The sequence below is a fragment of the Anaerolineae bacterium genome, from assembly GCA_013178015.1.
In the GTDB taxonomy this organism is placed as follows: domain Bacteria; phylum Chloroflexota; class Anaerolineae; order DRVO01; family DRVO01; genus Ch71.
On the sequence record JABLXR010000039.1, the window covers coordinates 1 to 55,860 of the forward strand.

Below are 55,860 nucleotides of genomic sequence, written 5' to 3' on the forward strand. Positions count from 1 at the left end.
GAAGCCGCGCCAACCCCTCCAGCAGGCTTTCCTCCCCTGTCTCATCCACCATCGCCCCAACCTCAGCCTCAGATTGCCACTAGCATAACATAACTGGCCGCTCCTGTCAGAGCACTGAAAAGCCCTGGTAGGGGATAGGTTGTAGGTTACAGGTTACAGGGGATGCGGAAGGAAAGATGGGAGAGTGGCGCCGTGCTGGCAGGCGCAGGCTTTGCTGGTGCTCTCCGCAGCTTGCCCGATGCACTGCCATCTGCCTTTGCGGTGGGTTGGTGTGGGCCGTATAATGCGCCCAAGTACTCCCGGAGGCGTTTCTCGGTGCAGCAGTTCCTTACCGGCCTGGCGCCGTTTCTGCAAATCATACAGATACTCATAGCGGCGGCCGTGGTGGTAGTAGTGGTCCTTCAGGCCCGCAGCGGCGGCATGGGAAGTATCTTCGGGGGTGATTCCTCCCTCTATCGCACGCGGCGGGGGCTAGAGAAGACGCTGTACGAGGCCACTATCGGCCTTGGCATTCTCTTCGTGCTCTTCGCCTTCCTGAACGTGCTCGCAGTCAGACCCTCGTTCTAGTTCTGGGTGAGTGCTTCGACGCCTTACCGGTCCCCTCGCTCGCGCCTCCATTGGCAGGTGGTGATCGCTGGCGTAGGCGTTCTGCTGGTGGCTGGTGTCTTGCTGCAGTCGGCCGGCGCGTATGACACAGTGCTCGTGGCTGCCAGCGGCGGCACCTATGTGGAGGCGGTCACCGGTAGTCCCCGCTACCTGAACCCGGTGCTGTCACAGGGCAATCGGGTGGACGCCGACATATCTTCGCTGGTGTTCAGCGGACTGACTCGCCTGGACGAGTGTGGCAACGTTCTGCCGGACTTGGCTCAGTCCTGGGAGGTGTCGGACGACGGGCTGAGCTACACCTTCCGATTGAGGGAGGACGCCTTCTGGCACGATGGCGTCCCGGTGGTAGCAGGCGATGTGGCCTTCACCATAGGAGTGATCCAGAGCCCCGAATTCCCCGGTCTGCCTCTCTTGGCCCGCTTGTGGAGCGATGTGAGGGTGGAGGTGATGTCGGATCGGGTGGTGCGCTTCTGGTTGCCCGAGCCCTACGCTCCCTTTCTCTCCTACACGAACCTGGGCATCTTGCCCTCTCACTTGCTGAGGGGAGTGCCTGTCGCTGAGTTGACCAGGGTGCCTTTCAACAGGCTGCCGGTGGGTTCTGGGCCATTCGAAGTGGTCGAGAGCGACCTGACGCACGTTCTCTTGGTCAAGAACCCCGACCACTACAGCCAGGAACACCCTTACCTGGATGGGATCGAGTTCCGTTTCTACCGCGACCTGGGAGAGGCGTTGAGGGCACACGAGCGGGGTGAGGTGATGGGCATCGCAGACATCACCCCCGAGTACCTGCCCGAGGTGGCGGCCAACCAGTCTCTCAGCCTGTACTCGGCCCCACTGGCTCGGCTGGTGCTGATTCTGGTGAACCTCAAGAGCTCGGGGGCGACCTACCTGGGGGAGGAATCGCTAAGGCAGGCGCTCATGTACGGGCTCGACCGCGCCGATCTGGTGAACCGGGTGCTCGAGGGGCACGCTCTGGTAGCGCATGCTCCTTTCTCGGCCTGCTCCTGGGCCCTGGACCCCAATGGGCCCACTGTGGGCTACGACCCGCAACGCGCTCGCCACTTGCTGGATGATCTGGGCTGGGTGGACGCCGATGGCGACGGTGTGCGGGAAAAGGAGGGGCGCCCGCTCGCGGTTCAGCTTCTGGTGACGGATGATCGGCGGGCGGTGGCGGTGGCGCGGGAGGTGGTCCGGCAGTGGAGCGCCATTGGAGTGGAGTCGAGCGTCATCCCGCTGCCTTTCAACGACCTGGTGGATGGGTACCTCCAGACACACCAGTTCGATTGTGCCTTGGTGGAGCTCTCGCTGGGGGGCGACCCGGATCCGTATGTGCTCTGGCACAGCTCGCAGTTGGAGGAGGGGGGGCAGAACTACTCTGCCTTCGTGAACCGGGAGGCTGACGGCCTGCTGGAGGCAGCCCGGAGGAACTGGGACCTGGCGATACGCAAGGAGCTGTACCACCGGTTCCAGGCGATCTTCGCCCAGCAGCTGCCGGCGCTGCCTCTGTACTACCCGGTGTACACCTACGCTGTGGACAAGGAGGTGCGCGGGGTGGAGCTGGGCCCGATGGTGGAGCCGAGCGACCGCTTCCGCAGCATCAGCAACTGGTTCGTGAACTACCGCAAAGTGCTGGTGCGGCGGAGCGGGCTCGAGGTGGAGTAGTAGCCGGTTCGGGCGCTGGCACGGATCCCGCAGCTCCAGGGTGTGGGTCAGGGCCGTCCGGGGGCCGCGCGTCGGGGAGGAGTTGACATCCCCTCGGGGGATTGGTATCATAGCTTCGTAACGCCGAAGTGGTGGAAAGGCAGACACGCAGCGTTCAGGGCGCTGTGAGCATTAGCTCATGTGGGTTCAAATCCCACCTTCGGCACCAGAGACGGCCCCAGGCTTGGCCCTGGGGCGTTTTGTTTGGGGGGCAGGATGGGCTTCGGGAGTCGTAGGAAGCCATCGCGTCTGGTCCGGGCCATAGTGGTGGCCATGGCGCTCATGATCATCCCCTTGGGGGTGGAGTACGCTCGCCAATCGGGGGTGAAGCGGCAATGGCTGGAGGCGGAGAAGCAACTGCTGGTGGAGAAGGCCACCGCCCAAGCGCTGCAGGCGGAGTTGGAGGAGAGGAAGGCCTACGTGCAGACGGACGCGTTCGTGGAGGAGGCGGCTCGGTCACGGTTGAGGATGGCCCGGGAGGGGGAGGTGCTGGTGGTGTTGGTGGGGAGGGCGCCCGGCCCGGCTCTGGCGCTGGACCCGCCGGCGCCGGCCACGCCTACGGTCGAGAGCTGGTGGGCGCGGCTGATCGAGAGGTAGCGCATTTGACATAGGTGAGGGGACGGGGTATACTGGAAAGTGCGTCGCGGGGTAGAGCAGTGGCAGCTCGTCGGGCTCATAACCCGGAGGTCGTTGGTTCGAATCCAACCCCCGCTACCTGGAACTCAAGGGAGATGGCTGTTGCCATCTCCCTTGCTGATGGCGACGTAGCTCAGCGGCAGAGCAGGGGACTCATAAGCCCTTGGTCACTGGTTCAAATCCAGTCGTCGCCACTGTGCTGCAACCTGTTGTATGTGCTGGAAGGGCGTTCAGCTGCTGGTAGTGGCGGAGGCCCTTGCTTCCCCTCTCCGCAGTAGTGACCAACGGATTCGGTCTCCTCAACCCGAGCAACCTGCGGCGATACGTTGACACCTTGATCCTCGATCGTAGCGCTCGCGATGGAGACCTCCACTCTGCAGAAGCTCATGGGTGATGCGGGCCTCACCGTGCTTCGTGGGCACCCGGCTTGGGCAAAGGAGGACTTGCAGGCGACTCATGAGCGCACCAGTCCGTAGGCTGCTTCTTGTAGGGAGGGAGAGCCACCCGTTGCGATGCGGCTCTGACGACCCCGCCTGAGCCAGTCCTTCTGCTAGTAGAAGCGCCTCTTAGGCGGTGTATCGGCAGGATCTGGACGTGGCTCCCTGGGTGGCATGTCTGAGGAGCGTGGCTGGATCAGCTTGAGCCACTCACCCATGGGCGGCTGCACTCGCACCTCATCTCCCACTGCCCGTATGGTGCCGTCTTCCTCCTCGCGAGCCGGAGCTGGTACGGCCATGACATCATCCCGCGTCATTGCTATGTAAGGGTCCTTGGCCATGGCTGACAGGTCCCCTCCTTCTTGTGGGAGGTACGTAAGCTGGCCGGGCCGTAGCCGCCCGTCCAGTCGGTGTGTGCGTTTGGGAGCGATCTGAGAAGCATACTGCAGTTGGGCTTCGGTCACGTGGACGTCGGTATGATGCCCAGTAGCCCCATCCATCGTCCAGCCGGCGGCGTTCATGGTTCGAGCAGCGGCCTCAGATTGCCCTAGCCCGCAGATCTCGCCACGACGTAGGCGACTTGCTCATCTCTGGCCCGCTTGAGGCGTCGTTGATGAAGGAGCCGATTCCTCATGGTGCCCATGCAGCCGAAAAACTGCACCTCCGGCGGGGGATCTTGACGATGGATCCAGCTAGATATCAGTCTCCATTTCACCAGGCTGCCGAGGATGCGAACGAGGGCACACATGGCGCCTTCTGTGCTGAGTGGGGCGGTCGCCGGCGGAGTCACAGATCTGGAGTGCCGTGCCTGGATGGCGCTCTCAAGACTGGGCTTGGGGCATGGTGTCTGCATGTAGCATGGCATGCGGGCGCGCCCTGCTAGCGCCCAAGAGATCCTGAACTCGGTGCCCCGTGGGTCACTTGCCAGCTACGCGTGGCCCACGGACATCCAGCAGTCCAGGTTGGTGTAGCGCAAGCGTGAGACGTGCGTCCGCACAGAAGGCCCTGCCCCGGCAAGAGGAGTCGGCTCCGTACGAGAGGCACCATGATCCACTTGCTCCTCCTCTGTGTCATGCCGCAGTCAGCCCTCTGCTTGTCGTCAATCAGTGCGGGCGTTTCATTGCTCTGGTTACTCGGTCTCGCAGACTGAGGATGCCTTGACTCCGAGCGCTGCGAAACTAGGCTACACGATCGCGCGTCACGAGAGCCAGACGACGAATGGAGGTAACATGCAGACACTTGGCCACCTCAAGAGAGTCGAACCCAGGTCAGTGTGGCAGCATGAGGCCCGTGACCTGACGCCCTGGTTACGGGACAATATTGAGATTCTGGCGGAAGCAGTGGGCCTGGAATTGGACCTGGCAGAGAGCGAATCTCAGGTAGGCGACTACTTCGTTGATCTCTGTGCGAGAGATCTGAGCACCGGGAGACCGGTCATCATCGAGAACCAGCTGGAACCGACTGATCATAACCATCTGGGCCAGCTCATGGCCTATGCTGCTGGAAAGGAGGCGAGTGTAGTCATCTGGATCTCGCCCAGAATCCGAGATGAGCACCGCAGAACGCTGGATTGGCTGAACGAGATAACTGGCGAGGAGATATCCTTCTTTGGCATCGAACTGCAGCTGTTTCAGATTGACGATTCCTTACCGGCACCTCACTTCAGCCTAGTGGCTCAACCCAACCAATGGCAGAAGGCGGTCGCTGCTGCGTCAGGGGGTCGGACATCAGAACGACAGCAGGCCTATGAAGCCTTCTTCACAGACGTATTGGAAAGGGCGAAGAAGGAGTGCCCCGGCCTCACGAAAGCCAGGAGAGCATACCCTCAGAGCTGGTTGACGTTTCCAACTGGCCGTTCGGGGTTCAGCATAGCGGCGGCCTTTGGCCAGCAAGGGATCTTCCGCGTTGAGCTGTACATAGACGTGGGGGTCAAGAATCAGAACAAAGCAGCCTTTGATTCGCTACATGAAGACAAGGGGAGCATCGAGCAGCAGATCGGGCGCGAGGTGATCTGGCAACGACTAGATGACAGGCGGGCGTCACGTATCTACTCTGCCGTCCCAGGGGCGATTGATGATGAGGCCGCTCACCTTGAGCACCTGAAAGGCTGGGCGGTGGAGACGGTAGCCCTCTATCGCCAAGTCTTTGGGCCGCGCGTGCAACAACTGGTTCTGTAGCAGAAACCAGACGGTGGTCGAGCCCCGCCCCTTGCCCTATGCAGGGCCAGGTGTCGACCCGAGCCAGCCTACCTCCTGGCGGCGAGAAGGGCTGCCACTCCTCCCAGTCTATGGACAGACTGGCACGGCGCTGCGCGCTCGAAACCGGGCTCGGGCCTACGCCGCTGTCACAACACCTGAACACTGCTGTCATCCTTTCGCCGCCAGCGCGTTCTGCGTGCTACCGCCGGTGACGGTGGCCTTCCCGTGAACCCGTCTTCGGCCATATCCTGGCACTCCAGCCATCGCCACAACAATGCGCAAGGTGGTGGGCGATAGCAGTGTGAGCGTGGTTGTTCCGGTGATACTGTTAGTCCTGGTCTGGCGGCTCCAGCTTGCTGGGGGTCGTACTGGCACGCCCGGTCTGGCTCAGCGGCAGAGCAGGGGACTCATAAGCCCTTGGTCACTGGTTCAAATCCAGTCGTCGCCACTGCCAAGATACGTTCCTCGCCCCCGCCGACCGGCGGGGGCTTCACTTCAATGGCCCAGCCCGAGTGTCCTGAGCTCCCTCCGTATGCTGTCCCGCCCGATCGAACACGGACGGTGCCAGCGACCTGCAGCCAACGTGCGGACAGAGGTACGGGCCTCCCTCTGGAGAAGACTATCAGGCACATGCCGATATGTCTTGCTCTGTCGCCCTCGGGCATCGGGCAGTAGGCCACCATTAGTGAGCGGCAGCAGACCATGTGCTTGCAGTCGGGCGGGCGGTTGGCCTCCTTGTCCTGATGGTCACTGGGTGATGGGTTATTGCTCCCGAGGACGGGCCGGCAGCAGGCCGCTCCGGATGCCGCATGGACGAGGCGGGGCGGTGACACCCAGCAATACTGCCGCCGGAGGCACTCGCTGGATGCCTCAGCACCGCCGCCGGGCAGAACGGCGGTGTGTCGGCAGGGCGAGAGAAGCACCCACTGGGACAGAGGCGCACCTGAGAAGACGCGATCTCGCCGGCTGGAGCGAACGGTTAGCGCTGTCGCCTCCGCGATGGAGCTCGGGCGCGAGGAGCCAAGTGTGTCCGGGTGGCAGTCGCACAGGGCAGATGCGCGCAAGTGGTCTGCTCGCCGGCTGTGAGGGCAGGCTCTTGGGCCGGCCACAAGGGCAAGGCGCTAGCATCCTGGCAGGTTCCGGCTTCCCCCTGAGGGGTCCGCGCCCCCGGGCGTGGCAGGCACTTGGGGGGAGGGCGCGCGCACTCCTCGTATGATAGGCGGTAGAGATGGCCGACGGAGACCTGCTCGGATGGAAGGTGCATCAGGGGGGCGGCTGTCGCACGTGGCCATCTCCAAGGTGGGCCCGTGCACACCTCGACAGAAGGTGTACCTAAGGTGTGGTCGTCGATGGCTCGCCTAGCCCGAGCGCAGCGAAGGCCCTGAGCAGCGGCGCCGGCTGGCATCTGTTCCCCTGGTCCTGAGCCGCTACGCCTGCGGCCGCGGTAGCCGTTCCCGCACCGGTGGAGTACACTCTGGCTCGCTTGCCGAGGGGAGAATGTCGGCTAGCGGCGGCTACAAGAGGCACCGGCCGGGCAGCGGCATAATCGCCGGCGTACGGGTGCGGAGGAGGACGACGTGGACGATCGAGTTCTGGTAGCCTACGGCAGCAAGTACGGGGCGACGGCGGAGATCGCCCAGCGGATCGGCGAGACACTCCGTCAAGCGGGTCTGGAGGCTGACGTCCTGCCCGCCGACAAGGTGCGAGATCTTGGCTCCTACGCGGCGGTGGTAATAGGGAGCGGCGTCTACATTGGCCGGTGGCGCAAGGAAGCCGCGCAGTTCCTGCAGGCCAACCAGGCGGCGCTGGCGGAGAAGCCGGTGTGGTTGTTCTCCAGCGGGCCCACGGGGGAGGGCGACCCCCTTGACCTGGCCCAAGGCTGGCGCCTGCCCGGCAAGCTCCAACCCGTCGCGGACAGCATCGCTCCCCGCGACGTCACCGTGTTCGGCGGGGCGCTGGACCCGGACAAGCTGAACTTCATCGAGAAGTGGGTGATTAAGAACGTCAAGGCTCCCATGGGCGACTTCCGAAACTGGGACGCCATCACCGCCTGGGCGGAGGGCATCGCCGCCGAGCTCAAGGGACTCCGAGGGGCAGCGGCCGGGCAGCAGTAAGTGCTAGGGGGCGAAGATGAGGAGGGCCACTAGGGTCGTTGCCGCCGCGCTGGGAGCCTTCGCCGGCTTCGGCGGGCCGGAACACGGTTACTTTGAGATTCTCCGGGGCAACACCAGACCGGAAGGCCTCATGATCGAGGCCATGGGCCCGCCGTGCGATCCAGAGCAGGTCTGGAACCTGTGCGAACCAGCCATGACCGTCATCCCCAGCTTCCTGGTAACAGGCGTCGTCGCCACCATCCTGGGCCTCGTCACCATGGTCTGGGCGGTAGGCTTCGTCCACACCAGGCGCGGCGGCCCAGTGCTCATCCTGCTTTCCGTCGCCCTGCTCCTGGCCGGCGGGGGTCTGTTTCCCCCGGTGATCGGCATGGTTGCGGGCGCTTTCGCCACTCGGATCAATGCCCCCGTGAGCCGGCCAGCAGGGAGTGTCACCCGATTCCTCGCCGCGCTCTGGCCGTGGCCCCTGGTCGCCTTCTTCGCCTGGACCTTCGGGCAGTTCGTCATCGGGCACTACTCTAACGACTTCCTGCGGCAGGCGGGCACGCTCGTCCCGGCCCTGATCGTTGGGCTGTTGGCCCTGTCTCTCCTCTCGGGGCACGCCTGCGACGTCCGCCGACATGACCTCGCCGGGGCGTAAGGCTCTCACTGCTCGGCCGGCGCGCCTGCTTGGGGTTTCGCCGATGGGCCCAGAGCTGCCCGCGTGGTCGCGCGGCGCCAACAAAAAGGCCCGGTCCTCAGGGACCGGGCCTCTGGTGTTGCTAGCTAGCGACCGGTGAACTGGGCTTCAGTTCGCCACCGTCACCTGGACGGGGGAGGAAGCGACGAAGTTGCCGGTGTTGTCCACCACCACGGCGCGCAGCCAGTAGTCGGCGTTATCCACGGCGGTGGTGTCCCAGGAGGCTAGGACGCCCTCGGCCACCTGGGTCTCGATGGCGTAGTCATCGACCACGCTGATCCAGTTGGCCCCGTCAATAGAGTACTCGACCTTGTAGTAGTTGAAGTTGTTGGACAGGGCGGTGCCCTCGATGTCCACGGTGCCGGAGAGGGTCGCGCCAGCGGCGGGGCTGGAGATGCCGACCATGCCCCGGTCACTGGTGGTCAGCCAGTCGCCGCCATCCTGCTGAGCGAGGGCCGGGATGTAGGCGAGCACCAGTGCCATGGCGACGAGAACCAATACAAGCGGTCTGCTGGTAAGCTTTCGGACCATTCTTCGATGACCTCCTTCGTTGCGGGTATTACCAAGAACGATCGCTCGCGGTTGCGCAACACATCGTTTCGCTAGTTCACCTCCAAGGTAACCGGCCCCCGGTCGTAGGGTCGCACACCCCTCTGAGCGGCCGCCCGCCCAGGCGTAATCCTATCCATCGCGGCGGGCTTGTCAAATGAGCCTTTTGGCGGGGTGCCAGTGGCGATCGGAGGGTTACCGGCTGCAAACAAGACGGGTGGGCCCTGCGGCCCGGCCGCCGTCACCGCCTCGGTGTGGTGTCCCTGCGGCAGCGTCTGGGCGCCGGTGTATGGACATCAGGGCGCAGGGTCGTCGCCGGCACTGAGCCCAGGCGAACGGCGCAACTCACCCTTCGCTGCCATTGTGGGTGCTACATGCCTCTCGGTGGCCGGCTGCCGCGCTACGATGGACGCTTCTGCGGGGGCGCGCCGGTGGGGCCATGGTCACAGCGGGCGCTAGCTGGCGCTCCCAGGAGAATGGGTCGCGGTTGCGTGATGAGCGGCACCAGCGAGGAATCCCGGTTCACGCAATCGGTGATGCTTCACCTAGTCTGGCATGACGTCGGAAGGAGCGTGACCTGGGTGATGGCGCCGGGGCGCCGGCCGAGCGCCTACGGCCGGGCCAGGGTCTTCTTTCGCGCCGCACGGCCGACCGGTTGTTGCCATTGCCAATCGCCGATGCTATGATTTCCGGCTACGTTAGAGGCCGAGCCCACCGCGACCGATCAGCGTTCGCTCCGCAGGTTGGGGCCTTGCGGCTCGTCCTGTGTGCCCATCGCCGGGCGCCTCTGACCGTTTGTCGGCCGCGTGGGTCCTGGAGACTGAGACATGGCATCGCCGCGGCAGCCCGGTTCTGACCATTAGGACGGAGGTCATCATGGCTTCAGAAGCAGAACACGATAACGGTCGTGCTCGTCTCGAAGAGGAACGTCGGGATCTTCTAGACGAAATTCAACGACTGCGGACGCTCCTGAAGACCGAGACGGACGCCTCTACGCAGGAAGGAGACCCCGACGTATGGGAGCATGAGCGAACGCTCGCGTTTCTAGAGGTGGCCGAGTCGCGTCTAGAAGCGGTCGAGCGGGCGCTGCGCATGGTGGAGACGGGCACTTACGGCACCTGCGAGCGATGTGGCGCGCAGATAGAGAAGGAACGGCTGCAGGCCCTGCCCGATGCCACTCTGTGCTTGAGGTGTCAGCGGGAGGTGGAACGTCTGTCAAGCCGGTCGCGGCGGTAGCCGGAAGCGGGCAGTTCCCTGAGGTGGCGGCGTGCCCAGGCCGGCGGCCTTCGGGGTAGCCGGTTGACGGCACGCCGGGCCGGTCCTAGCATACTTCGCATGCGTCTTCGCCTCCCGTGGTTGGTGCGGTACGATCCTTTCTGGGGGGTGGTGGTCGTTCTCCTCGGCGCCGCGCTGGGCGTGTCCTCTTTGGTCGTCACGCCGGGGCTGCCCAACACGGCCGATGGGCCGCTTCACCTGTTCCGGGCGTTGGAGCTCCGCTGGGCCTGGGAACAGGGAGTGCTCTACCCCCGATGGGCCCCACATTTCGCCTACGGCCTGGGCTATCCCATTTTCAACTACGTGCCGCCTCTCCTGGGATTCCTCACCGCTGGCCTGGGGCTTACAGACGTGGCGATGCAGGATGCCCTCAAGCTCGTGGCAGCGGGAGCAGTGGCCGCGGGCGGCCTGGGGACTTACCTGCTGGCCCGCAGGTTTCTGTCTCCCACCGCTGCCGCTGTCGCCGGCTTGGCCTACTGCCTGACTCCCTACCGGCTATTCGAGCTCTACATCCAGGGCAACTATCCTCAGCTGCTTAGCACCGGTATCGCTCCCTTCTGCCTCTGGGGCCTGGCTAGGCTGAGCGCTCGTGGGGACAGGGTGGGGTTCCTCGCTCTCGCCCTCGCCATCGCCGCCATCACCGTCGCTCACAACATCAGCGTGGTGATGTTCGCACCGCTACTTGCCTGCTACGGATTGTGGCGCGTGTGGCGCCGGCGGAGTCAGCGTGTGGTGCCCATGGCGCTGGCGGTGCTGGGCGGGGTGCTGGTGGGTGCGTTCTTCTGGCTGCCAGCGCTCGCCGAAAGCAGCTACGTGCAGACCTGGCGCCTGACTCGGCATTTCTTCGACTTCCGGCAGCACTTTCTCAGTCTGGAAGAGCTGTTTGCCTTCCCCCAGGAGTTGGACTTCCGAGCCTCGAACCCCTACTTCCCCTTCAGCCTGGGCGGGCACCTGGTATTGCTGGCCCTGCCCTCCCTAGCCTGGCTTGGGCGTCAGCATGGGGAGCCCGCCCGCTTGCCGGGGAGCGGTGAGGCAGGCCGCGATGGGGCGGCGAGCGGCAGTCGACCCGAGGACGGAGTCCGCGGGCACGTGGTTTTCATGTGGTCTGCACTGCTGGGCTACGTCTGGCTCATGCTGCCCGCTTCGCAGATGGTCTGGTCCTCGGTCCCGCTTCTGGGGTACATCGAGTTCCCCCACCGGCTCCTGGGACCGGCCTCGCTACCGCTAGCCCTCCTGGTGGGGGCGGCAGTGGAGGCGTGGGGACGCCCTGGCAGCCTGTGGGGCCGCGGGTTCTGGGGCGCAGCGGTGGTGGTAGTGCTTGTGGGGGCTGCCCCCTACGCCTTCCCCCGCAAGCCCTTTCTGGACTGGAGTGGATATCGGGCCGAGGACGTAACTGACTTCGAGATGCGGACCGGGGCCATCGGTACTACCAGCGCCGCCGAGTATACGCCCCGATGGGCCACGGAACGGCCCACGCCCGAGGTCGCGGCGGACGCGCGACGAAAGGTCACCGTGCTCGACACCGGGCCGACGTGGGCTCGGGTGCAGGTGACCGCAGAGCGTCCGGGCCCGGTCGTGCTCCCGTTCCTCTACTTCCCCGGCTGGCAGGGTCACGCGGACGATGGTCCCGTGGCGGTGTCGCCGGGAGAACTGCACGGTCTGGTAGAGATCAGCCTTCCTTCAGCTGGGGTTCAGGACGTGGAACTGGTGCTGCGGCAGACTTCTCTCCAGCGCCAGTCGTGGTGGGCCAGCCTGGCAGGTCTGGGGCTGGTGGCCCTGGGTACCCTGTCGGTCCGCAGCCGGGTAGGATCACCGGAGGGGGATCGGACGGCGACTGAGCCCTGGCTACGCTTGTCCGCAGCGGCCCTGGGGCTGCTGGTGGTGGCCAAGGTGGCCTACCTGGAGCCGCACACCATGCTCTTCCGGCTGCAATCGCCCCCTGGCACCGTTCTCAGGACGCAACACCCTCTGGAGGTGATCTTCGCCGGCAGGATCGCGCTGCTGGGGTACGATCTGGAACGCAGTCTGCCCCCTCAAGGCGAACCCCTGAGTGTGGTCCTATACTGGCAACCGTTGGGCGGGCTGGCCGAGGACTACCATGTCTTTGTGCACCTGGTGTCGTTGGCAGACGGGCAGGTCGTGGTGCGGTCGGAGAAGGCGGCCCCGGGAGGGGTGCCCAGCAGCAAGTGGCATCCGGCGCTGTACGTGGAGGACCGGCATCGGCTGCCTTTGCCCCAGGACCTGCTGCCGGTGCGCTACGCTCTTCGGGTCGGCCTCTACGACCCGCGGGCCGAGGCGGAGCTGGTCGGCCCGGGCGGTGAGACATCCGTTGTGCTCCAGGAGGTGCAGGTGCTCTACAACCGGCCCCTGGACATACGGCGGTTTCCCGGGAAGGAGTGGTTTGGCTTCGGAGAGAAGGTGCGTCTCCTCGGGTTCGACCTGGACCGGACCGAGCTGGCGGCCGGCCAGTCGGCCGAGCTCACCCTATACTGGCGCGCTGAGGCTCGCGTCAGCGAGCGTCTGAAGCGCTTCGTGCACCTGGTGAATGGCTCGGGCACCATTGTGGCCCAGTGGGACGAATGGCCCGTAGCAGGAGCGTATCCCACCGACCTGTGGCTGCCCCAGCACAACATAGCCGATCCGGTGACGGTGACGGTGCCGGCGTCGGCCGGCCCGGGCGAGTACACCCTGGTGGTAGGGCTGTACGATGCCGAGAGTTTGACTCGGCCGGAGGTCCGCCGACGGGGGACAGAGAGGGTGCCGGGGGATGCCGTGGTGCTGCCGCTGGTGGTCCGAGTGTTAGGCTGAAGCCCCGCTTGTAAGTAGCAGCGTGTAGGCTCGGTGTCGAGGTGGAGAGGGCGGTGGCTTCTGCGGCGGTACGTGCCCTAAGCGGGCTGTTCGACGCCGCCTTACAGACCCAGGGAGGTCAACCCGGCAGGTACCTTGTCCTCCGACCAGGACCGCTGCACCCCTTCGTCCTGGGTCGCGGCTGAGAGCCAGGTGTCGAGGGCGGCGGCTCTGGCTTGCTGCAGCTCGGCCTCCTCAAGGGGGCGATCATCGTCCTTGTCTACCACCTCCAGAACGTGCAGCCCCATGTAGGAGGAGACGACCTCGCGCTCGCCCGGGGCGAGCTCAAAGGCTCGCTCCAATACGGTGGCGGGCAAAGCGCTGGACGATGCGGTGAGCCAGCCCAGTTCGCCCCCACTTTCCTTGCTCGGGTCCTGGGATAGCTCCTGGGCCAGGGCGGCGAAGTCCTCGCCTGCCTCCAGGCGGGCCAGAACCTCATCGGCTTCCTCCTGGCTGAACACTACGATGTGCCGCACGTTCACCTGGGGCGCGCTGGTCGGCACCTCGGCCGCGAGGGCCTCCTGCAGCTTCTCTCGGAGGAGATAGGCCTTCATCAAGTCCAAGAAGGCCGCCTCGGTCATGCCCGTCCGGTCCTGCACGTACTTCAGATACTCCTGGCGCAGCTCTTGATAGGCCTCGAGGGTCATGGGGGTGGGTGTGGGCGACGGCGTAGCGGTGGGCTCGGGCGTGGCCTCCGGTGTAGGCTCGGCGTTGGGCTCGGGCGTGGACTCCGGTGTAGGCTCGGCGGTAGCCTCTTCCGCCGCCTGGGTGGCCTGGGGCTCGGTGGTGGGAGTAGGGTCAGGGTGGGGATCGTAGCCGAACCACTCCTGGACCCATTCCTCCAGCTCGTCGGGAGAGACGCTGAGCCCGCGGCGTTCTGCTTCCTGGCGCACCAGCTCGTCCTCGATCATGCTCTCCAGGACCTGCCTAGGCAGGGCGCTGGCGGAGGACTGCAGGCTCTCGATTTGCTGCTGGAGAATGTCACGCAGGATGGGGGTGCTCTCGTCTTCCGGGTCGAGCCGCAAGAGCTGGGCGCGCATCGTCTCGATCCGGTTGGCCAGATTGAGGCCCTGATAGAGCACCATGGTCTGGTACTGCCGGGTGCTGATCGGGGTGCCGTGTACCACCGCTACCGGTTCTCTGGGCAGGGCCACACCCACTCGGTAGATTCCGATCGCTAAGATCAGCACGACGATGGAGGCCAGGACAGCCAGGCCCATCCGTACCTGCCGGTCGCGGGCCCTCGTCTCTGGCGGGATGGCCGGCACCCGGCGGGCCGGTGTTTGACGCTTCCTGCTCATGGGTTCCCTCATGAAGAGCAGGGCATAGGGAGCCCCCATGCCCTGCTGATGCAGTCTATACGTAAGAGAGCCTACGAGGTGAAACGATGCCCGTAAGCGTAAGGCATCAGGGCCAGGTGCCGGGCGCGCTTGATGGCACGAGAGAGCTGGTGCTGGTGCCTGGCGCAGGTGCCCGTCTGCCGGCGGCCCCTGATCTTCCCCTGATCGGTGACGTAGCGCTGTAGTGTCTCGATATCTTTGTAGTCAATCTGCTTCACTTTGTCCACGCAGAAGGCGCACACGCGCCGGCGTGGGAAATAGCGTCGCTGGGGGCGGCCACGTCGCTCGGTCGAGCGCGCTTCGTCCCGCCCGGAACGTGACTCCTCCCTGGTAGACTCCCGAGCCTCGGCCCGGTCGCCGTTGTCCTCTGCCAATGCTAATCCCTCCAGTGATACTCGTACTCATAGCGGCCGTCGGCCCCTGGGGAGGCATCGCGTCCCAGGACTGCGGCCCTCTCGGCGATTATCTCGGTGCGGGCCATCTGGCGGCCGAGGGCATCCCGCCAGACGTGGTTCCTCAAGCGCCCTTCGAGGTAGATGTATGTGCCGACATCGAGGTCGTCGGCACAGAACTCCGCCAATTCGCGCCAGGCAACCACGTTGAACCAGTCTACTTCCTTGTGGGCGCGGGAATTGACGGGGACGCACGTTCGCGACACGGCGATGGTGAAGACGGCCACTGCGCTGCCTTCCGGTGTGTAGCGCAGTTCCGGCTTCTCCACTACCTCACCCATGAGGGTGACCCGGTTGAGGCCCAGCATCTTCGTCTCCTCGGAGAACCTGCTCACGCGATCAGCCGGATGGCGGCGCCGGCACATCCTCAGCCGACAGCACCAGGTACCGCAGGACGTCTTCGTTGAGGCGGAGCATTCGCTGCAAGTCCTCAATGGCGTCGGGCGGGAGTCGCAGCCGCATCGTGGTGTAGAAGCCAGCGGTGTGCTTGCGAATGGGGTAAGCCAAGCGCCTGCGGCCCCAGTCCAGCGTGCCGATCAGCTCACCCCCTGCGCCGGTGATGTAGTCGGTGACGCGCTCTCTGAGGGAGGCAAGCTGGTCCTCATCGACGCTGGGCTGGATGACAAAGGTTAACTCGTATTCGGCCATGGCGGCTCCTTTCCCTGGGATTGCCCTCGGACACCGCCGAGAGCGGAAAGTGTAGGGCAGTGTTCTCTACACAATCAGTGAACAACTCGACTATAGCATGTACGTTTGCGGCCTGGCAAAGTGCAACTGCCCACGGTGGAGGCGGCCAACAGCGGCCTGGTTGTCCACCTGAGAGAACTGGATGCAGGCGACAGGCACTTCGGTCACCAGAGCGGTCTGCAGCGGTGTGGGTCTACTGCCACGCCAGGCCAGGGATGGCTCAGGCCGCGGCAGTAGAGGCGTCCTTCTCGCTTGACAGCAGCCGCTGCCCGGATGATGATGCCATTTGGCTTCAACCGCCGCAACCGCGAGCTGGTGATGCCCGGTGTGGTCAGCTCGCGGCCCTGTTGCTGAGTGTTAGCCGAAGTACTGCATGCAGCGGCGCGTGCCGAGTCCGCGACGATGCCGTCCGCCTGGCCCAAGGCAGGCCATATCCTTCACACCTAGGCCCTGCTCGCTGCCGGTGCGCGGCCCAGGGTGCAGCAAGAGTGTCTGAGGCCCTTGGCCTCTCCGGCGTCGTGGCCTTCTCTGTGAACGCGAGACCCTCGGGCAACTGGACGCGACGTGAGAGTTCGCCCGGGAGTTATGCCTTGTTCGACGCCCTGGGCGGCACTGATGGCCAGGCACCCGGGCGCGGCGGCAGCGCCTTCCAGGCAGCCAGCGTGCTCTGACAGCGTCATCTCCGGCCCCCAGGGGTTGGCAGTCTTGCTGCACGGCTCCCAGCGGGCACCTTGGGGGCCCAAGCCATCTGTGGGCTTCGGGCAGAGGAACTGACCACTGCCGCCCACTGGTCTACTGCATGCCGATGCCAGCTGGGTAGGGGGCTGCCGGCGAAGCGGTCGGCTGTATCATTGTGTGAGCGAATGTTAGTGGAGGAAGTTAGATGAAACGTTTGGATGTCATCTGGTCAGGTGCACTTGTGCTTTCGCTCTTGCCCGTCATACTGCCCATCTCAGCCATCAGGCCCGGCCCAACTGCGACGGCTCAGGGCCTTCCCCTTGCATCCGTCTCCCTCGTCAAGGACATCAACGCCACTGGGTCGGGCCCCATGGCCGGACCGGGGCCGATAGCTGCAGTTGGCGGGATGCTCTATCTCGTGGTGGATGATGAAGCCCATGGCCAGGAGATCTGGCGCAGCGACGGGACTCCCGGAAACGCTACCCTGGTCCGGGACATCCATCCGGGTGCCGCTGGGTCAGACATCAGCGAGTTGGCGGACTTCGGAGGTGCGCTCTACTTCCGGGCGGACGACGGCAGCCACGGCCCGGAGCTGTGGCGTAGCGACGGTACCGCTGCCGGCACCGTCATGGTCAAGGACATCAACCCCGGGCCGCCCGGATCGTCACCGACGTTCCTGAATGTAGTGGATGGCACGCTCTACTTCACCGCCGATGATGGGGTGCACGGCCCGGAGCTGTGGCGTAGCGATGGCACCGAGGTGGGCACCGTCCTGGTGGCAGATATCAACCCCGGCGCCAACGGCTCCAGCCCAGGGGAAGTTACAGGCTGGAACAGCGCCGTCTACTTCACCGCCGAGGACGGGGTGCACGGCCCGGAGCTGTGGCGCAGTGACGGCACGCCGACCGGGACTGCCCTGGTCAAGGACATCAACCCTGGCCCCGCAGGGTCTCTCCCGGAAGGGATGACGCCCTTCCTCAGCAGGCTCTTCTTCGCCGCGACCGATGCAGCCTCAGGCCGGGAGCTGTGGAGCACCAACGGCACCGATGCGGGCACCATGCTGGTGACAGACATAAACCCGGGCGCGGGCAGCGCGAATCCCCGTTCATTCGCCCGGTCAGACGCCTTCCTCTTCTTCAACGCTTACGAGCCGGGCACAGGCCAGGAGCTGTGGGCGCACACAGTCATTGTGGGCACGTTCCAGGTCAAGGATATCTGGCCTGGCACCACCTCTTCCGGTCCCAGTAAGCTTACCGTTGTGGGTAGTACTGTCTACTTCGGTGCCGCCAGCCCTGGTGCGGGCCAGGAGCTGTGGAAGAGCGACGGCTACCCCGCCGGCACCGTCATGGTCAGGGACGTCATACCGGGCACGGGTAACCTCAGCCTTCTCGAGCTTACGGATCTGGGCGGGGCAGTCTATTTCACCGGCGCCAGCAGCAGAGAGCTCTGGCGCAGCGACGGAACGACGGCAGGCACCATCCCGGTCACGAGCTTTTCCTCGGTCGGTGGCGGGGTGGCCGGGCTCCTCACCGTTGCCGGACCGGTGCTGTACTTCCTCGCCCTGCCTTCTCCCACCGAAGTGGGGCTCTGGAAGAGCGATGGCACCTCAGCCGGCACAGTGGCTGTGTTCAACTTCGGCCTGGGTCCTGTCGGCTCCTATCCGGGCGCGTTGACCGGCCTCGGCGGCACTGTCTACTTCGGGGCCGACGATGGGATCCATGGATACGAGCTATGGAAGAGCGACGGCACCCCAACTGGCACCAGCATGGTCATGGACATCTATGCCGGCGACCTCGGCTCAGACCCGGCGGAGTTGCTGCCCGTGGGCGGAATCCTCTACTTCACCGCGAGTGACCCCGTCAACGGGCGCGAGCTATGGCGCAGTGATGGCACCACCGCGGGCACCATGATGGTGAGGGACATCTGGCCAGGCCCCGTGGGCTCAGACCCGAGTGGTCTCTCTGACCTCAATGGAACGCTGTACTTCAGCGCCCATGAGCCCGGCACGGGTGCGGAACTATGGCGGAGCGATGGCACCGCCGCCGGCACCGTGATGGTCCAGGACATCCATGCCGGCACGGGCGGTTCAAACCCGACCGACTTGCTCAACGTGAACGGCGTCCTCTACTTCGCCGCCTATGAACCTTCCTCGGGCACTGAGCTATGGCGAAGCGACGGTACCTCGGCTGGCACTGCGCTAGTCAAAGACATTGGGCCCGGTGCTGCTCTTGGTTCGTTCCCATCCGGATTCGCCAGCCTGGGAGGCATCTTGTACTTCAGTGCCAGTGACGGAATGAGCGGTCAAGAGCTATGGCGTAGCGACGGGACCACCGCTGGGACCTATATGGTGAGCGACATCAACGCGGGCCCAGGTGACTCGCATCCGGACAGCCTTACCGCGGCCGATGGCGTTCTCTACTTCGTGGCAGACGAAGGAATCAGTGGCCGGGAGGTGTGGAGAAGCGACGGTACCTCCGCCGGCACCCACCTACTCGAGGACGTGTATCCCGGGCCGCTGTCGTCGTACCCTTCGTCGCTACTCAGCGCCAAGGGCGTGCTCTACTTCAGCGCCATCGGTCCCGGCGCTGGCCGCGAGCTGTGGAGAAGCGACGACACAGCCGGCGGCACCGCGATGGTGAAAGACGTCTACCCCGGCGCGACCGGCTCGCAGCCGGCGGAGTTGGCCAGCTTCGGCAGCGTTGTCATCTTTGCTGCCAGCGATGGTGTCAGCGGCTACGAGCTGTGGCAGAGCGATGGTACTGAGGCCGGTACCGTTATCCTTGGGGACCTCGCCCCCGGCAGCGACAACTCCAACCCCTCCGGGTTGGCCGTACTGGGAACACGGGTGTTCATGAGTGCCTTCGGTCCCACCACCGGCTACGAGCTCTGGGTACTGGAGTCCGTGGCTGAGACCTATCTGCCGCTCGTGTCCAGGTTCTAGGGAGCCGGTAGCCGGCTGGGATTCGGTGTCGGCTGGAAGCCGCGGGCGTGGTCGTGCTCGCGGCGCAGCAAGAGGCGCGCAGACGCTCGGGCTGCCGGGTAGGAGGGGTGCCAGCCAGTAGGCCGTCTCCCGACAGGGAGCCCGGCCCCCATGTGCTCCACTGCCTGCCGCTGTAGTAGAATGAACGTTTGGTGGTGCACATGCTGGACAAGTATTTGCAGGTATTGGAATACCCCAAGGTTCTGGCGCGGCTGGCCGAGCATACCTCTTTCTCGGGCGGGCGTGACCTGGCGCTGTCTCTGGATGTGGCTACCGACCTGGCCGAGGCCACTCGGCGCCAGAAGGAGACCACGGAGGCTCGCCTCCTGCTGAGGGTCAAGGCGGATGTGTCGCTCGGGGGCGCACATGACGTTCGCCCGCTCCTGCAGCGGGCCGAGCGCGGCATGCGTCTGCTGCCGCAGGAACTGCTGGACGTGGAGAGCACCCTGTCTGCCGCCCAGCCCATCTACCGTACTCTCACACGCACGGCCGGGCAGTTCCCGCTGCTGGCGTCGCTGGCCTCCCGTATCGAGGCCTGCCGTCCTGTGGTGGACGAGGTTCGGCGCTGCATCACCCCCAAGGGAGAAGTGGCGGACGCAGCCAGTCCCGAGCTAGCCCGGGCCCGCGCCGAGCTGATGGCCGCCCGAGATCGGTTGCTGCAGCGCCTTGAGCGGATGGTGACCTCGGACGAGAATGCCCCCTTTCTGCAGGAGCCCATCGTTACTCAGCGGAGCGGCCGCTACGTCATCCCGCTGCGGGCCGAGTGCCGGGGACGGATACGCGGGATCGTGCACGATGAGTCGGCCAGTGGAGCTACGCTCTTCATAGAGCCCCTGGCTACGGTGGAGCTCAACAACGAGCTACGCGAGGCGCAGATCCGGGAGGAGCGTGAGGTACTGAGGGTGCTCGACCGGCTCACCGGGCTGGTGGCTCAAGAGGCGGCGCTGATCGAGCGGACGGTGTCGGTGTTGGCGGAGTTCGACCTGATCTTCGCCCGGGCCCGCTACGCCGAGCAACTGCGGGCGGTGGAGCCGAACCTGGTGGGCTTCGCTCCTCGGCAGGTGCTGGATGAGGAGCGGGGGATCTACCATCCGGGGACGAGGCTCCGGCTGCTCCAGGCCCGGCATCCACTCTTGCCCCAGGACACGGTTGTGCCCATAGACGTGGCCCTGCGCCTGGGGCCTCAGGGCTACTTCGTCATCGTGATCACCGGGCCCAACACCGGGGGCAAAACGGTGGCTCTGAAGACAGTGGGGCTCCTGAGCCTGATGGCTCAGGCTGGCATGCACGTCCCCGCCGACGAGGGTACCACCCTCACCGTCTTCGACGGTGTGTACGCCGATATTGGGGACGAGCAGAGCATCGAGCAGTCGCTGTCCACCTTCTCCTCCCACATGAGCAATATCATCCACATCCTAGGCCAGGCGAGCGAGCGGAGCCTGGTGCTGCTGGACGAGCTGGGCGCGGGTACTGACCCGGTGGAGGGCTCCGCCCTGGCCCGCTCTCTGCTTGTGGAGCTGATCCAGCGCGGGGTGACTACCATGGCCACTACTCACCACCCCGAGCTCAAGGTCTTCGCCCAGGGCGAGCCGGGGGTGGCCAACGCCAGCGTGGAGTTCGACGCCCACACCCTGGCGCCCACCTACCAGCTAACCATAGGGCTGCCGGGGCGCAGCAACGCCTTCGCCATCGCGGAGCGGCTTGGCCTGCAGCGTCACATCGTCGAGCGAGCCAGGCTGCTGGTGGACCCTCAAGTGCTGCAGACGGAGGACCTCCTGCGGGAGATCAAGCTCCTACGGGATCAGTCTGAGCGGCAACTGACTGAGGCGGCCCAGATTCGGCAGCGAGCGGAGGAACAGGAGGCCGACCTGCGAGCGCGCCTGGACCAGTTGGAGCGAGAGCGAGAGCAGGTCCTGGAACAGGCGCGACAGGAAGGCCGGCGGGAGCTGGAGTCCCTTCGGGAGGAGATCGCCGCTACCCGGGCATACCTGGCCAAAGCACGCGTGGCGGAGCAGGTGAGCGAGGTGCGGCGGGTTCTCTCTGAGGCGGAGGGCCTGGCGGAGAGGGCTGCCGAGGCCGTGGCGCCCACGCCGAGCACCCTTCGTCGAACAGGCGCTGAGCCTGAAGTGGGAGACCTGGTGTGGGTGGGCAGCCTGAAGACTCAGGGCACGGTGACGGGCGTGGAGGCCGGTCACGCCGAGGTGGCCGTGGGCAGCCTGCGGCTGCGGGTGGCGCTGGACGACCTGGAGGTGCGCGAGCCCGCGGTCGAGGAAAGCATGAGCTCTGGCCGGGGGCGATCGAGGGTGGTTCAGCTGCCGGCGAGTCCGGCGGTGAAGCCGGAGTTACATCTGCGGGGAATGCGGGTGGAAGAGGCGGTGCCGGAACTGCAGCGTTACCTGGACGAGGCTTACCTGGCAGCGCTAGGGCGCGTGAGGGTAGTGCACGGGAAGGGCACCGGCACTCTGCGCCGCTTCGTGCGCGAGGAGTTGGCCCGGCATCCTCTGGTGGCCTCGGTGCGGTCGGGAGGTCCGGCCGAGGGCGGCGACGGCGTCACTGTGGTCGAACTGGTACCGCGATAGGATGGGCTCGCCCCAGGGGCCGCAGGTGGTGTGCGCCTCCAGGCGGACCGACTTGCCGGGATGCTACACCGAGTGGCTGGCCCGCGCCGTCCGGGCGGGCCAGGCCGTGGTGAGACAGCCCTACTCCGGTGAGGCGCGGCAGGTTGACCTGGCGCCCGACCGGGTACACACCATGGTTCTCCTGTCGAAGGACTTTGGCCCTCTCCTCCGAGACGAACATGGCCTGAGGACGGCCCTTGAGCAGTACGAGCAGGTGTGCTGCCAGCTGACGGTGACCGGGCTGGGCGGCTCGCGGCTCGAGCCCGGCGTCCCTCCGCCGGAGGTGGTGCTGGCCCAGCTCGGCCCCCTGGTGGCTTGGCTGGGCGCGAAAAGGCTGACCGTCCGGTTCGATCCCATCGTTCATTGGGTCGAGGGCGACCGGGTGGTGAGCAACTTGGATCGGGCGGACGCGGTGCTAGCCGCATGCGCCCGCGCTGGGCTGAGTAGCGTGCGGCTGTCGTTCGCCACCGTGTACGCCAAGATGAAGGGGCGAGGGGTGGAATGGCACGACCCGTCGCCTGGCGAGAAGCTGGCGATGGCGGCAGACCTAGTGATGAGGGCGAAGGCGTTGGGGCTGTCGCTGCTCGGGTGTTGCCAGCCGGAGCTGGCCCCCGCCGGAGTCATCCCGGCGGGCTGCATTGATGGGGCCGAGCTGAGCCGGTTGCACCCGCGGAGGCTGCCTGCACCCACCGGCAAGGATCGAGGCCAGCGCGCCGCCTGCCGGTGCACCCCGAGCGTAGACATCGGCTCCTACGACATGCGTTGCCCCAACGGCTGCCTCTACTGCTACGCCAACCCCCGGAGAGGGAGACACGGAGACGAGGAGAGGGGGAGGCACGGAGACGAGCTGGGGGCAGTCTCCCCCTCTCCGCGTCACCCCCTCTCCCCCTCTCCTCCTGTGACGCCCGGCTCGCCGCGTGCTAGCGAGGAGAGAGTCCCGCGAGCAGCTGGGTGAGTGAGTCGTGGGCCAGGCGGGCTACGGTGAAGGGGTCGTCTTCCCACAGGTCGCGGCTGAAGACCTCGACGGAGCAGTAGCCCTCGTACCCTTTGCTCTGGATCAGCCCCAGCATCTCGACCAGAGGCAGGACCCCCTGGCCCGGTAGCACTCGATCCCGGTCAGTCCAGGATTCTCGGGGCAGATTGCCGACATCGTTGACGTGCACCAGTGCCAGCAGGCTTGCATCCATGTCCTCTAGGTCGGCCATCTTGCTGATGCCGGCATAGAAGTGGAAGGTGTCAAAGAGCACCCCCAGATTGGCTCGATCCGCCCGCCGGACCAGCTCCTGAGCCGTCGGCAGCGATCCGACCAGTCGGCTCCCCTTGATGAACTCCAGTGCGATGCTGACTTCCTGTTGCGCCGCTAGGTCGGCCACCTGGGCCAGGTTGGCGGCCGCCGTCTCGTAGGCGGAGAGGCTGGCCTCCTCGGGGCTTTCGGAGAACACCACCAGGGTATCGGCGCCCAGGGCCCGGGTCAGCATCAGGCGATGGCGCAATTGGTCCAGGATTCGTCGTCGCTCGGCGCCCGAAGAGAGAAGACAGCCGCCCTGGGCGCAGGCGGCGACAGCGCGCAAGCCGAGGCGGCGCAGCAGGTCCTGAGCCCTGTCGAGGCTGCCACCGTCGGCCAGGTAGGCTTCCAGCTTGGCCAGCCAGAGCTCCACTGACTCAAACCCCGCCTCGGCGTAGGCGCGCAAATCAGTCTCAAGGTCAGTGGTCATGGTGGTGGCCTGGTTAATGCATCCTTGCATGCTGACCCCCTTGCATGGCCCCGGGCAACCGAGGACGTGGCCACCCGGGGCCATCACTCATGCAGTGAGCTTCACCGAGGCGGCCGGCGGACACCGACCACGGGTCCTGGGATTCGGTTTGGGCCCTACGGGCCCGGCCGGCTTCAGGCGGCCGTTCGGCGATGTGCGACCAGCCTCCAGAGCGCCAGCCCTCCGCCGCCCGCGAGCAGGAGCCCCGCGGCCATCAGCGCCGCCGCCCAGAGGCCAGAGCCGCCGTCACCGGTCGTGGGCAGAGCCGGAACGGGTGTGGCAGTGGCAGTGGGAGCTTCGGGCTGGGGCGTGGCGGTTGGGGGCACTGGTGTGCTAGGCACCTCGGTGGGCGCCGGCACCGGTGTCTCGGTGGGTGGGACGGGCGTGTCCGTCGGAGGAACCGGAGTGCCGGTTGGCTCCGGGGTATCGGTTGGCACCGGTGTGTCGGTGGGCGGGATGGGTGTATCTGTCGGAGGAACCGGAGTGTCTGTCGGTATCGGGGTGTCGGTAGGCACGGGCGTATCTGTCGGGGGCGGAGGCGAGGGGGTCACGGTGGGCGTCTCGCCCATTGCGGACAGCGCCGACGCGTCGTCGGCCAGGGCGAGGCTGCCGGCAGAGAGGATGAGCATCAGGACGGCGAGCAGTAGCAGGGCGTGCCTCGGTCGCATGCGGAATCTCCTTTGGGTAGTAATGAGAGTTGCTGTCTGCCGGCTCTAGCCGGCGTTGCGTGCTACCATGGGCAACATGGCCCACCTGAGGGTCGAAGCCGGCGTGGGTGGCAGGCCCAGAGCAGGGTCTCCCAACACGCCGTACGTATCCACCAGGTCGCGATGCAACGGCCCAAGGGCCAATTTACCCGCCAGCATAGCTTCGCCGATAGAGCCCCCCTGTAGCAGCGTCGCAATGACGGCTGACTGCATCTGCCGGTGCCCGGCGGCGCTGCCCATGCTCAACGGCGAGAGAGACGCTATTGTGCCCCGGTCGGGCGCCAGAAGCAAGGCCTCGTCTAGGCTGGGAGCATTGGGATGATAGAAGACGCCGGTAAAGCAGGTCATAGAGAGGAGCACGGTCAAGGGGGTGGGGCCGAGCGCCTCGATGTCCTCGGAATGGAACAGCTTGGGGAAGGCCCACCCCCAGAACTGGCTATGGCCGGCGTAGTAGGTGAGCAGTGATCCCGCTCTCCAGACCTCGAGCAGAGCCCGGGTCCCGGCGTCGCTCTCGTTGTGGTAGAAGCCGGGTGCGGCCGTCTCCACTGCGGAGTGGTAGACGCGTCGTAAGTCGGCGTGGGCCATGCGCTCATCGGCGGCCACCACTGCCAGGGCCGACTCGGCCATCTCATCGAAGCCGTAGTTGATAGGGGCGCCGGTACCATAGTCCCGCAGGTCGGGATCGTCGGCGGCGAATAGAGCTCGGTCCCACACTGCCAGCCCGTCGTTCTCGTATCGGGCCACCTTCTCCACTACAGCCATGGCCTCGGCTGGGGATCGGACCGGGATTCGGCCGACCAAGACGCTAGGAGGCGCGCTGCGACGGTTGGCGAACAGGTGATCCGAAGCGGCCTGGCCACCCCAGTTGGGGTCGAAGTCCTCGCCGAGGTAAGGGGGCAGATAGTTGGCCAGCCCGTGGTTCAGGCGGTTCTTGAAGTCGTACGAGCCATCGCCCACCAGCACCAGGTAGGTGAGCAGATGCTCGCCCAGTGGGTCGCGCCAGGAGTCGTAGGCCTGGTGCACGAAGGAGCGGATGGCCTCGGGGTCCAGCATGCCGCTGCTATACCGGTCGTAGATGGCCTGCGTGGTGACCACGCGCGTGGTGAGACCGGAGGCCTTCTGACGATGCTGAGCCAGCGCCTGGGCTGCCTGGACGAAGCTCGGATGGGTCACCACCAGGTACTGGGCCGCAGGTTCCAGGGCCACCGGGCTCAACCGAGCAACGGATGACACCTGCTTCAGCGCGGTAGTGGCGGTGATTGCGTAGGTGGCGGCAGTGCCAGTGCTGTCGGCGAAGGCGGCCCGCCAACCCTTGCCGGCCGGCTCGGCGCTGACCCCGGCGAGAGCCACAGGCAGAGCCGGGTCGCTCACGTCCCATACTATCAGGTCGGATGAGCCGAAGCCGGCTACCCGGTAGGTGTGAGAACCTGCCTGGCCGCGACCCACAGTGCTTCCGGCGACCGCCCGGCCGATGGGGTAGGTCAGCCGAGGGGAGACCACCTGAGCGCGCTCGGGAATCAGACCGGCAGCGCCGTCGCTTTGGCCGGGCAGCGTGAGCCTCAGCAGGTGCAGACCGTCGGTGACGGGAACACTGAAGTTGAACGTCGCCGGCACAGCCCCCGTCCAGGTCCGAGGGCCCAGGGAGGTGTAGGGAGGTTCGGGGCTCTGAGCGGCGACAGTGGTCGCTCCCGGTCTCTTCTGGGCCACGAGGGGCAGAGCGATGGAGTAGGGGCTCTCGGCCGTGCTGGTCAGCCCGAAGTGGAACTGGATCAGATGGGGGCTGTCGGTCGTGCCCCTCAGGGTGACAGACAGGGTTCCCTGGCCTCCCACGATCGCGGGCAGCGAAGCAGCGAACCATTCCTGATCGGGCATGTCCGCCGGTGAGACGGTGGCCAGGGACCCAGCATAGAAGTGCCCATCCTCGGCCACCTCGGAGTACACCGGATCGTAGAGATTGACGTCGGCCCATTCGCTGCGCCACGGGTCAGGATAGCGAGGGTCGTAATTGCGCAGGAGAGCGTCGGCGACGAGATAGGTGGTCTCGCCCCTGGGAGCACTGACGGGCCGGCTCTGGACGCGGAGCCCTAGCGGTCCTCCCCAGTCGAGGAGGTAGGAATTGGTGGTGCCGTAGGGGCTTTGGCGCTGCCGACCATAGAAGAGGAAGCGATCGCCAGGACCGAAAGTACCGTCGGTGTCCTGCACCAGGATGGCCACTTCCTGCGTCCCCTGGAACAGGCGCAGGCTGGCGGACGATACCCCGGCCAGGTCCAGCCCGGCAGCACGCAGGTCCTCGTAGGTGACGCCGTAGATGCCCTCTTCCGGCACCATAAGCCGGTAACGGCCCAAGGGCTCCGGGAGGCTGGCGGCAACGAGGGGCGAACTGGCGCCCCGGTGTCTGGCCAGGCCGTCGGGATTGAGCACGGCGGCGGCGAGCACGTCCCTGAAGGGGCCGGGGGCCTGGGCCGACAGCGGCGGTTCGCCGGAGGCTGGATTGGGGTACCGGAGCGCCAAGCGGGCGCTGCGGGTGACCGCCAGCAGGTTGTCCTTGGGCCGGTAGCGCACCGGGCTGCAGCTTATTTGCAGGAGGCGCCACTCCCTAACCACGTCGTCCGCCGTGATGCGACACAAGTCGGCCGGGAAGGTGTCCTGCTGATGGTAGGCAGGACCCTCCTCGCGGACATACCGAGACATCCAGCTCGCCCCAGGGACGCCTGCCTCGGACCACAGCCGGGGGGCAGGGAGCAGCGGGGCCGATAGGGGCACCGTCTCAGTCTGCTCTGCCAGCACCTCTAGGGCGACGTCGACTCCGTGCGGGACCACTACGCGGGCGCTGAGCAGGGGCAACTCCGGCTGGCCGGGCTCTCCACCGGAGACCAGTCCGGGTACGGATACCGAGGTGTAGGAGCGGTCCTCGTACGGCAGGATGCCCAGTTCGACAGGCGGGATGGATAGCTCCAACTCGAGCCCCTCGGGCCCTCGCGCGGACATAGCGAGAGCGGCAGAGGACGCAACGGCTGGAGCAGCGGTGACGGGCAGCGAAGCAATGGCCCACATCACCAGCGCTAGGGCTACCCCCAACCTGGTCCTTGCGTTGGGGGCACTCATGGCCTGAACACCCCTCCGCCGCCGTCTATGTCGACTCGGACTTCGGCTGGCGCGCGGCCGTTCACAGTCACGGGATCACAGCCTCGGTATACCATCGCTTGTAGGTCTCAGCCCGGACTCTGGGCCCAGAGCGACGGGCTCGGATGCGACGAACCCATCCGCTCCCGACCGTCAGCGTCAGCCGGACTGACGCGAACCACTCGCTTGGAGCGTTCTTCACTCAGCCTGCCTCATTGCGGTGGCGAGCCTCTCGGGCCCGCTTGCGCCAGCCCTTCTGCTGGCGTACAATGACTTAAGTTCGAGGTGAGCGTAGCCGAGTGGTCAAGGCACCTGGTTGTGGCCCAGGAGACCGTGGGTTCGAATCCCATCGCTCACCCCAGGCGGCTGGATCGCTGGAGGTCCGGCCGCTTTGTCTTTCTGCGTGGGCGCCGTGCGTTCCTTCCGCTGTCGTTCAGTCTCGCTGACGCCACCTGCTTATGCAACGCTCTCAGTCTAGGCGCAAGTGATTAGATGAGAGGCGTGCAAGTATAAGAATATGGTAAGAGCGGATGAAGTCGCTCTACCACTCGTCCGTGCAGAGTCATTTGCAGGAAGGGTGCCGACGGATCAGGGGAAGAGCGCGGCCCGCCTCCCACGAACGGGGGACCAGAGCGCGTCCGGCCGCTGACCCTGACCTATTGCCGTCCCTTTGCTGCCTCTGGCCCGCTGTGCTATTAAGGGAGGTGCCGGACTGCCGGCTTCCAAGATCTCACTTCCTAGCAGTGGGAGGGCTAGGCGACCATGGCGCAGAAGAAGGTAGTTATCGTTCTTCCCTACCGCGGCTTCGACGCCAACACTTACCGGACCTTGCGTCACACGCTGGAGCGGCGAGGCCACAAGGTGGTTACGGCGGGGCTGTTCCCGGGGTCGGCGGAGGCCACGGACGGGTCGTCGGTTCCGGTCGAGTTGCGGCTGCGCGACATCAAGACCTACCAGTACGACGGCTACGTGTTCCTGGGCGGGGAAGGGGTCCGCACTTTCCTGGACGACCAGGATGCTCGCAAGCTGGCCAAGGACATCTCCTACAAGGCTGTCGGGGCTACGGGAGAGGCGGTAGTGCTCTTGGCTCTGGCCGATGCCCTGAAGAAGAAGAGAGTGACAGCCCCCACGGACTGGGCAGACTTCCTGCACCGACGAGGCGTGCGGTTCACGGGCAGGCCGCTGGAGGTTGACGATAAGCTAGTCACGGCGCAGGATGGGGAGGTCGCCGAGCAATTCGCCAATGCCATGGCGGAGGCCGTGGGCGGGTAGCGAGGGAAGAGGATAGGGAAAACCGAAGGTGAGCCCGAGCCTCTGGGCTCACCTTCTTTAGGCCAGCACAACGTGGGCGGGCGTAACCGACTGAGCCCCGGGTGGGCCTATGCTTCCGTTACCCCGGCACGCTCTGCCGCTGCCTCGGCCGCGAGTATGCCGAACGTCAGGCAGCCCCCGGCCAGGATGCCGGTGTAGGCGCCGTACGGGTTGTCCGCTCCGCCGCTGAGGGCGCCGACGATCAACTCCCCGATGGCGTAGAGCCCGGGGATGGGGTTCTTGTCGTTGTCCAGCACCTCCGCCTTGGTGTTGACCTGCAGGCCGCCGTAGTGGAAGAGGGTCCCCATGATGTATGGGATGCCATAGAAGGGCGGCGTCTCGATCTTGTTGATCTTGCTCGTCTTGGGGATGCGGGCGGTGGCGATGCTCCCATCATCCACGGCCTGGTTGAACTCGGCCACCGTGGTGGCCAGGTACGGGGCCACACCGGCCTGGGCGGCTAGATCCTCAATGGTGTCGGCCTTGTAGAGCGTGCCGCCATAGGACACCAACTCCTCGAGCACGGGGGCGACGACGTCCATCTTGGCGATGGTGTCGTCAATGACCATGAGGCCCTTGACGCGGCCGGTGCGGAAGAGTTCGGCCCCGTAGGTGAAGCGGCCCAGGGACTCATCGCAGTAGCGCTCGCCCGTCTCGATTACCATGATGCCCTGGGTGCCGGCGATATCAATGTTGTAGAACCCCAGCGCATCGTGCCATTCGTCCTCCTCCACCACTGCCGGACAAGGCCACCAGTAGGAGTAGGACATGTTCTTCATGGCGGCGCCCACTTCCAGAGCCATGCGGTGGCCGTCGCCGGTGGCGCCGGGGCAGGCCTGAACTGGGATCTCCTCCCCATGAGGTCCCATGTACTTCGCCGACATCTCGCGGTTGCGGGCGAAGCCGCCGGTGGCCAGGATGGTGGCCTTGGCTCGGATCTCAATGGCCCCATCCGGGTCGGTGGCCAGCACGCCGGCAACGGCGCCCGTCTCGTCGGTCAGGAGCTTGTGCGCCTTGGTCTCATACATGATGCGGGCACCGGCATCCTTGAGAGCTGACTCCAGGAGCCTGGCGGTCTTGTACCCGCCGAACTGACGGTAGTCACCCGGCGCCCCGGGCTTGAGGTTACCCCAGGCGAAGCTGCCGACCTTGGCCGGCTTGATCCGTCTCTCCTGACCGGGTTCCTCTTCGAACTCGACCCCCAGCTCCATGAGCCACGCCATGCCGCGCTTCACGTTGCCCAAATAGGCGTCGATCAGCTCAGCATAGGGCTGCTGGGGCCGGCCGGCGGTCCGGGTGGCTATGATCTCCCTAAGCTCCTCCTCGGGAAGCATGGGGCTCGAGCCGGCCACATGGATAGACTGCCCGGACAGCATCATGCTGCCGCCGATCCAGTCGCCAGCGGGCATCTTGTCCATGATGACCACGTCCGCTCCCAACTGGGCGGCCTTGAGCCCCGCCACCATTCCGGCAAAGCCCATGCCGACCACGACGATATCAGCTTCCTCGGAACGGCCTTCCTCCTGGGCGGCAGCGCCGAGCGGGAGCGAGGCGGCGGCAGCGGCGCCGGCGGTGACGGCGGCACTCTTGAGTAGTCCCCTTCGAGTAGTGCGCTTCTGGCTGGGCATTTCGCTTACCTCCTTGTAGTTGTGGCGGCCACCACGGCCGCCCGAGAGACAAACACCGGGCCTGAGACTGGCGCTGGTGCGCTCAGGCTACATCCGGCCACCAGCGGTCTAGCGGGACAGCGTGGCAAGAACGCTGGGGCACGCTCTCGTCACGCCGCGCCGAATCCGAGCGAATCCCACGGACTTGTGAAGTCCTTCACAGTGGGCGACGTCCTCACTATACCACCACTGAGGAGGGCAGATCATAAAGAGGCCGTTAATCGGGCATAAGAACGGGGTTAAGGGCAGCGTAAGCAGCGTTGTCGCAGGGGCGAACACACGGCGAGAAAAGCGGGAGTGGGTCTCGGAAGCTACGGGCTGACGGCGGAGCGGCAGCGCACCCAGAGTGCGCGGCCCGGTCGGGTGGGCCGCGATGGAGCAGCGGCTGCCTTAGGGGCTGGCGCTGCCTCTGGTCCCCAAGGGCCAGTGCTCCCATGTCAAGGGCGGCGATCGGACGAGCACCCTTGGGCGTGCTACCCCGGAGGATGACGGGCGGCAACACCGGAGCCGCCAGCGCGGCAGTGAGTGGGCGCTTGCTCGGCGACATCTGGCCTTCGGCTAGTGCCGCTGCCACCAGCCCGTCTATGGTCTGGCCCGGCAGGGAAGGGCGGACCCAGGCGCTGTCGGGTGACCGGAGGCCAGAGGGAGACGGGCCACGCGTGGAAGAGTGCCGCGCGGCCCGTCCTCGGAACCGCCGGCTACATGCCCGGCATCGTGGGGTCCATGATCATGAGGTTGCGCATCATGCCCATGTCCTCGTGCTCGAGGATGTGGCAGTGGTACATATACATTCCTGTATGCGGCCCGAAGTTCATGGCTATCTTGACGCGCTCGCCGGGCCAGACGGTTACGGTGTCCTTCCAACCGCTGTCCACGAAGCCCTGGTTGACGGTGGCGTAGCTGCTGAGGGCCGACGTCGGCGTCCGCCCCACCACCTGGAACTGGACGTTGTGGATGTGCATGGGGTGAGGGATAGGACCGTTGTTGATCCACTCCCAGGCGATGGGGACGTCCTTGTAGACCATCTCGTCCTCGGCGACGGCCATCATCTCATAGAGCCGGCCATTGATGTACCAGGTCATCATGTACATATCGAGGGTGAAGGGGACAGGTTGGCTGAAGTTGGCCACGTTGCTGGCATCCCATCGCACCGGGAGGGCAGGCAGTGGCCCCAGAACCGGTTTGGTGGTGGCCTTGCGACCGACATTCACGGTGAGAATGTTGAAGGCGGCGCCGTTGGGCAGGGCCGATCCCATGCCGTCTCCGCCCATACCACCGCCTCCGCCGCCGTGCCTGCCGCCTCCGCCCATGCCACCACCGCCGCCTCCGCCACCGCCCATCATTCCCCCGCCGGGATCGAAGGACTGGCTCTGGAGGACGACCTGCTTACGGGCCAAGGCGGTGAAGTCAGCCCACAGGTCCGCACGCTCGCCGGGCATGAGGGTGACATAGCTTCGTTGGGCCACGGCCGGCAGCAGCCCGCCATCGGTACCGATGACTTGCAGGGGCATGCCGTTACTCCAGGCCAGCTTGAACGTGCGGGCGTTGGAGCCGTTGAGGACTCGCAGCCGGTAGGCGCGGGGTTCCAGGGAGAGGGAGGCGTCGGGCTGCCCGTTTACCAGGATGCGGTCGCCGAGGTAGCCCCACAGGTGGTGAGGCTGGTAGAGAAACTGATTGCTGGCGTCGAAGGTGCGGTCTTGGATGACGAGGGGGATGTCGTTGGCCCCAGTGCCGGCTCCCGGCACGGCTGCCGCCTCCACCGGATCGGTCACGTAGAAGAGCCCGGCCAGGCCCATGGCCACCTGATAGGCGGTGCGCATGTGAGGATGAGGGTGGAACCACGCGGGACAGGCGGGATCGATGACCTGGAACTCGTAGACCTTGGTCTCGCCCGGACCGAAGGCCTGCATGGGTTGTCCATCGGCGTCCTCGGGGACGCGCAGCCCGTGCGGGTGAAGGACGGTCTCCTCAGGCAGGTTGTTGTGCAGGTGCAGGCGCAGCTTGGTGCCGCTCTGCACCCGGATGATGGGCCCCAGGTAGCTTCCCGGGATGGCCTCCACGGTGGCCCCCGACCCGCTCAGCAACTGGCCCTCGTACCCCCACACTCGGGTCTGGGAGCCGGGCAGAATCTGCACCCACTTCTCCGTGGCGCTGAGGGAGATCTCGGCGTCGGGGACGAAGGGTCCCATGTCCATCTGGGGTGCCACCGCCGGGGCCGAAGGCACCGCCGCCGGTCCCAGCCGCTCCCCAGCGGTGGCCAAGAGCGGCCGGGACCCAGGGGCGAACGCCCCCAGGCTGCCACCCAACGCGAAGGCGGCGCCCACCTGAGCACCACGCAAGAACTTACGGCGACTAACAATACGACTCACTGTATGCCTCCATGTGTTGTCCTGACTGGTCGGATACGTAGGGGTGGACCCAATCCCAGTGGAGTTCTGGTGCTGGTCTGGTCCGGGGAGGCAGGGTTGTCTCCCCAGACCACGTGGCGCACTGACCTAGCAGTTACGGGCCAGACTGGACCTGCGGCAGGTAGACCGGCTTCGCGCCGAAGCCGCCCCCGCCCGAGTCGACGCTCACGCCGGACAGTGCCTGCGCCGGCTGCCCTCTCTCGAAGTATCCGTCGGAGAGCGTCGTGAGGAAGAGCTCGATATTCGTCCGGTCCATCATGCTGAAGTGCTGCAAGGCCGCGCGGTTCATATCCAGCTCGGGCTCAGGGAAGAGGTCGGGCATCGGCTGCTCCATGCCGTCTCCGGGTCCCATTCCACCTCCGCCCATCCCGTCACCGGGTCCCATTCCACCACCACCCATGTTGCCGTCCATCATTCCCCGCCAGGCGTAGAAGTGGACGATGCCGTACATGCCATCCAAGCTCTTGAAGAAGCCGTTGTGGCCGTAGGACTTGACGAAGTCCGCGCTAGGCCGCAGGTCGACGTTGCGTAGGCTGGTGACGCGGAACTTGCCCAGCTCGGGCTCGTAGACCTCCGCGGGGTAACCGGCTGCCTTCAGGAAGCCACCTAGCCCTAGGTCGATCCAGTTCGCCCCATCGGAGTTCCAAGGTAGGGGCATGCTGTAGAACTGGTTGTCCGGGTTCTTGGGCAGGCCCAGGTTGTAGTAACCGAAGTCGGTGAATAGGGGATAGCCGTCCGGACCTGGCTGCAGTGAATGACAGGAGGCGCAGTTGCCGCGGCTGGGATCGTTGAACGCGGCCAGGCCCTGCAGTTCATTATCGGTCAGGCCGAGCCCGCGGAAGTTCTGCCAGCTGTTGGGATCCATACCTCCGCCACCACCGCCACCGCCGCCGCCACCGGGGCCCATACCGCCACCACCGCCACCGCCACCGGGACCCATGCCACCGCCACCGCCGCCCATGCCGCCACTCCACTTGATCTGAGTGACATCCTTCCCGGCGGCAATGGCGTTGTCCCAGAACAGGTCGAACTTGGAGGTAAAGGGATTGACCTCGGCGCTTCGTTCGTAGGCGGCGACAGATCGGGCTATGCGTTCGTAGGCGCCCTGTGCGTCTCGAGCGCAGTCGAGGGACTTCGCCCCCCACACCTCCCTGAAGAGGGCGGCATAGGAGGACTGCGCTACCCGCAAACACACCAGGCGGGCATTGGGCAGGTTCTGCTCGAGCGGATTCAGGAACGGACCCATGGCCTGCTCGGCCAGGGGGTCGCCCAGAGTCCAACCGGTGGCCCGGCCGTCCCAGAAGAGGCCACCGAACCACTGCTGCTGCTCTTCATCGTAGTAGAGGACGGGGGCATCGCCGGCATAGGCGGCGCTGGGAGGCTTGCGATTGCCGTAGCGAGTAGGCACGGCGCCTGGATACGCAGTTCCCTCCAGGTTGTCGTTGGAGTCGGGGCCGGTGAAGCCCACCTCAGGCCCATGGCAGGTGGCACATGACTGTACCGGTGGGTTGGACAGATTCGTGTCGAAGAAGATGGCCTTGCCCAGGGCTACCAATGCCTCGGGATCGGGTGCCGGACCTTGAGCGAGTGCCGTGGAGCGGCTGCCCTGGACGATGAGGCCCAGGGCGACGACGAGAGCTAGGGCGATGGGGAGCGCCTTTCTCATAGCAGCCTCCTGCTGGTGAGGTGGTGCGTAGAGCCCTGGGGGCGTTGAGCCCTCAGGGCAGGGGTGGTGGCGTCGCGGTGGCCGCGAGCGCCCGGCGTTTCGTGGGGGAAGGGAGCGCTCCCTTCCCCCACGAGCAGTTGGTGCCAGAACGGGAGTCGGAGTGAGGCCGGAGCCTACTCGTTACCGGTCTGCACCTGAGGCAGGTAGACACTGTTGCCGGTCCAGCCGCCGCCGCCGGGGTCGGCAGCCATCGCCGCCGCTCCGATGGTGGTGACGACATTGGACCAGGCGCCGGTGCCCAGGCCGTAGACCGCCGCGATCCGATAGTAGTAATCGGTGTTGGCTCTGGCCGAGGTGTCCACGTAGGTCCTGGCGTTAGCCGCAGCACTGAACGTGGTTACCGGATTGCTGAACGAGGGGTTCTGGGCCCGCTGGATGGTGAAGCCGGCCTGATCCCCGCTGGGCTCGTAGGTCCAGTTGAGGGTCACGGTGGCCGAGTTGCGGTTGGTCACCACCGAGATCGAAGTGATGGTGGTGGTCCCCATAGGCGCGCCGACCACGGCTGGTGCCGAGTCTATGGTTCGGTTGGGGAAGCCCCCGCCGGGCGGCACCTCGTTGATCTGCGGGTCCGAGTAGTCCCAGGTATCGCCGATCACGTTCCGAGCGATCACCCGATAGTAGAAGGGGCCCTGGTTGGAGCGGTAGGTGGTGTCGGTGTAGGTCACCGAGTTTGCCGGCAGCACCGCCAGGGTGGCCCAGGGTCCGCCAAGACTGTTGGCGCGCTCTACTATGTAGGCGGTCTCGGTGGAGGCATTGTCCGTCCAGGTCAGGATGGCCCGCTGGTTGTTGCCGTTGCCGGTCGTGGTGACGGTCAGGTTGGTGGGAGCGTTGGGCGCCACGCCGAAGACCAGCGAGTGCATCATGTCCATCTCTTCGTGGCTGAGGATGTGGCAGTGCCAGACGTACTCCCAGCCGAAGTTGACGTAGTGGTTGATGACCGTCACCGGTTCCGCGTCTGGGTTGAAGGCCTCGTCCTTGTAGCCGTCCGCCAGCATCATGCCTTCGGGCATGGACGGGTCTATCAGGCGGATGCTGTTGGGCACCTCGAACGGCGTGTTGGGTGGCACCTTCGGCTTGAGGGCCACGATGGTATCCTCCAGCGGGTTCACCCTCACGGTGTCCTTCCAGCCCAGCTCGTTGGGATCGGGCGGCATGAGCAGGTTGTCCCAGGCCACCCGGTTGATGAGCTGCGCGTTGAAGAGGTGGAAGTGAATCGGGTGGGTGTCTACCCCGTTGTGGGTGATCTTCCAGATCTGGATGCCCTCAGAGGTGGTGCCCAGGAGAGTCATGGAGTCCTGGATCAGGTCCGTGGGCGGGCTGGAGTAGCCGTAGAGCATGAAGTTCTGCAGCCCGGCGATGGTGTTAGGCAACTCCAGGCCCAGGAAGCCGCTCATGCGGCCGTACTCCTTGTCGAAGGCCTCGCCCATCTCGTCCTGGATGGCCTTGGGCTCGAACTGGATGGTCCGCTCCGTCGCCAGTGAGCCGTCGGGGTTGACCGGAGTGATGCTCTTGGACGATTCGTAGATCCGCACGTACTGGGCGGCAGTGCTGGAAGAGAAGTTGGCAGCGTAGGCCGAGTTGTAGGCCGCCTGGGGGATGATGATGGGATCCTGCGACACCTCGAACACGCCGCGCTTGTCGCCCGGCCCCTTGGCCCACGCTGACCGCAGGGCGTTCACATCGTACGCCGGTGCCGGCGTCGTGTTGGCCACCCTCACTTGCATGACGGTGCGAATGTTGGGGCCGTAGCCCGGCTGGGTGGTCGGCGTGCCGCCCGTCTCCGTGAGGTCGGGGTGGCCGGTGTAGTAGTCGTAGCGCGGGTCCAGAGCCGGGAAGGCCGCCGGGGCATCGTTGTAGAGGATGAGCGTCTTTCCCGCGAACTGGGAGAAGTCCACGATCACGTCCGCGCGCTCGGCCGGAGCCAGGAGGAGCGAGTGGTCGAGGACATTGCCCACGTTGAAGAGGGTGGCGTCCGTCTGCCAGGTGATGGGTCGAGTCCTGACCTCGACCGGCGCCGGGAGGAAGCCGCCCTCAGTGCCGATCTGGATCCAGTTCGGCCCTGCCGTGGCCGGGTCGGGCACGCCGCCCTCGCGGTTGTCGGTGGCCCAGTTCGGGATGGTAGCCGGGACCATCTTGACTTCGGTGTTGGTCCTGCCGTCGGAAGTGACGACCGTCTCGTCAGCTACGTACCACTGCAGGTTGAAGAAACGGTCGTTGGCCACGCTCAGAATGCGTAGGCGATAGGCCTTGGGCTCCACCTCCAGATAGGGGTAGGCGGTGCCGTTGACCAACGGGGTGTCCATGAAGGCTTCCATGCCCATGGATGGGTCGGGCATGTCCGGTATGTACGGCGGCTCGTAAGGGTTGTCCGGGTTGTTCGGGTCATAGTACGGGTTCGGAATGGGCGGATGCTCGACGGGAGTGGGCGGCCAGAACCAAGGACCGTAGTGCCAGCGTCCGAAGGCACTGGCCCCGCTGGGATCCCAAGGATTCTGGGCGGGCATGTAGACGCTGGGTAGCCACAGGTCGCCGGTCTTGGGCATTCGGTGTCCCATGGCGTCCATCGTACCGGTGCCCCACCTCCACGTCGGGTCCTGAACGGGGATGGTGAGTTCATCGACGAAGGTCTTGTCCTGGATGACCAGGGGGATCTCGTCTGCGGGGATCACTGAGACCCCGCCAGGGTTGACGCCGGAGTCGTTGGAGCCTTCGATCAGGTCCCTCTCGACCTGGTCGCGGATGATGTACCCCGCCGCCTCCCCGGCGTACACGTTGAGGCGGGTGATGCCCCAGGCGTGGTCATGGTAGAACTGGAGCCGCGCGCTCTGGGCGTTGTTGTAGTAGAAGGTCAGCACGCCCTGAGGCGGGTTGGGGCCGCCGTCCGGCATGTCAGGGACGTTATACACGCTCACGCCCTTGGGGTAGTCAGCCGCGTCTCCCACCGGAGTGGTCCACTGGTGCGGAGTGCCGTCGCTGATCCAGGGGACGAAGGCCCCGTGGAGGTGGACGGTGGCGCGGTTCTGGTTGTACATGCCGCCCGTGGGGCCGTGGCCGGCGCCCATGACGGTCGTGTCCACCGGGATGAAGAGGTCCCCGTCCATGCCCTTCGGCAGCAGGTTGTAGAACCGGATGCGGACCGGGCGGTCCCGCTGAGTGATGATCAGGGGGCCAAGGTAGTGAGGTGCGGTGACGCCGAGAGCCGGGTTCCCGTCCGGCTTCAGGATGAGGCTGCCGTCAGGATAGGTCAGGGAAACTTGAGCGCCGGGCACGGCCTCGGTAGAGAGTTGCACGTACCCGCGGAGCGTCGTTGGCGGCAGGTCGGTGTGAAGTTTCTGTGAGTGCTGTACCAAGCCGATCTCGTAGTAGTCGGCTTCCTGTCCGGAGTAGGTGACCGTCTGTGGCACTGCCACCGGGATCATCTGGCCCAGCGTGTTGGTCTGGTTCGGGAGGGCGAGCGAGTCCACGAACTTCTTGATACCGCCCTCCAGCGTGCCACCAATGGTGGCAGTGGCGTAGGCTCCCTGGCCCTCGTCGTCTTCAATGGTCACGTAGGGGGCGCTGTAGTTGCTGCCCGGGTTGGTGATGTTGATGGCTTCGATGATGCCGCCCGCAACGACCGCCTCGGCCGTGGCGCCGGAGCCGGTCCCGTATACATCCGAGATGGTGACGGTGGGCGCGACGTAGCCGCTGCCGCCGTCTTCGACGGTGATCTCAGAGACTGCGCCCCGCGGCATGGGGCTGTTGGCGTAGTTGGGGAAAGGCCCGAAGTAGTGGGGCGGGTCCCCGGGCATGGGCATTACCATGTCGGCCATGGCCACACCAGGCTCAAGACCGGCCGCCCGCGCGTTCGCGGCCGCTTTCATCCGGTCGGCGGGGGTCACCGGGCGCTTGAGGATGCCGGGAGGCAGCTCCCCCGGACCAGTGCCCTGTCCCTGTGCCTGGACGGTGGCCGTGAGGCCCTTCAAGGGCAGAACCAGACCCACGCCACTGGCGAGGGCGCCCTTCAACACTTGTCTGCGGGTGACCATCTGCGTTTCCTCCTAACTGAGTTACCGACTGTGTAGACCAACTGGGAAAGAGCTGAGGATAGCGGACCTCTCTCGTGCGCGGCTACATCTCCCACCTCCGGTTCGGTCCCTGCCTAGCTCCAGGTGTTGCCGGAGTGGGTCAGGGGTCGGTCCCGCCGCTAGGCATGGGCCGGGCTCGGCCGATGCTGTCGCCAAGTCAGGGTAACACACCAGGCGGGGCCAGTCTGTAAGGGCTTCTCTACAACTGCAATAGGAGAACCTCACATCTCGGCCCCTCGTCCGGCACCTGAACCCGCTGGCGGACGGGACGCCAAGAACAGTATAGCTTTCGAGATGACGGTTTCCCATCAAAGCGGCGTAGAGAATGTGTTGAACAAACGTGAAAGCGGACTTGAGAGGGGGGAGTTGTGAGCCGGCACGGACGCTAGCTTAGGCTCGGGCTAATGCCGATAGACCTCCACCGGTCCGGCCTCGCCGTCGCGGCGGATGCGGGCCACCACTTCCACGTAAGGAGCCAGGGTGGAGTGATCCAGCTTGCGCTTGAGGAGCTCGTCCACCTGGAAGATGCCGGCGGAGTTGCTCATGACGATGTCCAGGCGCACGGGCCTGTCGGTTCCGGGCCCGATCTGGACCGACTCGATCGCCTGGGCGGAGAGGGAGTGGATGTTGACCTCGCCCGCCTGGAAGGGGATGCGCGAGCGCCCCTCGCTCATGTCCAGGGCGTCGGCCACCTTCACCACGCCCGCCTCGAGAGTGAGGGGGCGAGCGTCCCAATGGTGGGAGATGACGGCGTGGAGCACCTCAGCCGTCAGAATGGTGGCCGTGGGCTCCGGGTACAGAGCGGTGAGCAACTGACGCGCCTTGGGGTAGGCCAGGATCAGGGAATGGCGCTCATGATCGTCGCGGCTGATGGCGATCCCCAGGTCGTGGACGCAGCAGGCCAGGACCACCACCACCTCGGCGTCGCCGGCGGTGAGGCCGTAGTTGAGGACTACTCCTGGCTGGATGCCGGCGTTGACCAGCAACCGCAGGAGCCGCAGCGCGGCGTTGGCAGTGATGCGCACGTGCACCGGGCCGTGGTCGCTGAAGCCGGCCCGATCCACGGCGTTGACGTTGGCGCACTTCCACAGCTGCACCAGCTCAGCATCCTGATTGACCAGAGACACCAACTGCTGGAGCTGAGGATTGTGCCTGCTGGGCACCGCCAGATAGAAATCCTGGCTCGCTTCCATGTCCACTCTGGGGACGGTCAGCCGAACCGCCCCGTAATGTAGTCCTCGGTGCGCCGGTCTTGCGGGTTGGTGAAGATCCGCTTGGTGGGGCCGTACTCGACCAGGTAGCCGGCGCGATCCTCATCCATCATGAAGAAGGCCGTCTGATCGGACACCCGAGCCGCTTCCTGCATATTGTGAGTCACGATGATGATAGTGTAGTCCCGGGCCAACTGGTGCATCAACTCCTCGATCCTCAGGGTAGCGATGGGATCCAGAGCGGAGGCGGGCTCGTCCATGAGGATGATCTCTGGCCGGACGGCGATGGTGCGAGCGATGCAGAGCCGCTGCTGTTGCCCGCCAGAGAGGGCGAGCGCACTCTGCTGCAGCTTGTCCTTCACCTCGTCCCACAGGGCGGCCTTGGTGAGCGACTGCTCCACCAAGTCGTCCATGTTCCCCTGGTAGCCGTTGATGCGTGCTCCCCAAGCGATGTTCTCATAGATGCTCTTGGGGAAGGGGTTGGGCTTCTGGAAGACCATGCCGATGCGTCTCCGCACCTCGACGGGATCTACCTGAGGGTGATACAGATTCTGCCCGTGAAACAGCACTTCGCCCTCAGTCCGCGTCCCCGGCACCAGCTCGTTCATGCGATTGAAGGAGCGGAGGACGGTGCTCTTGCCGCATCCAGAGGGGCCGATGATGGCGGTAATCCGACGTGGGTATACCGCCAGATCCACGTGCTTCACTGCGCGGAAGCTGCCGTAGTAAATGCTGAGATCCCGAGCTTCAATGGCCCAACGGGTAGTAGGCTGCATACCGACGCGAACAGGTGCCTCTATCATGGTCGTGTCTATCATGAGCGCCTCTTACTGTAGTGGTTCCGCATTACGATGGCGCTGGCGTTGAGAGCCAGCAGTAGGGCCAGTAGGACTAGGATGGCGGCTGCGGCGATGTGGCGGAACTCATCCTGTGGTCGGGAAGTCCACTGGTAGATCTGGATGGGCAGGGTAGTGAACCTGGAGAAGGGACCGGTCGGATCCATGGCGATGAAGGTGGAGGCGCCCACCACGATCAAGGGCGCCGTCTCGCCGATGGCCCGGGATACGGCCAGGATACTGCCCGTGAGGATGCCGGGAAGGGCACTGGGGAGCACATGGTACCAGATGGTCTGCCACCTGGTGGCTCCCAGCCCGTAGCTAGCTAGGCGCAACGAGCTGGGCACGGCGCGCATGGCCTCCTGGGCGTTGATGATGATCAGCGGCAGTATCAGCAGGGCTAGGGTGAGGGCGGCGGAGAGAATGGTGCGCCCGTTAGCGGTGGTCGGATCAGCGAGGCCAAAGAGGGAGCCGCTGGTGAAGGCGCCCAGCATGCGAACGAAGATGGCCAAGCCCAGCATGCCGTAGATGATGGAGGGAACGCCAGCCAAGTTGTCTATGTTGGTCTTGATGGCACGATTGATGGCGGTGTTGCCGGCGTACTCCTCTAGGTAGATGGCCGCTGCCACGCCGACGGGGAAGGCAATGATAATGGTGAGGGCAATGGTCCAGAGTGAGCCGAGAAGGGCGGTGCGCACGCCTGCAGTCGCGGGAGTGCTGGACTGGGGGCCGGTCACGAAACTGGGATTGACCCAGGAGCGGAAGACCAGATTCGCCTCCGGGTAGGCTCGCTGCGCTGTCTCGACGATGCCAGCCCGCCTGACCAGGGAGTCAGTCAGGCTCCAGGTGGCCACGATCTCCGGCTTGACCACTCGCTCTAGCACCAGATGGTACACGTTCTCTCGGGTGCGCTGGTCGAAAGGCAGGTCGCTCTCGAGGCGGCGCATGAGGCCGGGAGAGACGTTGACCTCCAGGATGCGGACAAGTTGCTCCTGGGAGAGGTGCTCGAGAGGGACGCCGTCCTGGGCCAGGCTGGACGGGTCAACCTGGTTCCGCACCGCCACCAGGCCAAAGGACCGGTCCAGCACAGTGTAGAGTAGAGCGGCGAGGGCGATGATGCCCACCGCCGTGCTGAGCTGGAACAGCAGGCGCCACAGGCTCCCGGTGCGCCGGCGGGCGGCGAGGTCGGACCGGAACGGGTAGTCTGAACCTGGCTCCCAGTGCAGAGGCTCGAAGGGTTGCCTCATTCGTACACCTCCCGGAAGCGATTCACCACCCAACGGCTGACCACGTTGAGAGACAGGGTCATGAAGAACAGCACCAGGCCGATGGCGAAGATGCTGTTGTAGTCTACGGAGTCGTAGCTCAGGTCGCCGCCGCTGATGCGCGCAATATGCCCGGTCATAGTCTCGGCAGCCTTGAAAGGGTTGAAGGTGAAGGCGGGGCCGGCTCCGGCAGCGATGGCTACGATCATGGTTTCGCCGATGGCTCTGGAGATGGCCACGATCACGGCGGCGGAGATGCCGGAGAGGGCGGCGGGCAGCACCACTCGCACCGAGGTCTCCAGTTTGGTGGCCCCCAGGGCGTAGGCTGCCTCGCGCAGCGACCGGGGCACAGCGCTGAGGGCGTCCTCACTCATGGAGGTGACCAACGGTAGGACCAGTATGCCCATGACGATGCCAGCGGAGGCGGTGTTGTAGATCTCCACCACGCTCTGTCCCAGAAGGGAACGGAGGAGCGGGGTCATGGCCGTGAGGGCGAAGTAACCATAGACCACGGTAGGTACCCCAGCCAGGACTTCTAGGATTGGCTTCAGGGTGTTGCGTGCCCGCTCGGAAGCGTACTCGCTCAGGTACAGGGCCACGGCCAGCCCCAGGGGCAGGGCCACCAGCATGGCCATGGAGCTGGTCATGAGGGTGGCGTTGACCAGAGGCCAGATACCGAAGTGCCCGATGGCCGGTTGCCAGGTGGTGGAAGTGACGAACTCCCGTATGCTCACCTCGGCGCTGCGGAAGAACAGCAGCGACTCCCGGCCCAAGACATAGACGATGCCCACGGTGGTCAGAATCGAGACGACCCCGCAGAGCCGCAGAAACGCCTGTACGGCGACCTCGCCGGGCCGCAAGCGCCGTCGCAGGTCCGGGGCGACCTCGCCGACGGAGGTGGCTATCTCTGGTGGCGCGAAGGGTGCTCCAACGGCTATCTCCCGCTGCATGGCTCCTTCCCTAGCCGCGCGCAGGCGACAGGCAGAGCCCTGTCGGCCTGTCGCGCTGGCACTGCGCATGCGATTGCGCTTCGACCGGCGAATGTCGGCTACTGGCCCATGGCCGCGAGCCAGGTCTGTCTGGCCGCCCGGAGAGATTCTTCGCTAGCTGGGAAGTAACCTACGGAGGCGATCTCCTCGTTCACGTGAGTGAGGTAGAAGTTCACGAAGGCAGCGACCTGTGGCTTCTGCCGCATGATATCAGCGGTGGTGTAGATGAAGAGTGGACGGCCCAGAGGGTAAGCGCCGCTGTCCACCGTCTGGTCGCTCGGCTCTACCCCCTCAATTGCCAGGACGCGGAGCTTGTCGGCATTCTCGGCATAGTAAGCGTAACCGAAGTAGCCTATGGCGTAGGGGCTACCCAGCACCCCTTGTACCAGGACGTTGTCGTCCTCACTCAGCTGCTGGTTGGAGGCACCGAGTGCGCGTGCCTGGTCCCCGTCAAACACTTCCTCCACGAAGTAGTCGAAGGTGCCGCTGTCGGTTCCGGGGATGAAGCGCCTTATGGCCTCGTCAGGCCATTCTGGGTTGACGTCGGACCATCTTTCGGCCTCGTCGGAGAAGAGCAGGGCCAGTTGCTCGATGGTCACGTCGGTGACGAACTGGTTCTCGCGGCTCACCACGACGGCGAGAGCATCCGTTCCGACGCGGATCTCAATGGGGTCTCGGCCGATGGATCGGCACGCCTCCAGCTCGGAGTCCTTGATGCGGCGGCTGGCGTTGGCGATGTCGGTCTCTCCGGCTCGGCAGAAGCGCTCGAACCCGGCCCCGCTGCCTATGCTGTCTATGGTGACGTTCCCAGTGTAGCCCTCGTCCCGGAACCTCTCGGCCATTCTCTCAGAGAGGGGAAAGACAGTGGAGCTGCCGGCGGTAATGATGTCGCCCTGGATTTCGAGAGGATTGACCTCCGGGAGCGTGAAGTTGCCGTCGGCTGGTGCTGCGGTGGCAGGCAAGCTGGCCGGCTCGGACGTGGCGGTGGGCGCGGTCGCGGTCGCGCCGCACGCGGTGGCAGTGGCGGCGACTAGAAGCAGGCCGGCGACAGCGCTGATCATGGAGTGGCGCATGGATTCCTCCTGAATGCGGTTGGTTGCTTGTCGGGTGCGGTCTTGTCCGCACAGGGGGAATGTAGCGCTGGGCGGTTACGGCCGGTTCATGCCTGGGTAATGCTTGTGTTAGGGCCGCGTAAGGGCTAGGTAAGGGGAGATGGCCCGCTGTGACTAGGCTGCTGGCAGGGTGAAGTAGAAGGTGCTGCCAGCGCCCTCCTGGCTCTTGACCCAGATGCGGCCCCCATGCGCCTGCACGATGTGCTTAGCGATAGCCAGGCCAAGCCCTGTGCCCCCGCTGGCCCGGGCCCGGTCCGCTTTGTAGAAGCGCTCAAAGATGCGGGGGAGGTCTTTCTCCGGGATGCCGATACCTGTGTCGGCCACGGCGATCACCACCTCATCTCCGGCGCGAATGGCGGAAACGGAGATGCGGCCCCCGGGCGGAGTGAACTTGATGGCGTTGTGCACGAGGTTGGTGATGACTTGCCGGGTGCGTTCCTGATCGGCAAGCACGGTCAGGCCGTCCGGCACCAGGTTGACAGCCACCTCGAGGCGGGCCCGCTCCGCCTGGGGTTGGAGATGCTCCAAGGGGCCGGCCAGCAGCTCCGCCACCAGTACCGGGGCCAGCCGGATGGGTACTTGCCCCGACTCGATGCGGGATAGCTCCAGCAACTCCTGCACCATCTGGGTCAGAGAGTCAACCTCGATCTCCATGCGCTGGAGGAAGTTGCGAGCGGCAGTAGGATCCTCCAGGGCGCCATCCTGAAGCGTGTCCACCAGAGCCTTGAGCGAGGCCAAGGGGGTGCGCAGTTCGTGGGAGATGTTGCTGATGAAGTCACGACGGACCGATTCCAGTCGCCGCACCTGGGTCAGGTCCTGGAGGAGCAGCATCTCGCCGCTTAGGGGCGAGCCGGCGATGGGCGAGACCACCAGCCGCACGAACGCCCCCCGATCCGGCACTTCGATCATGGTCTCCTGCTCCTGACCTGTCTCCCGGCACCGCTTCCACGCCTCGAGCACACTGGGACTGCCGACCACTTCCATCAGGGGGCGTCCAATGGGGTCGGACTGCCAAGTCAAGTCGAGGAGACGGACAGCGGCCGGGTTGATCAGGTGCACCACGCCCTCGGAGTCGGTGATCAGTACGCCATCGTTGAGGTGTGCCAGCACCAGGGCGATCTTGTTTCTTTCCTCGGCCAGAGCGTCCACCCGTCGGCCGAGTTCGGATGTCATCTGCCCGAAGGCATCGGCCAGGCTCTGGACCTCATCGTAGCCCTCCGCCTTCATCGCCCGCTCCGAGGAGGAGCGGTAGCTGAGCACGCGGTCGGTGAGCCGACGCAGGGGCCGGGTGATGCGGTCGGCCAGGACGAAGGAGAGGGCCATCACGAGAGCAGAGGCGCCAAGCGCAGTGGCCATGAGGGTCGTCTGCATCCGAGAGATGCCAGCGTCAATCTCCTGCAGGGAAGCAGACACCCGAATGATGGGCAGAGCGGTGTCCTTCGGATCCAGAGCGACGTAGAGCATGTTGTAGCCAGTAGTATGGCTGAAGCGGGCCGACGCTCCTGCTCCCTCGGCCAGGGCTTCCTGGACCTCGGGCCGGGCCAGGTGGTTGTCCATGGCTGCGGGGTCGAAGTGGGAGTCGGCCAGGACAACCCCATCCCGGTTGATCAGGGTCAGGCGCGAGTCCAGCTGCTGGGACCAACGGCCGGCCACCTCCCGGAGATGGTCAGGCTCGGCGGGACCCTCGGTGAGGAAGAGGCGCACGAGAGAAGCTTCCGCCAGCAACCGGACGCGATAGCTCTCCATAAGAGCATGGTGTAGTTCTTGGGACAGGTAGAGCCCCAGGACGGCGCTGGCGACCAGCACCACCGTCATGTAGGGCAGCGCGATTCGCCAGCGCATACCCAGGCGCACGTGTGCCCTCTCCTAGGCTTCTAGCCGGTACCCCGCCCCCCGCACGGTAACGATGCGGGAAGGATGGGCCGGATCATCTTCGAGCTTCTCACGCAAGCCTCGGATGTGGACGTCGACGGTACGCGTACCGCCGGCGAAGTCCCACCCCCAGACGCGCTCCAGGATGAGCTCGCGCGAGAGCACAATGCCCCGGTTGCGGGCCAGGAATGCCAGGAGCTCGAACTCCCGCGGAGTCAGGGCGACGGGCGAGCCCTGCCGAAGTACCTCGCGCCGGCCCAGGTCTATCACTATGTCGCGCAGGACCAGCTTCTGGGCTCGGGCGTCGGCTTCGCCATCGCCGGAATCCTGGCGGGTCATCCGGACCCGGCGGAGGTTAGCCTTCACCCGGGCCAGTAGCTCCCGCATGCTGAAAGGCTTGGTGATGTAGTCATCGGCGCCCACCTCGAGGCCTACGACCTTGTCTATCTCCTCGTCGCGGGCGGTGAGCATGATGATGGGCACGGACATCTCCTGGCGGAGAAGGCGGCAGACCTCGATGCCGTCGAGCTCGGGCAGCATGATGTCCAGGAGGACGAGATCGGGCTGTTCCCGCCGGGCCAGTTCGAGGGCGGCAAGCCCGTCCATGGCGGTGATGACAGTATAGCCCTGGCGGGCAAGATTGTAACGAAGGGTGTCCACCAAGGTGGGCTCGTCCTCGACTATGAGCACCTTGTCTGCCATCTGCACCTCGAGGGTAATGAGCGTACGGACAGGAATCTCGCCCAGACAGCCTAACATACATTACGGGCAAGGCGGTATGGGAGGCAAATGATGCCGGATGGCGAGGGTGGCCGCGTGCGGCAGTGGGCACGCCCGCGAGTGAGCTGGCGGTGGCGCGCACACCTCTCTAGGGGCGAACCTTGGGTTCGCCCGTGCCGCTCAGGGGCCGGCAGAAAGCGGGCGAACGCGAGGTTCGCCCCCACGATCGTCCGGCTGCCTCGGTGGAGTTGATACAGGGTGACGGGATGGACTAGAATAGAACAAATGTTCTAATATGCGGCCAGGAGGACGCATGTCGCACTCTCAACGCAATCACCGGGTGGGCCTGGCCACGCGTCTGGTCCCCATGTCCTGGCCCTGTCGCGACGATTACACCGGCAGCTTGCTGACGGTGCCGCCGGGGCTTCGTCGTAGGGATATGTTCTGCTTTCGCTGTACCGCATCTACGTGTCTCTTGGGAGGCACACCGGCGGAGAGGCGCCTGGGAAGGCGGCGTCGGCAATGGGCCCTGCCCGATGAGCGGGGCCTGGAGATCTACTTGGATGCTCTGCGTCTATACACTCGTCTGCTAGCGGCCGGGCGCACCTGCTGGCACTGTGCTCACCTGCGTCGGCTGCAGGGGAGCGACAACTGCTACGCCTGCGCCTATCTGGCTGCTTCCCGACCTGCTGACCAGGACAGCCAGCCGACCATCACCGCCTGGCAGGCGCAGTTGAGCCCATCGTTGGAGGTCTGCGGTGATGTGGGCTTCCAGAGGCGGAGGGGTGAAATCCCGCAGGTATTGCTGGCCGAGTGGAGGGAACTGGTGGGCGGTCGGCGCCGGGAGGCCTGTTGCGCCTGGTGCGCTCACCTGAGGCGTTTCTCTCTCGCCGGCCGGGAGCGCTTCATCTGCGCCCTGGAGGCAGAGGGCCTCTCCGAGCCCGAGGTCTGGCGGCGCGGTCGCTCCTGGAAAGTGGTGCGCGCCCGGCACGGCGGTACGACCTGGTGCAAGGGTACCCGCTGGGAGCAGGGGAATGGAACGCAGATGACGCTGATGGTACGCTGATTCACCCTGATAAGAAATAGATAATATCAAAAGAATAGCGTCCATCTGCGTAGTATAAGCGGACTCAGCGTTCTATCCCCCAAGGAAGTGGCGCATGCGCTCCAGAGCCTGCTCGATCTCTTCCAGGGAGGTGGCGTAGGTACAGCGAATGAACCCTGCCCCGCAGGCGCCGAAGGCGTCCCCCGGCACTACTGCTACCTTCTCCTCCCGCAGCAGGGCCTCGGCGAACTCGGACGAAGTCATACCGGTGTGGGCGATGCTGGGGAACATGTAGAAGGCACCTCGGGGTTCGGGGCAGGGCAGGCCCAGGTCCTGGAAGCCGCGGTACATGAGCTGCCGGCGCCGGTCATACTCGGCCACCATACTCTGAACCGCCTGCTCTCCGGCCGGGGTCAGCGCCGCCTCGGCGGCATGCTGTGCCGGGGTGGGGGCGGACATGATGGTGTACTGGTGCACCTTGAGCATGGAGCGCGCCACTTCCTCCGGCGCGAGGGCGGCCCCAATGCGCCACCCAGTCATGGCGTAGGCTTTGGAGAAGGCGTACAGCACGATGGCGTGCGAGCGCAGCCCGGGCAGGCTGCCGGCGCACACGTGCTCGGCGCCGTAGATAAGACGATCGTAGGTCTCATCGGAGAGGATGAAGAAATCGTGCTCCAGCGCCAGCTGTCCCAGCCGCTGCATCTTGTCGCGGGCGATGACGGCGCCGGTAGGGTTGCTGGGATAACCTATGAGGATGGCCTTGGTGCGGGGAGTGATGACCCGCTCCACGTCCTCGGGCAGGAGCTGGAAGTCATCCTCCGCCCGGGTCTCCACCACCACCGGCGTGCCTCCGGCGAAGATGACCTCGGGTTTGTAGGCCACGAAACAGGGCTCCGGCACGATCACTTCATCGCCCGGGTTGAGGATGGCGGTGAGGGCCAGGTAGATGCCTTCGGAGACGCCTACTGTGATCACAATCTCGGAGGTTGGGTCGTACTCCACCCCATACAGGCGGGCCAGGTGTCGGGAAAGGGCGCGGCGCAGCTCGATGCGGCCGGCGTTAGCGGTGTAACCCGTATGCCCCTCGCGCAAGGAGGTGATGCCGGCGTTGAGGATGGGCTCGGGGGTGACGAAATCCGGCTGCCCGACGCCCAGGGAGATGACGTCCTCCATGGTGGCCACGATGTCGAAGAAGCGGCGGATGCCGCTGAAGGGAGCTTCCAGTACGCGAGTGGAGAGACCGGGCATGCTCGTGTTCCTCCGGGGGACGGGCCGCCGTGCGCGGCTCGTCACGGTTGAGGGCCCAGTCTATTACAGAAGGCTTTCCTAGGGAAGGTGGGAACTCTGACCCGTGACTGGTGATGCGTGACCGACAGCCAGGCACCGGTCACGGCTTACGCCTCGCGAATCGCTGTCTCCCGGGCTAGCCACAGGCCCTCAGCTTCCCGGTAGAGCAGCTCCACCCGACGGCCGCCGGCACTGACCACGAACCGGCGGCCCTGAGGCACGATCGAACGCCCCAGGACCCGAGCCACGTCCTCCTGCCGCCCATCGCTCCACTGGATGCGCAGGGGTTCCTGGGCGTAGGTGTACTCCGACCGGCAGGAGACGCTCACCCGCTCCCACCCGCCGGCTGCTTCGCCGTCAGACCGAACGCCCGCGTGACTCAATCTCGGACGAGTCGCCCACGTTGAAGCGTTCGAACCCACCTCGCACCAGGGCGTGCTGGCCTACGAGACTCTCGGTGAGGACCGCCGAGTCTATGTGAGCCTCCTCGTTGACGATGGAGTCTCGCAGTATGGTGTGCTCCACCGTGGCGCCGCGAGCCATAGTGACATATGGGCCCAGGATGGAGCCCTTCACCCGACACCCTTTGCCGATGTAGACGTACGGGCCCACCACGCTGTCCTCCACCTTGGCGTCGGGCGAGATGAAAGTGGGGGGCTTGACGATGCATCCCTGGGGTCGCACCTCGTTGTGGGCGTTGTTCTGCAGCAGGTAGCGGTTGGTGTCGAGAACGGCCTCAGCGGTGCCGCAGTCCTTCCATACGTTTACGGTGCTGGCCTCCAGGTGTGTGCCGCGGTCCACCATCAGCTGAAGAGCGTCGGCGAGGTAGAACTCGCCTTCAGTGCGCAGGTTGCGGCGCTCCAGTTCGGAGATGCAGTCGAAAAGGAGCTGGTAGGGCTTGACGTAATAGAGGCCGATGACGGCCAGGTTGGAGATGGGCTGGGTGGGCTTCTCCACGAATCGGCGGATGTAGCCGTCCGCTACGGTCACCACACCGAACCGCCTCGGGTCGTCCACCTCCTTGACGTAGATGACCCCGTCGGAGCGAGTGTGGTGGAGCTGGCTCAGGTCCGCTTCGAAGATGGTATCCACGAAGGCGATGAGCATGGGCCCCTCGACGTGCGGCCGAGTCAGACCGATGGCGTGGGCCTGTCCCAGGAGCTCCTTCTGCTCCACGTACCGGGTGGGCAGGTTGTAGTTGGCTTCCACATAGTCCTGGATCTGGTCGCCCAAATAGCCCACCACGAAGATGATCCGATCAATGTCTATCCCGGTCAGCCGGTCGAGAATGTGGCCCAGGACGGGTTTGCCTGCCACGTTCACCAGTGGCTTCGGCTTGGTGTAGGTATGGGGGCGGAGCCGAGTGCCGAAGCCGGCCACCGGTATGACTACGTACATGTCCGACCTCCTAACTGACAGGTTATCTGGGTGAGCGATGGATAATGATGGCAAGAGGCCGGGGCCCGGTAAGGGCTCTCGGCCGCCTAGATGGGCGGATGGCGACGGTGCCAATCGGTGACGCGTTCGAAGGCGTCTGCCAGGCGCAGGATGGTGACTTCGTCGTATTGCCGGCCCATGATCTGGAGCCCCACTGGCATGCCATCGGCGAATCCGCAGGGAACCGACATCCCCGGCAGCCCCGCCAGGGAGAGGGCCAGGGTGAACACGTCCGCCAGGTACATTTGGAGAGGGCTGGCCACCTTCTCGCCCAGGCGGAAAGCCACCGTGGGTGCGGTGGGGGAGACGAGCACGTCGTAGTGCTCAAAGGCGCGGTCGAAGTCGCCCCGGATCAGGGTCCGAACCTTCTGCGCCTTGAGATAGTAGGCCTCATAGTAGCCGGCGGAGAGCACATAGGTGCCGAGCATGATGCGGCGCTTGACCTCAGGGCCCAGTCCGTGTCCGCGGGTGTGGCTGTAGGCCTCCCACATGGGGTTGAGGGCGCTCTCGATCTGCGAAGGGGCCTCCTCGTAGTAGCCGTAGCGGATGCCGTCGTAACGGGCTAGGTTGGCCGAGGCTTCGGCGTCGGCGACGATATAGTAAGCGGGGAGGGCGTATTCGGTATGAGGGAGGGAAACCTCCCCCACCTGAGCCCCCATGCGCTCGAGCTCTGCCACCGCCGAGCGAACGGCGGCCTCCACTTCGGGCTGCATGCCAGGGATGAAGTATTCCCGGGGCACGCCCACCCTCAGCCCGCGTATCTCCCCGGTTAGCGCGGCGGTGAAGTCGGGCACCGGCTCCATGCTGGAAGTGGAATCCCGCCGGTCGTGGCCGCAGATGGCGTTGAGGAGTAGAGCGCAGTCCCTCGAGGTGCGGCCGAAGGCTCCGATTTGGTCCAGGGAGGAGGCGAAAGCCACCAGCCCCCAGCGGGAGACGCGACCGTAGGTGGGCTTGATGCCGGGCACGCCACAGAAGGAGGCCGGCTGGCGCACGCTGCCACCAGTATCCGACCCTAGGGCCCCGGGGGCGCAGCGGGCGGCTACGGCCGCGGCGCTGCCTCCGCTGGAGCCACCCGGCACCCGTTCGGCGTCCCATGGGTTGTGCGTGGGCCCGAAGGCGGAGTTCTCGGTGGAGGAGCCCATGGCGTACTCGTCGGTGTTGGTCTTCCCCAGGAGGACGGCGCCCGCCTCCCGCAAGCGTCGCACGGCGGTGGCCTCGAAGGGCGACCGGTAACCCTCGAGCATGCGGGAGCCGCAGGTGGTGGGAAAGTCATCGGTGCAGATGACGTCCTTGATGGCCAGGGGCACGCCCAGCAGAGGTTGACCCTCCCGCCCCTCAGCCAGCCGGGAGTCGGCCTCCCGGGCAAGGGCCAGAGAGTGCTCCGGGTCGGTGGAAAGGTAGGCGTGGATGGTGGGATTCACCCGGGCGATGCGCTCCAGGAACGCCTGGGTGACCTCGACGGAGGAGAAGGCTCGCCGCCGCAGACCCTCCGCGATCTCGGTCACCGACAGGTCGGTGAGGGTCACGACTCCTCCAGGATGGCGTTGACCACGAAGTACCCATCCTCGGTGTTATGGGCGTTGGCCAGGGCTGCCTCCCGGGGAAGGCTGGGCTCGACCACGTCCTCCCGCATCACCCCGCTCTGAGGTATGACGCTGGCCGTGGGAGGTATGGCCTCGGTGTCCAGATGCTCCAGCATCTGGGCGTAATCGAGGATCTCGGACAGCTGCTCGCTGTAGGCGACGACCTCATCGTCGGTCAGCGCCAGGCGCGCCAGATGGGCGACGTGGCGCACCTCTGCGACGCTCAAGGGCATGGTATCTACCACCAGGCTGCAGGAATCAGGAATCCGAGCGCCCAACCGGGTCGGGTGCGGCGAGTATAGCACCCGGCGAAGGGGGCGGCAAGGGCATGGATCTGTGGCGGGATGCCCATACTGGAGCCCTTCTGCTCTGACGTCCCACCACCAATGGACCGTCGGGAGGGGGGTGCAGGGCGGTCCGCAGGATCGGAACGCCAGCAGGGATGATCCGGCGAACGGCTCTTACCAGTTTCTAATGGACTTGAGCCTCGTCTCTAACACCTGTGCGCTAGACTGGCACCTAGAGCAGCTTGCAGCCGGCCGTTCAGGGCGCAGCGAGGCGCTAGTACTGCGCCTCTCAGACACCGGGCCTAAGGAGAAGACAGCTATGAGGAGAGTGTACGGCAACCATGTTAGCGGGCAGCCCGGGGCGCCAGCGGCGACGCGGATCCTTCCTTGTACATGGAGAGGGGGTTGACATGACAGCAGAAGACACGATCGGTCGGTTCCGTCGCTGGGGCTACGCCTTGGCGCTATGTTGCCTACTGCTCGCCCTGGGGGTGAGCGTAGCCTGGGCGCAGTGGGCCCCGTCGGTAGTAACGGACAAGCCGGACTACGCCCCGGGCGAGACGGTGATCGTCACCGGGAGTGGGTTCACTGCTGGTGAGCAGTACGACATACCCGTGATCCGTCCGGACGGCACCATCGTCAAAGGAGACGGGTCCTTCGTACCCGGCTGGGACGTAGTCACGGCCGATGGTGTGGGGGCCTTCACCTACCTGTACCAGCTCAACGGCGTGCCGGGCGACTACGAGGTCCGCGTCTATCCTGTCGGCACCGTCGCCCTGCAGAGTGGTACCGTAGTCTTGCCCAGTGATGACCTTCTCGTGGCGAGCACCACCTTCACCGATGCAGAATCGCTGAGCCAGTGGGCGAATGGGCCTCTCGGAGGCCCCCCGGGAGGTGGAGAGTGGGTCAACGGAAACGTCAATCAGGCCAAGGCCCACTACGCCGAAGGGGACTCGGTGCCCTACCGACTCATCCTGACTGGGGTGCCCCTGGGTTCCCACGAGGTCATCATTGAGTGGGACACAACCAAGAGCGGCAAGCACGCTCTGGACTACATCACGTCGTGGGATCGAACAGCATCAGAGGCCAATCCTTGCCTGGGCGTGCCTGGGTGTGGTCCTGGGGTCTCAAGCTCATTCCCGATTCCGCAGGATCCCAACGTCCCCTTCGCTCAGATTCCTGGCAACATCACCATCTACAACGGCACCATCACGGGTCTGTCTGGCTACACCCTTAACGGCTCGTACGCCGGAGACAGCAGTACTCGTGTCACGATCTACTTCACCAACTCGAGTACCACGGTGGTGCTGGCCTGGGGTGGGCACATAGGTTCTCGGCTGGACTGGGGCATAGGCAACTCGGCTAGTGCTGTCTCCGGGTCGCCGTACCACATGCGCTTCAAGGGGCTGGACGGAAAGGGCGGCAATATGGACCGCTCTCTGGCCGCCGCAGCGGTGTACTACTTCGAAGTGGCGGTCGAGAAGACGGGCGACGCCATCTCCAAGGTCGGCGATACCGTCAACTACACCTTCACCATCACCAACAACAGCGACTCAGACAGCCCAGCTCTCACCCTGCAGAGCGTGACCGACGTCGGGACCGGCTGGCCCGGGCTGGGCGATTTGACTGCCGTGGCTTCTAGCAGCGGGTGCGGCACCCTGACACCGGGGGCTTCCTGCACCTTCGGGGCATCCTATACCGTCGCGGCAGGGGACCCTGACCCGCTGCAAAACACCGTGACGGCGATCTACTACCCTGTGGGTGCACCCGCCAACACAGTGCAACACAGCGATTCCCACAGCGTGGACCTGGTGCACCCGAGCATCTCGGTCACCAAGTCCGCCGATGCAGCCACGGCTTTCGTGGGCCAGGTGGTGACCTACACCATCACGGTACAGAACACCAGCCCTGATGTGGATCTGGTCAACCTAACCGTGAGCGACTCGCTCATCGGCGACCTGTCGGCCGACTTCGTGGACGAGCTGCCCATCGGTGCTTCCGAGACTAACACATATCAGCGCACGGTCCTGGCGACCGACCCGGACCCGCTGGTGAACACGGTTACGGTGCACGCCAACCCGCGCGGTCTGCCCAATGACATCAGCGACACAGACTCGGCCAGCGTGGACCTGGTGGCAGCTCAGATCAGCATCGAGAAGGCCACCAACGGGTACGACGCGGACGACACACCCGGACCGGAGATCGTAGTGGGTGATCCGGTCACCTGGACCTACGTGGTGACGAACACTGGCGAGGTCGCCCTAATTGGCATCACGGTGCTGGACGACCAGGGCGTCGCCGTAACCTGCCCGAAGACCGTGCTGGCCGTGGGCGAGTCCATGACCTGCACCGCTGCGGGGACAGCGACGGCCGGCCAGTACGGCAACGTCGGCACCGTGACTGGTTCCTACAACGGTCACACGGTTACCGACTCCGACCCCAGCCACTACTTCGGGGCTGATCCGCGAATCCAGGTAGAGAAGGAGCTATCGCAGACGGGCACAGGCGATTGGGAGGACGTAGATTCGCCTCCTGGGCCTGGGTTGGCCATTGGGTCCAGCGTCTACTTCCGCTTCGTGGTCACCAACACGGGCAACGTCACTTTGGACAACATCGCCCTGAGCGACAGCGTGTACGATACCAGTGGTTGCTCCCTCCCCGCGAGCCTGGCGCCGGGTGGGTCGTTCACCTGCGTGATTGGTCCCTTGAGCGTAGAGGCGGGCCTGCATACGAACACGGCCACGGCCTCGGGCGAGCGGGGGGAGGACAGCTACAGCGACACCGACGACGCCAACTACACTGGGGTGATGGTGGCGATAGACATCGAGAAGGCCACCAACGGGGAGGATGCCGACGTAGCGCCTGGGCCCATGATTGCGGAGGGAGATCCGGTCAGTTGGACCTACGTAGTGACGAACACCGGTCAAGTAAGGGTGAGCGACATCGTGGTGGTGGACGACCGGGGCGTATCGGTGAGCTGCCCCAAGAGCGAGCTCGATGCGGGCGAGTCCATGGTGTGCAGTGCTTCCGGTACGGCGGTGGTGGGCCAGTACGGGAACGTGGGCACGGTCACGGGCTGGTACTGTGGTTCTTGGGAGGTGTCCGACTCCGATCCCAGCCACTACATGGGCATCGCCAACGAGCCGGCCATAGACATCGAGAAGGCCACCAACGGGGAGGACGCCGACGACGCGCCTGGGCCGGTGATTCTGGTAGGGGACCCGGTGAGCTGGACCTACGTGGTCACCAACGCCGGCAACGTGACCCTGACCGGCATCACGGTCGAGGACGACGTGCTGGGGTTAGTGAGCTGCCCGGGGAGCCAGCTGGAGCCGGGCCAGTCCATGACCTGCGCTGCCAGCGGCATAGCGACGGCGGGCCAGTACGAGAACGTGGGCACGGTGAGGGCGTACTTTGGTCAGGAGGTGCTCTCCGACAGCGACCCCAGCCACTACTTTGGGGCCGAGCCTGGGATTGGGGTAGCGAAGTACGTATCGGTGGACGGGCAGGCCAGTTGGGAGGATGCCGATGAGGCTCCTGGTCCGGCAGTGATCGTCGGCAGCGACGTGTACTTCCGCTTTGTGGTGACCAACACCGGCAACGTAGCTCTGGAGAGCATCACGCTAGAGGACGACACCTACGATCTTAGCGGCTGTGCA

The 55,860-nt window shown here is 65.4% G+C and carries 38 protein-coding genes, 5 tRNA genes and 2 pseudogenes; 20 read left to right on the top strand and 25 right to left on the bottom strand.

Features of this window, described 5'->3' with window-relative positions; all coding sequences use genetic code 11:
• Nucleotides 1-162 precede the first annotated feature (162 nt).
• The 6 genes from secG (at nucleotide 163) to HPY83_14460 (ending at nucleotide 3,137) form a co-directional block, all read left to right on the top strand.
• A complete protein-coding gene (gene secG / locus HPY83_14435; protein NPV09147.1) occupies nucleotides 163-567 on the top strand; it encodes a preprotein translocase subunit SecG in 405 nt (134 codons plus the stop codon).
• A 6-nt stretch (nucleotides 568-573) separates the two neighbouring features.
• Entirely contained in the window at nucleotides 574-2,268 is a 1,695-nt protein-coding gene (locus HPY83_14440; protein NPV09148.1) for a peptide ABC transporter substrate-binding protein, read from the top strand.
• 122 nt (nucleotides 2,269-2,390) lie between these two features.
• Nucleotides 2,391-2,476: transfer RNA gene (locus HPY83_14445), tRNA-Leu, on the top strand.
• Nucleotides 2,477-2,523: 47 nt separating this feature from the next.
• The gene (locus HPY83_14450) at nucleotides 2,524-2,904 is read left to right on the top strand and encodes a hypothetical protein (protein NPV09149.1); all 381 of its coding nucleotides are present in this window, start codon (nucleotides 2,524-2,526) and stop codon (nucleotides 2,902-2,904) included.
• A gap of 45 nt (nucleotides 2,905-2,949) precedes the next feature.
• Nucleotides 2,950-3,021, top strand: a tRNA-Met gene (locus HPY83_14455).
• 44 nt (nucleotides 3,022-3,065) lie between these two features.
• Nucleotides 3,066-3,137 (top strand) — tRNA-Met (locus HPY83_14460).
• A gap of 356 nt (nucleotides 3,138-3,493) precedes the next feature.
• Here the strand turns inward: HPY83_14460 and HPY83_14465 are convergent.
• On the bottom strand, nucleotides 3,494-3,679 hold the full coding sequence (locus HPY83_14465; GenBank protein ID NPV09150.1) for a hypothetical protein: 186 nt from the start codon (nucleotides 3,677-3,679) through the stop codon (nucleotides 3,494-3,496).
• A gap of 930 nt (nucleotides 3,680-4,609) precedes the next feature.
• Between HPY83_14465 and HPY83_14470 the strand changes: the two genes are divergently transcribed.
• From HPY83_14470 to HPY83_14485, 4 genes are all read left to right on the top strand, one after another.
• Nucleotides 4,610-5,557 (top strand): DUF4268 domain-containing protein, encoded by a 948-nt coding sequence (locus tag HPY83_14470; protein NPV09151.1) that lies wholly within the window; start codon nucleotides 4,610-4,612, stop codon nucleotides 5,555-5,557.
• Nucleotides 5,558-5,962: 405 nt separating this feature from the next.
• A tRNA-Met gene (locus tag HPY83_14475) sits at nucleotides 5,963-6,026 on the top strand.
• A 1,129-nt stretch (nucleotides 6,027-7,155) separates the two neighbouring features.
• Nucleotides 7,156-7,692, top strand: coding sequence for a hypothetical protein (locus HPY83_14480; GenBank protein NPV09152.1), 537 nt, complete (start codon nucleotides 7,156-7,158; stop codon nucleotides 7,690-7,692).
• 16 nt (nucleotides 7,693-7,708) lie between these two features.
• A complete protein-coding gene (locus tag HPY83_14485) occupies nucleotides 7,709-8,329 on the top strand; it encodes a hypothetical protein (GenBank protein ID NPV09153.1) in 621 nt (206 codons plus the stop codon).
• Between the two features lie 147 nt (nucleotides 8,330-8,476).
• On the opposite strand, the gene HPY83_14490 is transcribed toward HPY83_14485, so the two are convergent.
• The gene (locus HPY83_14490; GenBank protein NPV09154.1) at nucleotides 8,477-8,899 is read right to left on the bottom strand and encodes an Ig-like domain-containing protein; all 423 of its coding nucleotides are present in this window, start codon (nucleotides 8,897-8,899) and stop codon (nucleotides 8,477-8,479) included.
• Between the two features lie 894 nt (nucleotides 8,900-9,793).
• Between HPY83_14490 and HPY83_14495 the strand changes: the two genes are divergently transcribed.
• Nucleotides 9,794-10,153: a hypothetical protein gene (locus HPY83_14495; GenBank protein NPV09155.1), complete on the top strand. Its 360-nt coding sequence runs from the start codon at nucleotides 9,794-9,796 to the stop codon at nucleotides 10,151-10,153.
• A 99-nt stretch (nucleotides 10,154-10,252) separates the two neighbouring features.
• Nucleotides 10,253-13,000, top strand: a complete 2,748-nt coding sequence (locus HPY83_14500; protein NPV09156.1) for a hypothetical protein — start codon at nucleotides 10,253-10,255, stop codon at nucleotides 12,998-13,000.
• 101 nt (nucleotides 13,001-13,101) lie between these two features.
• Here HPY83_14500 and HPY83_14505 read toward each other — a convergent pair whose 3' ends face one another.
• From HPY83_14505 to rpsF, 4 genes are all read right to left on the bottom strand, one after another.
• Nucleotides 13,102-14,340 (bottom strand): hypothetical protein, encoded by a 1,239-nt coding sequence (locus HPY83_14505; GenBank protein NPV09157.1) that lies wholly within the window; start codon nucleotides 14,338-14,340, stop codon nucleotides 13,102-13,104.
• 71 nt (nucleotides 14,341-14,411) lie between these two features.
• Nucleotides 14,412-14,753 carry a 30S ribosomal protein S18 gene (locus HPY83_14510; GenBank protein NPV09158.1) on the bottom strand — a complete coding sequence of 114 codons (342 nt, stop codon included), beginning with the start codon at nucleotides 14,751-14,753 and terminating at the stop codon, nucleotides 14,412-14,414.
• 2 nt (nucleotides 14,754-14,755) lie between these two features.
• A complete protein-coding gene (locus tag HPY83_14515; GenBank protein NPV09159.1) occupies nucleotides 14,756-15,139 on the bottom strand; it encodes a single-stranded DNA-binding protein in 384 nt (127 codons plus the stop codon).
• 31 nt (nucleotides 15,140-15,170) lie between these two features.
• A complete protein-coding gene (gene rpsF / locus HPY83_14520) occupies nucleotides 15,171-15,479 on the bottom strand; it encodes a 30S ribosomal protein S6 (GenBank protein ID NPV09160.1) in 309 nt (102 codons plus the stop codon).
• Between the two features lie 922 nt (nucleotides 15,480-16,401).
• Between rpsF and HPY83_14525 the strand changes: the two genes are divergently transcribed.
• From HPY83_14525 to HPY83_14535, 3 genes are all read left to right on the top strand, one after another.
• Nucleotides 16,402-19,137 (top strand): hypothetical protein, encoded by a 2,736-nt coding sequence (locus tag HPY83_14525; protein ID NPV09161.1) that lies wholly within the window; start codon nucleotides 16,402-16,404, stop codon nucleotides 19,135-19,137.
• Between the two features lie 200 nt (nucleotides 19,138-19,337).
• Nucleotides 19,338-21,755 (top strand): endonuclease MutS2, encoded by a 2,418-nt coding sequence (locus HPY83_14530; GenBank protein ID NPV09162.1) that lies wholly within the window; start codon nucleotides 19,338-19,340, stop codon nucleotides 21,753-21,755.
• Nucleotides 21,756-21,807: 52 nt separating this feature from the next.
• On the top strand, nucleotides 21,808-22,749 hold the full coding sequence (locus tag HPY83_14535; GenBank protein ID NPV09163.1) for a DUF1848 family protein: 942 nt from the start codon (nucleotides 21,808-21,810) through the stop codon (nucleotides 22,747-22,749).
• Here HPY83_14535 and HPY83_14540 read toward each other — a convergent pair.
• From HPY83_14540 to HPY83_14550, 3 genes and pseudogenes are all read right to left on the bottom strand, one after another.
• Nucleotides 22,715-23,539, bottom strand: a complete 825-nt coding sequence (locus HPY83_14540; GenBank protein ID NPV09164.1) for a sugar phosphate isomerase/epimerase — start codon at nucleotides 23,537-23,539, stop codon at nucleotides 22,715-22,717. The two genes, HPY83_14535 and HPY83_14540, sit on opposite strands and share 35 nt — an antisense overlap.
• Nucleotides 23,540-23,847: 308 nt before the next feature.
• Nucleotides 23,848-24,111 (bottom strand): annotated as a pseudogene (locus HPY83_14545) (hypothetical protein).
• Nucleotides 24,112-24,261: 150 nt separating this feature from the next.
• Nucleotides 24,262-27,360 (bottom strand): hypothetical protein, encoded by a 3,099-nt coding sequence (locus HPY83_14550; protein ID NPV09165.1) that lies wholly within the window; start codon nucleotides 27,358-27,360, stop codon nucleotides 24,262-24,264.
• 303 nt (nucleotides 27,361-27,663) lie between these two features.
• On the opposite strand from HPY83_14550, the gene HPY83_14555 reads away from it, so the two are divergent.
• Both HPY83_14555 and HPY83_14560 read left to right on the top strand, forming a co-directional pair.
• A tRNA-His gene (locus tag HPY83_14555) sits at nucleotides 27,664-27,739 on the top strand.
• A gap of 401 nt (nucleotides 27,740-28,140) precedes the next feature.
• The gene (locus HPY83_14560; protein NPV09166.1) at nucleotides 28,141-28,650 is read left to right on the top strand and encodes a hypothetical protein; all 510 of its coding nucleotides are present in this window, start codon (nucleotides 28,141-28,143) and stop codon (nucleotides 28,648-28,650) included.
• Nucleotides 28,651-28,757: 107 nt separating this feature from the next.
• Here the strand turns inward: HPY83_14560 and HPY83_14565 are convergent, their stop codons facing one another.
• From HPY83_14565 to HPY83_14575, 3 genes and pseudogenes are all read right to left on the bottom strand, one after another.
• Entirely contained in the window at nucleotides 28,758-30,317 is a 1,560-nt protein-coding gene (locus HPY83_14565; protein ID NPV09167.1) for an FAD-dependent oxidoreductase, read from the bottom strand.
• A 737-nt stretch (nucleotides 30,318-31,054) separates the two neighbouring features.
• Nucleotides 31,055-32,725, bottom strand: coding sequence for a multicopper oxidase family protein (locus HPY83_14570; protein NPV09168.1), 1,671 nt, complete (start codon nucleotides 32,723-32,725; stop codon nucleotides 31,055-31,057).
• Between the two features lie 1,048 nt (nucleotides 32,726-33,773).
• Nucleotides 33,774-34,430, bottom strand: a pseudogene (locus HPY83_14575) (cytochrome-c peroxidase).
• Nucleotides 34,431-34,453: 23 nt separating this feature from the next.
• On the opposite strand from HPY83_14575, the gene HPY83_14580 reads away from it, so the two are divergent.
• Entirely contained in the window at nucleotides 34,454-34,594 is a 141-nt protein-coding gene (locus tag HPY83_14580) for a hypothetical protein (protein ID NPV09169.1), read from the top strand.
• Nucleotides 34,595-34,603: 9 nt separating this feature from the next.
• Here HPY83_14580 and HPY83_14585 read toward each other — a convergent pair whose 3' ends face one another.
• The 8 genes from HPY83_14585 to HPY83_14620 all read right to left on the bottom strand — a co-directional run bounded on the left by HPY83_14585 (nucleotide 34,604) and on the right by HPY83_14620 (nucleotide 46,544).
• Nucleotides 34,604-38,518: a multicopper oxidase domain-containing protein gene (locus tag HPY83_14585; protein NPV09170.1), complete on the bottom strand. Its 3,915-nt coding sequence runs from the start codon at nucleotides 38,516-38,518 to the stop codon at nucleotides 34,604-34,606.
• Nucleotides 38,519-38,958: 440 nt separating this feature from the next.
• On the bottom strand, nucleotides 38,959-39,750 hold the full coding sequence (locus tag HPY83_14590; GenBank protein ID NPV09171.1) for an HD domain-containing protein: 792 nt from the start codon (nucleotides 39,748-39,750) through the stop codon (nucleotides 38,959-38,961).
• A gap of 17 nt (nucleotides 39,751-39,767) precedes the next feature.
• Nucleotides 39,768-40,586 carry a phosphate ABC transporter ATP-binding protein gene (gene pstB, locus HPY83_14595; protein ID NPV09172.1) on the bottom strand — a complete coding sequence of 273 codons (819 nt, stop codon included), beginning with the start codon at nucleotides 40,584-40,586 and terminating at the stop codon, nucleotides 39,768-39,770.
• On the bottom strand, nucleotides 40,583-41,851 hold the full coding sequence (pstA, locus tag HPY83_14600) for a phosphate ABC transporter permease PstA (GenBank protein NPV09173.1): 1,269 nt from the start codon (nucleotides 41,849-41,851) through the stop codon (nucleotides 40,583-40,585). The genes pstB and pstA overlap by 4 nt, the downstream gene beginning before the upstream one ends.
• Nucleotides 41,848-42,819 carry a phosphate ABC transporter permease subunit PstC gene (pstC, locus tag HPY83_14605; protein ID NPV09174.1) on the bottom strand — a complete coding sequence of 324 codons (972 nt, stop codon included), beginning with the start codon at nucleotides 42,817-42,819 and terminating at the stop codon, nucleotides 41,848-41,850. Before pstC ends, pstA begins: the two co-directional genes overlap by 4 nt.
• A 98-nt stretch (nucleotides 42,820-42,917) precedes the next feature.
• Nucleotides 42,918-43,931, bottom strand: a complete 1,014-nt coding sequence (locus HPY83_14610) for a PstS family phosphate ABC transporter substrate-binding protein (protein ID NPV09175.1) — start codon at nucleotides 43,929-43,931, stop codon at nucleotides 42,918-42,920.
• Nucleotides 43,932-44,084: 153 nt separating this feature from the next.
• The gene (locus HPY83_14615) at nucleotides 44,085-45,824 is read right to left on the bottom strand and encodes a PAS domain-containing protein (GenBank protein NPV09176.1); all 1,740 of its coding nucleotides are present in this window, start codon (nucleotides 45,822-45,824) and stop codon (nucleotides 44,085-44,087) included.
• A gap of 12 nt (nucleotides 45,825-45,836) precedes the next feature.
• Entirely contained in the window at nucleotides 45,837-46,544 is a 708-nt protein-coding gene (locus HPY83_14620) for a response regulator transcription factor (protein NPV09177.1), read from the bottom strand.
• A 331-nt stretch (nucleotides 46,545-46,875) separates the two neighbouring features.
• Between HPY83_14620 and HPY83_14625 the strand changes: the two genes are divergently transcribed.
• Nucleotides 46,876-47,628, top strand: coding sequence for a hypothetical protein (locus HPY83_14625; GenBank protein NPV09178.1), 753 nt, complete (start codon nucleotides 46,876-46,878; stop codon nucleotides 47,626-47,628).
• Nucleotides 47,629-47,700: 72 nt separating this feature from the next.
• On the opposite strand, the gene HPY83_14630 is transcribed toward HPY83_14625, so the two are convergent.
• The 5 genes from HPY83_14630 to gatC form a co-directional block, all read right to left on the bottom strand.
• Entirely contained in the window at nucleotides 47,701-48,855 is a 1,155-nt protein-coding gene (locus tag HPY83_14630) for an aminotransferase class I/II-fold pyridoxal phosphate-dependent enzyme (protein NPV09179.1), read from the bottom strand.
• 146 nt (nucleotides 48,856-49,001) lie between these two features.
• A complete protein-coding gene (locus tag HPY83_14635) occupies nucleotides 49,002-49,223 on the bottom strand; it encodes a hypothetical protein (GenBank protein ID NPV09180.1) in 222 nt (73 codons plus the stop codon).
• A 28-nt stretch (nucleotides 49,224-49,251) separates the two neighbouring features.
• Entirely contained in the window at nucleotides 49,252-50,292 is a 1,041-nt protein-coding gene (locus HPY83_14640; GenBank protein ID NPV09181.1) for an NTP transferase domain-containing protein, read from the bottom strand.
• Nucleotides 50,293-50,378: 86 nt separating this feature from the next.
• Nucleotides 50,379-51,857, bottom strand: a complete 1,479-nt coding sequence (gene gatA / locus HPY83_14645) for an Asp-tRNA(Asn)/Glu-tRNA(Gln) amidotransferase subunit GatA (protein NPV09182.1) — start codon at nucleotides 51,855-51,857, stop codon at nucleotides 50,379-50,381.
• On the bottom strand, nucleotides 51,854-52,147 hold the full coding sequence (gatC, locus tag HPY83_14650) for an Asp-tRNA(Asn)/Glu-tRNA(Gln) amidotransferase subunit GatC (GenBank protein NPV09183.1): 294 nt from the start codon (nucleotides 52,145-52,147) through the stop codon (nucleotides 51,854-51,856). The genes gatA and gatC overlap by 4 nt, the downstream gene beginning before the upstream one ends.
• A gap of 464 nt (nucleotides 52,148-52,611) precedes the next feature.
• Between gatC and HPY83_14655 the strand changes: the two genes are divergently transcribed.
• Nucleotides 52,612-55,860: DUF11 domain-containing protein (locus HPY83_14655; protein NPV09184.1), on the top strand; the 3,249-nt coding region annotated here is incomplete at its 3' end.

What these genes read in the sequence shown, in the direction of transcription:
- HPY83_14620 (NPV09177.1), bottom strand. Translation starts at nt 46,544, where the DNA reads ATGGCAGACAAGGTGCTCATAGTCGAGGACGAGCCCACCTTGGTGGAC.
- HPY83_14505 (NPV09157.1), bottom strand. Translation starts at nt 14,340, where the DNA reads ATGAGCAGGAAGCGTCAAACACCGGCCCGCCGGGTGCCGGCCATCCCG.
- secG (NPV09147.1), top strand. Translation starts at nt 163, where the DNA reads ATGCGGAAGGAAAGATGGGAGAGTGGCGCCGTGCTGGCAGGCGCAGGC.
- HPY83_14560 (NPV09166.1), top strand. Translation starts at nt 28,141, where the DNA reads ATGGCGCAGAAGAAGGTAGTTATCGTTCTTCCCTACCGCGGCTTCGAC.
- HPY83_14530 (NPV09162.1), top strand. Translation starts at nt 19,338, where the DNA reads ATGCTGGACAAGTATTTGCAGGTATTGGAATACCCCAAGGTTCTGGCG.
- HPY83_14540 (NPV09164.1), bottom strand. Translation starts at nt 23,539, where the DNA reads ATGCAAGGATGCATTAACCAGGCCACCACCATGACCACTGACCTTGAG.
- rpsF (NPV09160.1), bottom strand. Translation starts at nt 15,479, where the DNA reads ATGGCCGAATACGAGTTAACCTTTGTCATCCAGCCCAGCGTCGATGAG.
- HPY83_14550 (NPV09165.1), bottom strand. Translation starts at nt 27,360, where the DNA reads ATGAGTGCCCCCAACGCAAGGACCAGGTTGGGGGTAGCCCTAGCGCTG.
- HPY83_14590 (NPV09171.1), bottom strand. Translation starts at nt 39,750, where the DNA reads ATGGAAGCGAGCCAGGATTTCTATCTGGCGGTGCCCAGCAGGCACAAT.
- HPY83_14610 (NPV09175.1), bottom strand. Translation starts at nt 43,931, where the DNA reads ATGCGCCACTCCATGATCAGCGCTGTCGCCGGCCTGCTTCTAGTCGCC.
- HPY83_14565 (NPV09167.1), bottom strand. Translation starts at nt 30,317, where the DNA reads ATGCCCAGCCAGAAGCGCACTACTCGAAGGGGACTACTCAAGAGTGCC.
- HPY83_14450 (NPV09149.1), top strand. Translation starts at nt 2,524, where the DNA reads ATGGGCTTCGGGAGTCGTAGGAAGCCATCGCGTCTGGTCCGGGCCATA.
- gatC (NPV09183.1), bottom strand. Translation starts at nt 52,147, where the DNA reads ATGCCCTTGAGCGTCGCAGAGGTGCGCCACGTCGCCCATCTGGCGCGC.
- HPY83_14625 (NPV09178.1), top strand. Translation starts at nt 46,876, where the DNA reads ATGTCGCACTCTCAACGCAATCACCGGGTGGGCCTGGCCACGCGTCTG.
- HPY83_14465 (NPV09150.1), bottom strand. Translation starts at nt 3,679, where the DNA reads ATGGCCGTACCAGCTCCGGCTCGCGAGGAGGAAGACGGCACCATACGG.
- HPY83_14485 (NPV09153.1), top strand. Translation starts at nt 7,709, where the DNA reads ATGAGGAGGGCCACTAGGGTCGTTGCCGCCGCGCTGGGAGCCTTCGCC.
- HPY83_14630 (NPV09179.1), bottom strand. Translation starts at nt 48,855, where the DNA reads ATGCCCGGTCTCTCCACTCGCGTACTGGAAGCTCCCTTCAGCGGCATC.
- HPY83_14515 (NPV09159.1), bottom strand. Translation starts at nt 15,139, where the DNA reads ATGCTGGGCCTCAACCGGGTCACCCTCATGGGTGAGGTAGTGGAGAAG.
- pstC (NPV09174.1), bottom strand. Translation starts at nt 42,819, where the DNA reads ATGCAGCGGGAGATAGCCGTTGGAGCACCCTTCGCGCCACCAGAGATA.
- HPY83_14500 (NPV09156.1), top strand. Translation starts at nt 10,253, where the DNA reads ATGCGTCTTCGCCTCCCGTGGTTGGTGCGGTACGATCCTTTCTGGGGG.
- HPY83_14585 (NPV09170.1), bottom strand. Translation starts at nt 38,518, where the DNA reads ATGGTCACCCGCAGACAAGTGTTGAAGGGCGCCCTCGCCAGTGGCGTG.
- HPY83_14470 (NPV09151.1), top strand. Translation starts at nt 4,610, where the DNA reads ATGCAGACACTTGGCCACCTCAAGAGAGTCGAACCCAGGTCAGTGTGG.
- HPY83_14495 (NPV09155.1), top strand. Translation starts at nt 9,794, where the DNA reads ATGGCTTCAGAAGCAGAACACGATAACGGTCGTGCTCGTCTCGAAGAG.
- HPY83_14525 (NPV09161.1), top strand. Translation starts at nt 16,402, where the DNA reads ATGAAACGTTTGGATGTCATCTGGTCAGGTGCACTTGTGCTTTCGCTC.
- pstB (NPV09172.1), bottom strand. Translation starts at nt 40,586, where the DNA reads ATGATAGACACGACCATGATAGAGGCACCTGTTCGCGTCGGTATGCAG.
- HPY83_14490 (NPV09154.1), bottom strand. Translation starts at nt 8,899, where the DNA reads ATGGTCCGAAAGCTTACCAGCAGACCGCTTGTATTGGTTCTCGTCGCC.
- pstA (NPV09173.1), bottom strand. Translation starts at nt 41,851, where the DNA reads ATGAGGCAACCCTTCGAGCCTCTGCACTGGGAGCCAGGTTCAGACTAC.
- HPY83_14640 (NPV09181.1), bottom strand. Translation starts at nt 50,292, where the DNA reads ATGTACGTAGTCATACCGGTGGCCGGCTTCGGCACTCGGCTCCGCCCC.